The organism is Sphingomonas sp. UYAg733 (assembly GCF_054057355.1).
Window position 1 is genome coordinate 1 of record NZ_JBSRZE010000018.1, and the last position, 57,671, is coordinate 57,671.

Sequence of the window (57,671 nt, forward strand, 5' to 3'; positions counted from 1 at the left end):
CGAAACGCGCGCGCACCTCGCGCATGCAGTTTGACAATCCAGATAGTCGCTCCACCACGCTTCGCGCGGTCCCCCTCCCCGTTCCGGGGAGGATTGAGGTTGTGGCTGATCGGCCCCACATGGTGGGCATGAACCCGGTCCGCGCCATCGTCGAACGCCAGATAGACAGCCTTGTCGGGCCCTCGCCCAATGACTCGCAGTTCGACCTGTCGACCGGGGACGACGGGTTGTTCGGGCCGGGATCGGTCGCATGGGATGTGCATGGCGATTTTGCGACGATGATGGTCGGCGGGGTCGCGGCGCTGTTGCTACAGATGCTCCATCCCGGCGCGCTCGCCGGTGTGTGGGATCATTCGGACTTCCGCCGCGACATGCGCGGGCGGTTGCGGCGCACCGCGCGCTTCGTCGGCGGCACCACCTATGCCTCGACCGAGCAGGCCGAGGCGATGATCGACCGGGTGCGGCGCATCCATGATCGTGTCGCCGGCACCCTGCCCGACGGCACGCCCTATTCGGCGACCGACCCGGTCCTGCTCACCTGGGTGCATGTCGCGGAGTCGGCGAGTTTCCTTGCCGCTTATCGCCGCTATCGCGACCCGATAATGACGGTGGCGCGGCAGGACCGTTATTTCGCCGAGGTGGCGGTGGTCGCGCGGCGGCTCGGCGCAACCGACATTCCCGAGACCAGCGCAGCGGTCGACGCTTATCTCGAAGCGATGCGACCACAGTTGCGCGCCGACGAGCGGACGCGGACCATCGCCCGCGCGCTGTTCAATCCGCCGGCCGACACGCTGGCGATGAAGCCGATGCAATCGCTGACCATGGCGGCGGGGATCGACCTGTTGCCGCCCTGGGCGGTGGCAATGCACGGGCTGACCCAGTCGCGACCGCATCGCCATCTGGTGCGTGCCGGCGCGGCGAGCATCGGCATGGCGCTGCGCTGGGCGCTGAGCGATCGGACGGCGCGCAAGAATGCGCTGCTGCGGGCGCGGTCGTCGACCTCGCAGGGATAGGCCGGGATTTACCTACCGAACCGTCACCCCGGGTACGGGGCCAGCGCTTATCCCGCTCAGCCGGGGAAGAGTTTCGTCCTAGGTCTAACGGTATAGTACCGAACTGGATCAGGGTCGGAATCGCCGCTGGAGCGCAAAGACAGCACCACGCTTCCCTTCGCGCGTGTCTTCGGTTAAAGGCCCGCGTTCACGAATTCCCCAAAATCACCAGAGGTTTGTTTGGCCAAGGAAGAACTGCTCGAAATGCGCGGACAGGTGGTGGAGCTTTTGCCCAACGCCATGTTCCGTGTGAAGCTTGAGAACGACCATGAAATTCTTGGTCACACCGCCGGCAAGATGCGCAAGAACCGCATCCGTGTGCTGGTCGGCGACGAAGTGCTCGTCGAACTCACGCCCTATGATCTGACCAAGGGCCGCATAACCTATCGCTTCAAGTAACGAGGTCGAGGGCGTGGCCCCAGAGCTCGAACTTGTGCCCAATATCGCGCCTCGCCTCGTGCTGGCCCCCCGTCTCGTACTGGCATCGACCAGTCCGCGCCGGCTGGAACTGCTCGCCCGGATCGGTATCGCGCCCGATCGCATCGCCGCGCCCGACATCGACGAGGATCCGGTCAAAGGCGAAGAGCCGCGCGTCTATGTCGAGCGCATCGCCGCGGCCAAGGCCCGTGCGGTCGAACGCGCGCCGGGCGAGGTGATCCTGGCCGGCGACACGACCATCGCGGTCGGGCGACGCATCCTCGGCAAACCCGAAGACGAGGCCGATCTGCGCCGCATGCTCAGGCTGTTGTCCGGCCGGCGTCATCATTGCCTTTCGGCGGTGTGCGTGATCGATATCGCGGGCAAGGCGCGCACCCGACTGTCCGACACGATCGTTGCGTTCAAGCCGCTCTCGGCCGCCGACATCGACGCCTATATCGCAAGCGGCGAAGGCATGGGCAAGGCGGGCGGCTATGCGATTCAGGGTCGCGCCGAAACCTGGGTGCGTTTCCTGTCGGGCAGCCATTCCGGGGTCGTCGGCCTGCCCTTGTTCGAAACGCGTGCATTGCTGACCACCACCGGCATTCCGCTTGGCTGAGTGGCTGTATGAGGCCGGGATCGGCGAATCCCGCGCCATTCTGATCGATGGCGACCGGATCGTCAGGGCGCGGATCGAACCGGACAGGATCGGTCCGCTGGTTGGTACAGTATCCGGCGCGCGACTGACCGAGATCATCGTCAAAGGTCACGAAGGCCGGGTGATGCTCGACAGCGGCGAAGAGGCGATGTGCGTCCACTTACCTCCCGGCATTACGCAAGGCGCCAAGCTGACCGTGACCGTGGTGCGCGAGGCGATTCCCGAGGCTGGCCGCGCCAAGCTCGCGCGCTGCATCCCGAGCGATGCGGCACCGGCGCCCGGCCCCGACCTGCTCGCACGGATCAGCGCGAGCGGCCATCCGGTCCGCCAGTGCCGGGCGCATGAGCCTGATCATTTCGAGGCGGCGGGCTGGTCCGAAGTGCTGGAGGAAGCAACCAGCGGCGAGATCGTCTTTGCGGGCGGCGCGCTACGCTTGTCGCCGACACCGGCGATGACGCTGTTCGACGTCGATGGATCCGGCCCGCTCGAACCGCTCGCGATCGCCGCTGCGGCCGCGATCGGCGCGGCGATCGTGCGCCACGCTATCACTGGATCGATCGGGATCGATTTCCCAACCCTGTCGGGCAAGGAGGCGCGCCAGGAGGTCGCCGCCGCGATCGATGCCGCTTTGCCCTTGCCGTTCGAGCGCACTGCGATGAACGGCTTTGGTTTTCTGCAGATCGTACGCCCGCGCCACCGCGCATCGTTGCCCGAACGGCTGCACATCGACCCGGCCGGCGCCGAAGCGCGCGCTTTGCTGCGTATGATCGAACGTATTCCCCCGCCGGCCCCGCGACACCATATCGTATCACGCCGCGTCGCCGATCTGATCGCGATGCGAAGCGACTGGCGCGAAGAGCTCGCCCGCCGTACCGGTGTCGCGCCGATATTCGAGACGAGATAAAGATGGCCAAGAAAATCGCCTGCCCGATCTGCGGCAAGCCGCCGAGCGAAACGCACAAGCCGTTCTGCAGCCAGGGATGCCGCGACCGCGACCTGCTGCAATGGCTTGGTGAAGGCTATCGCATCCCCGCCGGTCCGGCCGATCCGGAAGCGGAAAATGACGCCCAGACTCGGGTGCAGACCGGACTGGACACCGCCGATAACGACGACTAAGAGGCCGCCTCCTGTCGGATATATCCGGCAGCGCCCGAGTAGCTCAGTTGGTAGAGCACACGATTGAAAATCGTGGTGTCGGTGGTTCGAACCCGCCCTCGGGCACCATTTTCCCTGGTGCGTGGATTCGGCGCAATTCGGTTTGCAGCGTCGCGCGGTTCGACAAGCTCGCCACGAACGCGTTAGAGTATCTGATCTGACGCTCGCTGTTCCAGTTTTCGATTTTCAGATCGAGTGACCATGCCGGTTGAACGCACCTTGCCCGTCCACGCGTCGGACGATGTCGGCAGCACCGCCGCTATCGGACTGCGCGGATTTTCGCGCGCGGAATGGAAACGGATCTGCGATGTGTTCGACCGGCTGGCGGAACTGCCCGGCGCGACGCGCGAGACGCAGCTTGTCAAACTGGCGCTGAGCCCGACAACCGTCGTCCAGGTCAGGGCGATGCTGGCGGCAAACGACAAGGCCGGGATGCTCGATGCGCCGCTGGCGGGGGAACGGAGCGATTCGCCGGACTATGCCTCGCTCGCCTCTGGATCGATCATCGGCGGTTTCAGGGTCGATCGGCTGATCGGGCGCGGCGGGATCGGCGAAGTCTATCTTGCGCACCGGGAGGATGCCGGATTTGAACAGCGTGTGGCACTGAAGCTGTTGCGGCCCGAATCCGCGGGCCGATTCGAGCTGTTCAATGCCGAACGCCGGTTGCTCGCGCGGCTCGAACATCCCGGCATTGCACGGTTCATCGACGGCGGCATCGCACCCGATGGCCGCCCATTCATGGCGATGGAATATGTCGAGGGGCAAGAGATCGGCGCGTGGTGCGCGGAACAGCAGCCGACGCTGGCGACACGGCTCAAACTGTTCCTCGAGATGTGTGACGCGGTGCGTTACGCGCATGCGCAACTGGTGATCCACCGCGATATCAAGCCGGGCAACATCCTGGTCGACCAGAGCGGCCGGGCGCGGCTGCTCGACTTCGGCATCGCCCGGCTGATCGATGTCGGCGGGCTCGACCTGACCGCGACGCATGCCTTTGCGACGCCGTGTTACGCCGCGCCGGAACAGCTCGATGGCGGGCGGCTGACCGTCGCGACCGACATCTATGCGCTGGGGGCGGTACTGTTCGAGCTGCTTGCCGGGCGCGCGGCCTGGGCGTTCGGCGAGGGCGCGTTGTGGCCGACCATGATGCGCCGCTGGGTCAGCGAAGAACCACCGTCGCCAAGCGGCGTCGCACAGGACGCCGCCGTGCCGAGCGGGCAAATCGCCGGCGATCTCGACGCGATCGTTGCCAAGGCGATGCGCCGCCTGCCCGCCGATCGCTATATGAGCGTCGAGGCGCTGGCCGAGGATGTGCATCGCCATCTGACGCTGCAGCCCGTTCTGGCGCGGTCGGGATCGCGCGGATATCGGGTGCGGCGTTTCTTGCGGCGCAATCGCTGGACCGCTATCGCCACCGCTGCGATCGCCCTGGCCCTGCTCGGCGGGATTGCCGGGACCACCTGGCAGGCGCGCAGGGCGGCGGAGGAGCGCAACGTCGCGCGCGCCGATGCCGAACGGCTGGAGTCGATCAATCAGGCGATGATGCTGGTGTTCCGCGATGCGGCCGACCCGGCGCGGCTGGAAAAGATGACCGCGCGCGAATTGATCGACGGATCGGCGACCCGTCTCGCCATGTCGTTGCCGCCCGAATCACCGGAATCGGCCGCAGTGGTCGGGGCGCTCGCCGACCTGCACATGATCGTCGAGAACAGCGCCGGCGCCAAGACGTTGCTGCAAGGGGCGATGACGCGGGGTATCGGCGTCAACGATGCGCCGGGCGCGGCGCGGCTGAAGCTCAAGCTGGCGACGATCCTGGTCGGCGAACGGCACTTTGCCGAAGCGCGCCGGCTGATCGGCGAGGCCAACCGGATGTGGCGCACCGACCCGACCCGGTTCCGCCGCGAGCGCGTCGAATCGGTCGGCGCACAGGCCTATATGCTGCGGCTCGAGGGCAAGCGCGACGAAGGCATCGCGTTGCTGATGGACAATATGCCCGAGGCCGAGCTGGCCTATGCCGGATATAGCCGCGACCTGACGACGCGCTATGCAAATCTCGTCACGCATCTGAGCGAGGCCAACCGGATCGCCGAGGCAGAGACGGTCGTACGCCGGGGACAAGCGGTGCTGGCGCGTCGGGGCGAGCAGCATTCGCAGGCCGCACTGACCTTGCGCCGGCTTGAAGCGGCATTGGTCGGTCGGCGCGATCCGGCTGCCGCCGCGACGATCCTTGGTCAGGTGGTGATGGAGCGGCGCTTGCGTTTCGGGCCATCGACCGGCCTTGCGGTCGACCTGTTCCATTATGCCCGTATGTTGAACCAGACCGATCGGCCCGCCGCCGCCTTGTCGGCGCTCAACGATGCAGCGCCGATGGCGGTCGAGTATCTCGGACCGGATGCGCCACCGACGCTGCTGATCGAGCTGGCGCGGGTCGATGCGTTGGGGGAGGCGGGTCGGATCACCGACGCGGACCGGGAGTTCCAGCGCCTTGCGGCGGGACTGCAGGGCGAAAAGCCGCTGAGTCTGATCAACGGCGTCCGGATGCTGACACAGGCTCGACTGGTGCTGAAACAGGGCGATGCGGCAGCCGCCGATGTCGCGCTGCGCGCCGCGGCCACGATCTTCCGCGCGATCGGGCCGGCGGCAGAGCCGTACGCGCCGGTCGTCCGGGCCGCGCGCCGGGAGATCGCGAGCGCACCGGTGAAAAGATGAGCTTGCCGGCCGCCGGGCAACACCCGGCGGTCGGTATCGCGGATCAGGCGGCTTGGCGGTCCGTTGCCGGCGCATCCTTCGCGCGCGCGGCGAGATTTGCCGGGCGTTCCGTCAGTCGTGCGAGATAGGCATCGAGCGCCGCGCTGGGCGGCATCACCGAACGAGCCCAGCCGAGCGTACCGCCGACCATCACATCGACCGCGGTGAAGCGATCGCCCATCATATACGGGCCGGCCGCCAGCGCCGCGTCGATCCGGGCGACGGCCGCGTCGAAGCCCGCCTTTGCGCGCGGATCGTCGCCCGCGCCGGTCATCTGTGCAAAGATCATCGGCTCCAGTTCGCCCGCGCACCAGGCGAGCCATGTCAGATAGGCACCGCGCAGCGGATCGCCGACCAGAGCGCCAAGCCCGGCTTCGGGAAACCGATCGGTGAGATGGAGCGCGACTGCCAGGCTTTCGGTGATCAGCATACCGTCATCGACCAGCGCCGGGACCTTGCCATCGGGATGGACATTGGCGGGATCGCGCCGACCGCTGCCGTCGCCATAGACGATGCCGACATGGCGGAGGTCATAACTCGTGCCGAGCTCTTCGAGCAGCCAGACGATACGCCCCGAACGCGACTGCGGTGCATGATACAGTGTCGGCATGATGTGATCCTTTCGAGCCGTCGGCACCAGCGCCGGCGATGACCATTGACTAGTGACACCCTGCTGCCACCATGCTGTCAGCAGTGTGTCGGTAGAGACGAAAGAATGAGACGCGCAGACCGACTGTTCCAGATCATCCAGGCGCTTCGGCGCCATCGCCGCCCGCTGACCGCCGACGCGATGGCGACCGAGCTGGAAACGTCGAAACGCACCATCTATCGCGATATCGCGACGCTGATGGCGCAGCGCGTGCCGATCCGCGGCGAAGCGGGGATCGGTTATGTGCTGGAGGGCGGATTCGACATGCCGCCGCTGATGCTGACATCGGACGAGGTCGAAGCCGCGGTGCTCGGCGCGCAATGGGTGCGGTCGCGCGGCGACCCGGCGTTGGCCCGCGCGGCCGATGACTTGATCGCCAAGCTCGCCGCGACCGTACCCGAGGGCTTGCGCGCGCTGGTGCTCGAACCTGTGGTGATCACGCCGCCCGCGTGGAATCAATCGGTCGAGACGATCGATGTCGGACAGCTGCGCCTGTGGTGCCAGCGCGGCCGCAAGCTGACGATCGATTATGCAGATGAGAGCGGGCGGGCAAGCGAGCGGACGGTGTGGCCGTTCCTGGTCGGTTATCGCGATGCGGTGCGCGTGGCTATCGCGTGGTGCGAACTACGCCAGGATTTCCGAATGTTCCGGCTCGACCGCATCCGCACGGCGACCTTTCTCGACGAGCGCTACAAGGATCGTCCGGCGGCACTGCGCTCGCGATGGTTGACGCATGTGAAAGCGCGGCACGAGGAAGAACGGGCAAACTGCTCATCGGAAATGCCTCGCCCCCGTTGACGCGCCTGTTCCACGCCGTAGCATCGCGCGCTCAACAGCAGAAAAAGGGTCATGCGCATGCGTCAATTCGGTTCGATGGTGGCGGCGTTTGCGCTGATGACGGGCACAGCGCACGCCAAGGGCACCGACAATATGCAAGCCGAGGCGCAAGCGCTGGACATCACCAAACGCGCGATCGCGTTCCGCACCGTGCAGGGCCCGGGCAACCAGACCCCCGAATATGCCGAATACCTGAAAGCGCTGCTGGTCGCGGGCGGGTTCGCCGCTGGCGATGTGACGGTAACCCGGGTCGACGATACCGCGATGCTCGTCGCTTATTATCGGGGCACCGATAGCGCAGCCAAGCCGATCGTCATTTCCGGCCATATGGATGTGGTCGAGGCCAGGCCGGCCGACTGGCAACGCGACCCGTTCACGCCGGTCATCGAGAATGGTTATCTGTTCGGACGCGGCGCGACCGATATGAAGCTCGATGGGGCGGAGGTGATCGCGACGCTGTTGCAGCTCAAGCGCGATGGCTTCAAGCCGCGGCGCGACATTGTCGTGGCCTATTCGGGCGACGAAGAAACGGTGATGAAGACGACCCAGGCGCTGGCGGCGAAATTCCCCAATGCCGAACTGGTGCTCAATGCCGACGGCGGCGGCGGCTCGCTGGCCGAGGACGGCCATCCGCAATTCTTCACGCTACAAGGCGCGGAAAAGACCTATGCCGATTTCCAGCTCGAATTCACCAATCCCGGCGGTCATTCGAGCGCGCCGCGCAAGCTCAATGCGATCTATCAACTGTCCGCCGCGCTGGGCCGGATCGGCGCCTATCAATTCCCGCCCCAGGCGAACGAATTGACCAAAGCGTTCTTCACCGAAGCGGCCAAGCAGCAGACCGGCGAGACTGCGACGGCGATGCGCGCCTTCGCCGCCGACCAGACCGACAAGGCTGCGATCGCCACGCTGACCGCCAATCCGGCCTATATCGGCCAGATCGGCACGACCTGCGTTGCCACGATGCTCAGCGGCGGTCATGCCATCAACGCGCTGCCGCAGCGCGCGACCGCACTGATCAACTGCCGCATTTTCCCCGGCGTGAAAGTCGAGGATGTGCAGGCAAAGCTGGTCGAGGTCGCCGCCGACCCGGCGATGACAATCAAATATATCGATACTGGCACCATCGCCAACGACGCCTCGCCGATGCGGCCTGATGTGATGAAGGCGGTGAGGAAGGCGCTCGACCTGGGGTATAGGGGCGTGCCGATCATCCCGGGAATGTCGGCCGGCGCGAGCGATTCGATGTGGTTCCGCAGCCGCGGCGTGCCGAGTTATGGCGTCAGCCCGACCTTCATCAAGGAATCGGATTCATTCAGTCACGGGCTAAACGAACGAACGCCGCTGGCCAATATCAAGCCGTCCATGGCCTATTGGCGGTCGTTGATCACGGATTTGTCGAAGTAGGATTGAGCGTCCGCGCCCAGTTGATTTGAGACACCCTCTCCCCATTCGTGGCTAACGGGGAGAGGGCAGCGTGCGATTTTCGGATTTAGCCCAGCATCGCGGCGATCTGCCGCCCGGCGATTCCGCGCGCCTCGTCGGCGGTGAAGGTTGTTGGCGACAAACACAGCTCGAGCCATAACCCGTCGACCAGCGCGGTGATCGCAATCGCGGTGAGGCGCAGGTCGGTTTCGGCGACGCCGCAGTCCTTGAGCAAAGCCTCCAGGTCGCGGCGATAGGCGGCGTAGATATCGTCATGCAGCGCGGCAATCCCCGGCCGCGCCTTTACCAGGCTCCAGAATGCCAGCCAGGTTGCGAGCAGGCCAGGGTCGGCGATCGGTGGATGGAAACTCGCGGTGACATAGGCGTCGAGCCGCGCGCGCGAGTCCGCTCCGGCGGCGGCAACGCCGGCGTCTAGTGCGGCCGTAACGCGATCGCCGACATGGGCATAGGTCGCGGCGATCAGCGCGTCGACGCCGTCGAAATAATGGCTGACCAGGCCGGCAGAAACCCCGGCCTCGACCGCGATGGCCCTGACCGACGCGCCGGCCGCGCCATGCGAGGCGAGAACACGGGCGGTCGCCTCGATCAGGCTGAGGCGGCGCACATCTGGTTCAGCGCGGATGAAGCCCGGTTGGGTCATTGGCGTCCCCTTACAGACCAAACGTCACCCCGGACTTGTTCCGGGGCCCACTCGTCCTTCTCATGTCATCGCTCTTTGTTGCACGTTGGATGCCGGAACAAGTCCGGCATGACGGAAAGAGAAAAGCTTGCCCAAGGTTAATCCTTGTTATACGATCGTTCAACAAGAATTAGCCTTGGGAGGCGGGGATGGCGCATCGTTTTGCCGACATGGATATGCCCGATCCCGATGCGGACTGGAGTCTGCCCGGCTGGCTCTATACTGATTCGGAATATTTCGACGTCGAAGTCGCGCGCGTGATTCGTCCGTCGTGGCAGATCGTCTGCCATGTCGGCGACATCGCCAAACCCGGCGATTACCACACGCTCGACTATATCGGCGAAAGCGTCATGGCGGTGCGCGGCGATGACGGGCAAATCCGCGCCTTCGCCAATGTCTGCCGCCACCGTGCGATGCGCCTCGTCGAAGGACCGCAAGGCTGCACGAAGAAGCTGGTCTGTCCCTATCATGCCTGGACCTATGAGCTTGACGGGCGCTTGAGCGGCGTGCCGATGCGCGGCGATTATCCCGCGCTCGACATGGCCGGGAACGGGCTTGCCCCGATTGGGGTCGAGATCTGGCGCGGCTTCGTGTTCGTGCGGCTGGAGGATGACGGCGGACCGTCGGTTGCCGAGATGATGGCGCCTTATGACGATCAGGTCGCACCCTATCGGCTTGAAGAGATGGCAACGCTCAGCCCGGTACGGGCGCGCGAGCGGGCGGTGAACTGGAAAAATGTCGGCGATAATTATTCCGATAATCTCCACATCCCGGTCGCGCATGACGGGCTGACCCGGCTATTCGGCAAATCCTATGCGATCGAGGCCGCCCCTTACGCCGACAAGATGTCGGGCCGGCTGGTCGATCGTCCTTCGGCCAATCCGTGGGAACGCTTTTATCAGGCACATTTGCCGCACGTCGATCATCTGCCCGACGAGAATCAGCGGCTATGGCTCTATTTCAAGCTGTGGCCGAACATGGCGTTCGACCTGTACGCCGACCAGATCGATTTCATGCAATGGCTGCCGCTGACGCCGACCACGACGCTGCTGCGCGAGATGTCTTTCGCGCTGCCCGACGCCTATACTCCTGAAGACAAGCGCCGCGAGATGAAGCTGGTGCGCTATGCCAATTGGCGGATCAACCGCACGGTCAATGCCGAGGACACCTGGCTGATCGAACGCGTGCAGCGGGGCATGGCCTCGCAGACCTATACCGCCGGGCCGATCGGTGCGAGCGAAGTGTGCCTGCGCAGCTTTGCCAAAAAGATCCGGCGGATCATCCCGGAAGCACGCCAGCACCGCGCGCCCGCGCCGGGATGGAGCCGGCGGCCGAGAATGGTGACGGAATAACAATCACCGCCACCTTCGCGAAAGCGGGAATCCCGTTTTCGCGAAGGTGACGGGAATGGGGAAGCATAATGACCAAATCCTACGACGCAGTGATCATTGGCGGCGGGCATAATGGCCTGGTCTGCGCTTTCTACCTCGCCAAAGCGGGCCTCAAGGTGCGCGTGCTCGAACGCCGCGACGTGATCGGCGGGGCGTGCGTCACCGAGGAATTCCACCCCGGTTTCCGCAACTCGACCGCCAGCTACACGGTCAGCCTGCTCCGCCCCAAGGTGATCAAGGACATGCGGCTGCACGAACGCGGCTGGAAGATCATCGAACGGACGATCTCCAATTTCTTCCCGCATGATGGCGGCTATCTGAAGCTTGGCGGCGGTACCGCGCGGACCCAGGCCGAGTTCGCACGCTTCTCGCCCAAGGATGCCGAGACCTTCCCCAAATATGAAGAAGCGCTGGAACGCGTCGCCGAAGTGCTGCGCGACATGGCGCTGAAGACGCCGCCCAATGCCGGCGGCGGCATCCGCGCGCTGATCGCGGCGGCGGCACAGGGCAAGAAGCTCGCCGGCATGGACATCGAGGCGCAGCGCGACGTGATGGACCTGTTCGTCAAATCGGCGCGCAGCTTTCTCGATAGCTGGTACGAGAACGACTATGTGAAGGCGGCGTTCGGCTTCGACGCGGTGGTCGGCAATTACGCCAGCGTCGATACGCCGGGATCGGCCTATGTCCTGCTTCATCACGTATTCGGCGAAGTGAACGGCAAGAAAGGCGCGTGGGGCCATAGCGTCGGGGGCATGGGCGCGATCACGCGCTACATGGCCGAAGCGTGCGTCGAGATGGGTGTCGAGATCAGCCTCGAGACGCCCGTCGCCAAGGTGCTGGTCGACGGTAACCGCGTGACCGGCGTAAAGCTGGAAAGCGGCGAAGAAATCGCGGCCAAGGTCGTCGCCGCCAATGTCGGCCCGGCCCTGCTCTATCGCCAGCTGGTCGACCGCGCCGACATGACGCCCGAATTCGCGCGGCGGATGGACAATTTCAAGGCGGGGTCGGGCACGTTCCGGATGAACGTGGCGCTGTCCGAACTGCCTGACTTCTCGGTACTGCCGGGCAAGCAGGTCGCCGAGCATCACACTTGCGGCATCATCATCTCCCCTACGCTCGATTATATGGACAAGGCGTTCACAGATGCGAAGGCCACGGGCTGGTCGGACGAGCCGATCGTCGAGATGAAGATCCCGACCTCGGTCGACGACAGCCTCGCGCCCCCGGGACAGCATATCGCCAGCCTGTTTTGCCAGCAATTCGCACCCGAGCTTCCGGACGGTCGTTCATGGGATGATGAGCGCGAGGCGGCGGCCGATTTGATCGTCGACACCGTCACCAAGCATGCGCCGAACTTCAAAGGATCGATCATCGCACGGCAGATCCATTCGCCGCTCGACCTGGAGCGCAAGTTCGGGCTGATCGGCGGCGACATCATGCATGGCCATATGTCGCTCGATCAGCTCTGGGCGGCGCGGCCGGTGCTGGGCCACGGCGATTATCGCGCGCCGATCACGGGGCTTTATATGTGCGGCGCGGGCACGCATCCGGGCGGCGGCGTGACCGGCGCGCCGGGGCATAATGCGGCGCACGAAATCCTGCGCGACAAGAGCGTATTGGGCTGGTTGTTCCGTTAGGGCGGGGTAACCCGCCCGCCCAATCTCCGTTCGCCCCGAGCCTGTCGAAGGGCAGCGCACCACCGTCTCGTCTGCGGTTTGGGTACGCAGAGCTTCGACAGGCTCAGCCCGAAAGGATTTGGGACTGGCGCGTGTGGCGGACCCAGAGATAGACCGGCAAGCCCGCGACCAGCAGCGCAAGCCCCCACAGGTTCGCCTCCAGCCCGAGGCCATAGACCATCCACACCACAAAGGCCGCCGCGATCGCCGCTGCGACCTTGAGCGGGAGGTCGTCGGGCAGCAAGCGGATCGCCGCGAGCGCACTGGCGAAATAGGCAAGCATGCCGGCAGCAAGCGAAACCGAGGCAATGAAGGTGAACAGGTCACCCATGCCGCGCGTATAGTTGGACAAGGCGACCACGGTGACGAGCACGCCCGAGACAAGGTGCGCGCGTACCGGCGTGCCGCGCGCACCCTCCTTGCCGAACCAGGCGGGAAACACCCCGCCCTGCGCCATCGCACGGGGTACCTCGCCCTGGAGCAGGATGAAACCGTTGAGCGCGCCGAACGCGCTGATCGCGGCGAACAACGCGACGACATCGGCGGTCCGTGGTCCGAATTCGCGGCCGAGGAATTCGGCGATCGGTGCGGGCGATGCGGCGGTGATCGCGGCGGGCATCAGAAAGGCGGTCGCCGCCGAGACGAGCAGATAGACCAGACCGGTCAGCGCCGTACCGATCAGCGTCACGCGCGGCACGACATAAGCGGGATTATCGATCTTGTCGGCGGGCACGGTCGCCGCCTCGACGCCGAGAAAGCCCCAAAATGTGATCGCCGCCGCCCCCGCGATCGCACCAGCACTCAGCGGCACTTGCGGATTGGCCGCGACCGCCCCCGCGCCATCGCGCAGCAACAGCCAGGCGGCGAGCGCGATGACGCCGACCAGCGGCACCAGTTTCAACGCCATGGTCACGAACTGAACCTGGCCGGCGAGTGCGACGCCGCGGATATTGACCGCGATCAGGCCCCAGATGATCGCCAGCGCAACCAGCGCCGGCGCTTGCCCCAGCACTGGAAAGATCAGGCTGAGCGCACTGACCATCGCGACCGCGACCGCAGCATTGCCCGCCCAGATCAGCACCCAATAACTCCACGCCACGGCGAAACCCGCCGCCGGCCCGAACGCCGCCTGGGTAAAGGCATAAGGGCCGCCGGCGATCGGCAGCTTCGCACCAAGCCGGGCGAACACGAAAGCGAGGCACAGCGCGCCGCCGATCGTGACCATCCAGCCGATCATGCCGTTCCAGCCGAGCGGCGCGAGCGTCGCAGGGAGCAGATAGACGCCGGAGCCGATCATGTTGCCCATGACCAGCGCAAGGCAGGTCCAGAAACCCAATGCGCGGCGTGATATCGTGGTCATGTGCCGTTTTCCCCCTGCCGACTTCAGTCTAGGCATTATAAGCGCCGCCACGCCAGCCTCTCCGTTCGCCCTGAGCCTGTCGAAGGGCGGCTTCCCCGCGGAATGTCCGGATTTGGCGCGGGCGGGGCTTCGACAACCCCGGATCAAGTCCCGGGCCGAACGGTAGGAGATGATTTCACGCGCAGCATTCTCACGCTAAGGGCGGTTCAATGACCTTTGCCGCCGTTCCCACACCCCGCTGGCCCCAACGCCTGATCGATGCGGCGCTCGCGCTGCACGACAACCGCTTGTCCGAAGCCGAACCGCTGCTCAAGGCGCATCTCAAGGCCGACCCGTTCGACGTGCAGGCGATCCGCATGCTCGCCGAGCTGGCGGGGCGGATCGGGCGTTACAAGGATTCCGAAAACCTGCTGCGGCGCGCGATCGAGCTGTCGCCGGACTTTACCGCGGCGCGCGCCAACCTCGCCATCGTACTGTATCGCCAGAACCGGGCGGACGAGGCGATCGCCGAGCTCGATCTGGTGTTGGAAGAGGAACCGGACAATCCCGGTCATGCCAATCTCAAGGCGGCGGCACTCGGCCGGATCGGCGGGTTCGACGAAGCGATCGCATTGTACGAAGAGGTGCTGAAAAAAGCATCTCGCCAGCCCAAGGTGTGGATGTCGTACGGTCATATGCTGAAGACGGTCGGACGCCAGGCCGATGGCGTTGCCGCCTATCGCCGGTCGATCGAACTCAGCCCCGAACTGGGCGAAGCTTGGTGGAGTCTCGCCAATCTGAAGACGGTCAAGTTCGACGATCATGATATCGCGGCGATGCAGGCGCAACTGGTGCGGGGCGATATTTCCGACGAGGACCGCTTCCACCTCGATTTCGCGCTGGGCAAGGCGTTCGAGGATCGCAAACAAGCAGCGGACGCCTTCGGCCATTACGAGGCTGGCAATATGCTGCGCCGGACGAAGATCGTCTATGATGCCGACGAGACCAGGGCCTTTGTCGATCGCAGCATCCGGCTTTCTACGCCCGACTTCTTCTCCGCGCGCGCCGGTGCCGGTTACGATGCGCCCGACCCGATCTTCATCCTCGGCATGCCGCGCGCTGGATCGACCCTGGTCGAACAGATCCTGTCGAGCCATTCGCTGGTCGAGGGCACATCGGAACTTCCCGACATCCCCGTGCTCGCGCGGCGCTGGACCGACTATCCGGACCGGCTCGCCGAGGTGCCGCTCGATCGGCTGCGCGAACTCGGCGAGGAATATCTGCAGCGCACGCGGATTCAGCGCCGCACCGACCGGCCGTTCTTCATCGACAAGCTGCCCAACAATTGGGCGCATCTGCCGCTGATCCACCTGATCCTGCCCAATGCGAAAATCATCGACGCGCGGCGCCATCCGCTGGGCTGCTGTTTTTCAAACTACAAACAGCATTTCGCGCGCGGCCAGACGTTCAGCTATTCGCTCGACGATATGGGCCGCTATTACCGCGATTATGTGCGGATGATGGCGCATGTCGATGCGGTGCTGCCGGGACGCGTGCACCGCGTGATCTATGAAAAGATGGTCGACGACACGGAGAGCGAGGTTCGCGCCCTACTCGCCGCGTGCGGACTCGATTTCGAGCCGACGTGTCTCGATTTCCACAAGACCGACCGAGCGGTGCGTACCGCGAGCTCCGAACAGGTCCGCCAGCCGATCTTCCGCGAAGGCACCGAAGCGTGGAAGCCGTTCGAGCCCTGGCTCGACCCGTTGAAGCTGGCGCTCGGCGATGTATTTGACAGCTATCCCGACGCACCACGCTTCACCTGACGCGCGGAATCGAGGCGTGGCAAAACTGTCACGTTGCGGTCATGAAATGAATAGGTCCATATCGGAGCGTTGACGGTTGCTGCGGTTGCGAACAATCTGCCACAATAGAGTGTCGCTTCGGGGGATCGTCATGCAAGTTAACAAACGCCACGCCACACTGGCCACCATGTTGGCGTCCGCCGCCTTCATCGCATCGCCAGCCTTCGCGCAGGATCAGGCGTCCGCCGCTACGCCCGCTGCGGCGGTCGAGAATGATTCGGATGACATCATCGTCACCGCGCAGAAGCGCGAGGAGAATCTGCAGGACGTGCCGATCAGCATCCAGGCGCTCGGCACGCGCAAGCTCGACCAGCTCAACATCAGCAATTTCGAGGAATATTCGAAGCTGCTGCCATCGGTATCGTTTCAGAGCCTGCAGCCAGGCGTGACGACGGTCTATATGCGTGGCGTCGCATCGGGCGGCGACGGCAACCATTCGGGCTCGCTCCCCTCGGTCGGCGTCTATCTCGATGAACAGCCAGTGACGACGATCGGCGGCACGCTCGACGTCCATGTCTATGACATCGCGCGGATCGAGAGCCTCGCCGGGCCGCAGGGCACGCTGTACGGCGCCTCGTCGCAGGCGGGCACGATCCGCATCATCACCAACAAGCCCGACACGAGCGGCTTTTCCGGCGCGATCGACGGGGAAGTGAACACGGTCGACAAGGGCGGTGTCGGCGGCAAGCTCGAAGGCTTTGTCAATATTCCGCTGTCCGACAGCGCGGCGCTGCGCGTGGTCGGCTTCTATGAGCGTGACGCCGGTTATATCGACAATGTCGCGGGTACGCGGGTATTCGACGTTTCGACCCCCTTGGTCCCCCTGGCGCCGGGTTACACCGGCACGATTAACAACGCCGCATTCGTCAAGAAGGACTTCAACCAGAACGAAGTCTATGGCGGTCGCGCCGCGCTGAAGATCGATCTCGACGATAACTGGACGGTAACGCCAACCGTCATCTACCAGGAGCAGAAGACTAAGGGCACGTTCGCTTCGGACCCACGCGTCGGCGACCTCAAGGTGCAGCGCTTCTTCCCCGACAGTCGCCGGGAACGGTTCATCCAAGCGGCTTTGACGATCGAGGGGAAGGTCGGCAATTGGGACGTCACCTATGCGGGCGCCTATCTCGATCGCACTGCGCATTCGGCCACCGATTATACGGATTATGCCGAAGCCTATGACGACCTTTATAGCTCGGTCGGCGGTCTCGCCGGCTATTTCTATTATCGAAACAATGCGGGCCTGACGATCGACCCGCGCCAGTTCGTCGTGGCTTCCGACCATTTTAAAAAGATGAGCCAGGAATTCCGCGTCGCATCCCCGCAGGATGAGCGTTTCCGCATTGTCGCCGGCCTGTTTTATCAGCGTCAGAGCAACGAAATCCACCAGGATTATCAGATCGCCAACCTTGCCTCGACGTTGTCGGTCAACGGCTTGCCCGGCACGTTGTGGCTGACCCAGCAGCACCGCGTCGACAAGGATTACGCGATGTTCGGCGAGGCGAGCTATGACATCCTGCCCAACCTGACTTTGACCGCCGGTGGGCGTGGTTTCATCTATGACAACTCGCTGATCGGATTCTTTGGTTTCGGCCGCGATCCCGCCTTTATCCAAGGCGCACCGGGCAACCCGCCGCCAAACGGCGCCGGCAGTTCAAAGACTGGCGTTGCCGGCTGTATAACCACTGAGGGTCTCAGACTCCGCGATGCGCAGCTTGCCGGAGCAGGAACGACGCTGCTGCCGCCCGCCGTGGCGGGCGGCCCGTGCACCAATCTGGGCGTGTTCAATACACGAACAGGTGGAGTCGATCCGGTCGACGCCTCTGGTCAGGGATTTACCCATCGCCTGAATCTGACCTGGAAACCGACTGAGGACATCCTGCTCTACGGTACGTGGTCGCGTGGTTTCCGTCCCGGCGGGATCAATCGCCGCGCCGACGTCCAGCCTTACGCCGCCGATTACCTGACCAATTACGAACTCGGCGCGAAGACGACACTATTCGGCGGACTGCTGCGTCTCAATGGTGCGATCTATCAGCAAAAATGGAATAGGTTCCAGTTCTCCTTCCTCGGGGACAACAGCTTCACCGAAATCCATAATGGCCCGAACGCGCGCATTCGCGGCATCGAGATGGATGCGAACCTGTCAACCGGCGGACTGACCCTGACGGCAGCGGGCTCCTATACTGATGCCAAGACGACGCAGTTGTTGTGCACATTTGATGATCCCACCTATCAATGCGGCGGCGATCCCGCCAATGTAGCAGCGCGGGTCGGCACGCGCCTGCCGATCACACCACGCTTCAAGGTCAACGGGACAGCGCGCTACACGGTGCCGCTTGGCGACGCGAAGGCATATGTCCAGGGACTGGTCGCGCACCAGAGTTCCGCTTCGGCCGACATTCGCGAGGCCGCGGCGACATCGTTCGGACGGATCAAGGCATCGACAACGGCCAATTTCGCGGTCGGCGCCGATTTCGGCAAATTCAGCCTCGAAATCTTCGCGCAGAATGCCTTCAACGAGCGTGCCGAGCTGACCCGCACCCAAGCCTGCGGCAATTGCGGTCGGCGCACCACGGTCGTTTACAGCACGCCGCGCACGATCGGTGTGCGGGCCGGTGCGAAGTTCTGAAGTCGGCGCCCCGGCTCGGGCCGGGGCAGCCGTTCAACGATAAGGCGGGTCGTCGAACCAATCGGCGAAGTCGAGCCATGCTTCGGACACGCGGTCGGGAAAGACGGGCGCGCGTTTTTCGAGGAAACTGGCCACACCTTCCGCGGCATCACCGCTCGCGCCGCGTACCCAGATCGCCCGGCTTTCGACGCGATGCGCTTCCATCGGATGCGCCATACCCAGGCCGGTCCATAGCATCCTGCGCATCAACGAGATCGAGACCGGCGCACCCTCGGCAGTCAGTTCCTTCGCCAGCGCGCGGGCGGCGTGGAGCAAATCGCCGGGCGCATGAACGCTGCGCACCAGGCCGCCCTTCAATGCCTCGGCCGCGTCGAACACGCGGCCCGAATAACACCATTCGAGCGCCTGGCCGATGCCGACGAGGCGCGGGAGAAACCAACTCGACGCCGCCTCCGGCACGATGCCGCGCCGCGCGAATACGAAACCGAAGCGCGCCGCCTCGCTCGCCAGGCGGAAATCCATCGGCAAGGTCATGGTCGCGCCGATTCCGACTGCGGGACCATTGATCGCGCCGATCACCGGCTTCCTGGATGCGAAGATGCGTAAGCCTATAATGCCGCCGCCATCGCGTATTGCGGGGTGGCCATAATCCACGCTGCCATCCGCGCGGGTCGGTGACCCGTCGCCATTCCATCCGCCACTCTTGTCATAGTCGAAGGTCGCCGCCCCGCCCGACAGATCGGCCCCGGCGCAGAAACCGCGCCCGGCGCCGGTGACGATCACCGCACGGACCCTGTCGTCGGCATCGGTCGCATCGAACGCCGCGACCAGTTCCGCCATCATCGCCTGGTTAAAGGCGTTGAGCTTTTCCGGCCGGTCGAGCGTGATCGTCGCGATGCCGTCATCGACCGCAAGCGAAATGGTCGTGAAGTCGCGGCTTATGCCGGACACTTCGCGCCGCTCTCCACCCAGGCTTTGGTCAGCGCACCGAATTCGGCCTGGCTGCCCGGCGCGGGCACGCGACCCTTGCCCGGATTCCAGCCCCAACCGACCAGGCTGTCATGGCTGTTATGCTCGATCAACTGTTCGAGCGACTTGCCGTCGTTGCGCTTGGGATCCTTGATCTGCTCGCAGATCTGGCGAAGCGTCTTGCCCTCCCACGCCATCTCGATCGGCGCGATATGCCAATTGGGGTTTCCGGGAATGCTGCCCGAACCATTGGCGAAGGCGACATTGGCGGGACCGTGACAGGTCGCACATTCGAGACCCGGCGCACCATGCCCGTCTGGGCCACGCACCACCGGCGGATTGTGCGGCGTCATCGCATCACCCTGATTGGGGCGATCGGTGCGCGGATGACAGTTGAGGCAGCGCGGGCTCTGGATCACTTTGCCCATTTCGGTGAACAGCGCGGCGGAACGCGCACCCTGATCGCGGATCGACGCGAATGAAGCGGGTGCCTTCAGGCCAGTCGACGCCGTCGCGGCGGTTTGCGCATTCGATGCCAGCACCGCAACGGGCAATGCGACGACAGCGACCGCCAATGTGACGTAGCGAAGCGGGATTACGCGTCCGGTCATGCCCAGTTTCATGCATTGTCTCCATGCGCGAAGGGCAATCGGCGCACCGCCTTGCCGGTCAATTTGCGCCAGGCATTGGCGACGGCGGGCGCGGTCGGCGGCAGGCCGGGCTCGCCGACGCCGGTCGGGTTGGCGCCGGACTTGACGATCGCGACCTCAACCTCCGGCATCTCGCCGATGCGCAACGAGCGATAGCTGTCGAAATTGCTCTGCTGCACCACCCCGCCCTCACCCAGCGTGATCTCGCTGTAGAGCGCATGGCCGAGACCATAGCCGATCCCGCCCTCGATCTGCGCGCGGATGACATTGGTGTTGATCGCAATGCCGCAATCGATCGCGCACCACATCTTGTGCACTTTGGGCAAGCCGTCCGCGCCCTTCGACACCTCGGCGATCTGCGCGACATAGCTGCCAAAGCTCTTGTGGAAGGCAACGCCGCGCGCGCGGCCAGATTTCGCATCGAGCCCGCCGGCCAGTTCGGCGACGCGGTTGAGCACGGCCCGGGCGCGGTCATCCTTCATCAGCTTGAGCCGCCCGGCGATCCGGTCCCTGCCGCCGAGTTCGAGCAGCTGATCGAGAAAGGTTTCCATCGCATAGGCGGTGTGGGTGTTGCCGACCGAGCGCCACCACAAGGTCGGCACACCGTTCGGCATGACATGGAACCCGGCGCGGAAAGCGGGAAAGTCGTAAGAACTTTCGGTGACGCCCTCCATCATCGAATCGTCATAGCCCTTGGCCTTGTCCTCGAACGGCGTGCCGATCATGAAGGACTGCGCTGCGATGACCGAATCCCAACCGACGATCTCACCTTTGGCATCGACCCCGCCCTGTGCGCGGTGAACCACCAGCGGACGATAGCGGCCGCCGAGCAGATCGGTTTCACGCGTCCAGATATGCTTGACCGGCGTCTTGCCGCCGAGCGCCTTGACCGCGGTCGCGGCCTCGACCGCGAACTCCATCGCCGGTGTCGCACGCCGGCCAAAGCTGCCGCCGGCATAGAGTTCGTGGAGTGTCATGCCGGTAAAGGGCACGCCAAGCGTCCCGGCAATGGCCGCGGTCTCGCCGACCTGGAACTGGCTGCCCATCCAGACGTCCGCGCCGCCCTCACGCGGTTCGATCACCGCGTCGAGCGGCTCCATCGGCGCGTGTGCGAGATAGGGAAAGACATAGGTCGCATCGAGCGTCTTCGCCGCGCCCTTGATCGCGGCCGCGGCGTCGCCCTTTGCCTCGGCCTGCTTGCCCGGCGTCGCGGCCGCGGCGGCATAGGTCTTGATCATCGTCTCGGTTGAGCGGGTTTCCGCCTTGGACAGATCCCAGTCGATCTCGAGCGCGGCGCGCCCCTTGATCGCCGCGAACGTGTCCTTGGCATAGACCAGCACACCCTGCGGCACGCTCTTGACCGCGACCACGCCGGGGACGGCCAGCGCCGCCGCGTCGCGCACCGCCTTGACCGCACCGCCGAACGCGGGGGGATGCTGGATCACGCTGATCACCATCCCGGGCCGGCGAGTGTCCATGGTGAACTGCGTGGCGCCGGTCGTCTTGTCCAGCGTATCGATCTTGGGAACGTCGGTGCCGATCAGGGTGAACTGGTCGGACGTCTTTAGCACCGGCTTTTCCGGTACCGGCAGCAGCGCCGCGGCGGCGGCAAGCTCACCGAAACGTGCCTTGTGTTTGCCGTGGCTGATCACGCCCTTCGACACCTTGATCTCGGCGGCTGGCACTTTCCATTTCTGCGCGGCGGCGGCGACTAGCATGGCACGCGCGGCGGCGCCGGCATTGCGCAACTGCATCCAGCTATTGGCCATCGCGGTCGAACCGCCGGTGCCCATCGTGCCGAACATCAGGTTCTTGTAGAGCGGGTCGTTGGCCGGCGCGAAGGCGATGCGCATCTGGCCCCAATCGGCATCGAGTTCGTCGGCGACGATCGTGGTCAGGCCCGTCGCCGGGCCCTGGCCGAATTCGACATGCTTGATGATCACCGTGACGCTGTCGTCGGCGGCTATGCGCACGAACGCATTGGGCTGGAACGGCGCAGCGGCATCCGCCGGCGCGGTGGCAGCGGTGGCACGGCCACCCAGCGGCAGCGCGAGGCCGAGCACCAGGCCCGAACTACCGATGAATTCGCGGCGGCTCGCGCCCTTGGCGTCGAAGGGCGCGTTCATGCCGCGGCTCCTGCGGTCTTGGCCGCGTCCTTGCCCGCTGCGGAGGCCGCATCCTTGCCCGCTGCGGAGGCCGCATCCTTGCCCGCTGCGGAGGCCGCATCCTTGCCCGCGGCGGAGGCCGCATCCTTTATCGCCTGGCGGACGCGGACATAGGTTGCGCAACGGCAAATGTTGCCCGCCATGCCATGGTCGATATCCTCATCGCTCGGGTTCGGCTTGATCGAGAGCAGGCCGATCGCCGACATTACCTGACCCGATTGGCAAAAGCCGCATTGCGGCACGTCGATCGCGACCCAGGCCGCCTTGACCGCATCCGCCGTCTTGCCCGTCACGCCCTCGATCGTGGTAACGCTGCGCCCGGCGATGGTGCCGACCGGCGTCACGCAGGAGCGGCGATTCTTGCCGTCGAGATGAACGGTGCACGCGCCGCACTGCGCGATGCCGCAGCCATATTTGGTGCCGGTCAGTTCGAGATGATCGCGCAACACCCAAAGCAGCGGCGTGTCGGGGTCGCCGTCGAAAGTCGCCTTTGCCCCGTTGAGAAGGAACTCGGTCGCCATGCAGCGTCTCCCGTTTTGATGCGCTGGCGACACGATAGGTCTTCGCGTGGCGAGAGCAACGGAAAACCCATAAATCGCGTGGCCCGCGATCGTAACGGGTTTTTAGGCGCTGCCGGGCATAAGCGCACCATGCGTCATTTTCCTCTGATTGCCCCCAACCCGCCACGCCTGAGCGAACAGCGCGACGCGCTGCGCAGGGTCGAAGCGTCCGGCGTGTTCAGCAACAACGGGCCGGAGGTCCGCGCGTTCGAAGCCGAGGTCACCGACACATTGTTCGGCGGTCGCGGCGCGAGTCTCGCGGTGTCAAACGCCACGCTTGGCCTGATGGTCGCGATCAAACATGCCGCGATCGAAGCGGGGCGGCCCGGCGGTCTGGCGCTGATGCCCAGCCTGACCTTCGCCGCAACCGCGCAGGCCGCTTCATGGTCCGGCCTGACGCCGTTGATCTGCGATGTCGATCCCGACGAATGGAGCGCATCGCCCGAGGCGGAGGAGCAATTGCTCCACCATCACGGCGACCGGATCGGCGTGATCGTCCCCTATGCGACCTTCGGCAATGCGATCGATCTCGATCGCTACGCCTGGCTGCAGCAGCGCTTCGGCGTCGGCGTGGTGATCGATGCGGCATCCTCGCTTGGTACGGTCGATGGCGCAGGTAACGGCTTTGGCCACGATGCGCCGTTCGCCGTGGTCTATTCGATGCATGCGACCAAGACCTTCGCGGTGGCCGAGGGCGGGCTCGTCCATAGCGGCGACAAGCGGCTGATCGATACACTGCGCGCAATGATCAATTTCGGCTTCGAAAGCGGGCGCAGCGCAACCCTGCCGGGGATCAACGCCAAGCTGCCCGAAGTGATCGCGCTACTGGCGCGCGCCAAGCTCGGCGAAATCGAGGCGGTGTGCGATGCGCGCGCCGCGATCGAGACCGCCTATCGCGATAGCCTGAACGACTTCACGCTTCAGGCGGTATCGGGCCGGCGCCGCGCGATGCAATTCATGCCGATGCTGTTGCCCGATGCGCTCGCCGCGCGGCGCGACGATATCGTCGCCAGGCTTGCTGCGGCGGGGATCGGTGCGGGACGCTATTTCAGCCCGCATCTCGCCGAGCAGCCCTTGTTCCAGACCAGTGCGCTGATCGAACCGACCCCGGTCGCCGACCGCGTCGCCGCACGTATGCTGTCGCTGCCGATCACCGATGCGATGACGCCGGCGGATGCGCACCATATCGCCGCGACGCTGAAATCGATCTGCGCCGCCGAAGTGGCATCTGTGCCGGCGGCGGCGCGCCAGCCTGCGATTGCCTCGACGCTGATCGTCGGCGGCGGACCAGCCGGCACCGCGCTGCTCACCGCGGCGAGCAAGAATGGCCAACTGGCCGATCTCGCCCGCGCCGGCCTGGTCGTGGTCGAGCGCGACGATGCGATCGGCGGCGGGCGGCTCGGTCGCTATGCGATCAATTCGGACAGCACGGCGCAGACATTCCTGACTGCGGTCAAGGACAACCCCCATCCCGAACTCGCAGCGATTATGACGCACCCGGCGGGCCGCGCGGTCGAGCGCTATGCCGATGCGCTGGGCGTCCCCCTGGTCGAAGCGGGTCCACTGCTCCGCGCGACCGGCGACCGGCTGGCCGATATCGTGTCCGCGCACGGCGGATCGGTGCTCATCGGACATGAGGTGCTGGGCAGCCAGCGCACCGCCGACGGGCTGTGGCGCACGCGGCTCAGGCGGCGTGCCGACGGGGTAGAGTTCGACCAGCTGTCGCACCGGATCGTCATCGCGACCGGCGGCCATCAGCCGCTCGACCGGCTGGTGCGCCAGAGTGTCGCGGGCGTCTCGCTGGTCGAACAGGTCGGCGACAAGCTGCTTCAGTCCGACGAAATCCTGTCGCTCGGCGGCTTCGCCAAGGTCGCCGATCTGCTCGCCGGCAAGCGGAACCCTCGCATCGCGGTGATCGGCGGATCGACCAGCGCGCTGACCAGCATCGCACTGTTGCTGAAGGGCAGCCCCGCATTGCCGTTCGGCGCGGGCGGCATCACCCTGCTCCATCGTCGCCCGTTGCGACCCTTCTACCCATCGGTCGAGGCGGCACAGGCGGAGGGGTTCACCGATTTCGGCCCCGAGGACATCTGCCCGGTGAGCGGCTTCGTCTATCGCCTGGCCGGCTTCCGGCTCGAGGCGCGCGAGCTGGTGCTGCGCATGCTCGGCATCGATGGCCGAGCACCCGATCCGCGCATCGCGCTCCATCGCATCGCTGGTGACGGGGACGCACGGGCGCGCGAGCATCTCGATCGCGCCGATATCGTTGTCGCGGCGCTCGGTTATCGCCCTCACGCATTGCCGCTCAACGATATGCAGGGCGAGCCGATCGCGCTGTCGGCACAGGCGGGCGGCGCGATGGTCGACCGGCATTGCCGCGTGATCCGTGCCGATGGAACGCCGGTTCCCGGCGTCTATGGCATTGGCCTTGCCGCCGGCTTCGTCCCCTGGGGTGCGCTTGGCGGCGAAGCCAGTTTCTCCGGTCAGGCCAATGGCCTGTGGCTGTGGCAGAACGATGTCGGCCAGATGATCGTCGACCAGCTCCTCGACCACGATGCGATGATCCAGGTTCGGGCGGTGGCGTGAACACGCTCGCCGCCAACCCTATGGTCAGTATCGTCATGGCGGCCTATAATGGCGCGACCCTGGTCGGCGAGACGATCGCCAGCCTGCAGGCGCAGAGCTTCACCGATTTCGAGATCGTCGTGGTCGACGACCGGTCGACCGACGACACGCTTGCGGTGCTGCGCGGGATCGGCGATCCGCGGCTTCGCGTGATCGAAAGCGAGACCAACCAAGGCCCGGTCCGCGCGCGCAACCGCGCCTTTGCCGAGGCGCGCGGGCGATACGTGGCGGGCCTCGACCAGGACGATCTGTGCCGGCCCGAACGGCTCGCCAGACAGGTCGCTTATCTCGGGGCGAATCCCGACACGGTGCTGCTCGGCACTGCGGCGACGGCGCTGGAGGACGGGCGGCTCTCCTCCACCGGCCATGCCGCGAGCTCGACGCCATTGCTGATCGAATGGTTGCTGAGGATCGAGAATCCACTGGTCTGGTCGTCGGTGATGATCCGCGCCGATGCCGCACGGCAACTCGACCCGTTCACCCGGCCGGCCATTCTCTACGCCGAGGATTTCGATCTCTATCACCGGCTCGCGCGGCTCGGCCGCATTGCTCGGCTCGACGACGAACTGCTGGTCTATCGCCGCCATTGCGGTGGCGCGTCGCAGCGTTATGTCGAGACGATGCGCACCAATGCCGCGCTCGTGCTCACCGACGCCTATCACGAGCTGTTCGGCGACGAGGCGCATGATATCGCCACGCTCGTCGTGCACCACATCATGGGGCAGGAGCCGGTGCCCAACCGCGTCGCGCTGCTTCAGCTCGGCACCGCGCTGGCACGATTGCAGCAGGATTTCCTGTCGAGCCGCACGATCGATGCGGAGAGCCTGACCCTGATCCGCTGGGAAACGGCGCGGCGCTGGGGCCGGGTCGGGCGCGCTGCGCTGCGCACGGGCACGATCGGATTGGGCGACGCGGTCGCGGTCAGGCCCGACCATCTCGGGCTCGGCCATGCCGGGGTCGAGCAGCTGGTCATGTCACGCCTGATCGGCGGCGCGCGCGCGGCGATCAAGCGAGCGAAATAGCCCGTCCTGGCGATATCAGGGCGCCAGCCTGCCCATCGCCTTGCGCAGACGAGCCGCACGGATTTCGGGCGTGACGGCCTTCAGCACGGGCAGGAAAATGGCGTAACGGCCGGTCTTGTCGAGCCGTTCGAATGCGGCAGCCGCTTGTGCATTGCCCTTCAGCGCCGCGACAATATCGGGCGCAAGCGCCGCATCGCGCTGCGACTGATAGGCAATGGCCCAGCGCCCGTCCGCTTGCGCCGCAGCGACCTCAGCCAAGCCCGGCGCCCGCATCCGCCCGGCATCGGCCAAAGCCTCGACCCGCAGCACGTTGAGCCGGGACCATGGGCTGCGCGCGCGCCGGCGCGAATAACGCTGCAGGTAGAAATCACCGTCGTAACTTTTTCGCTGGCTGTCGATCCAGCCGAAGCACAGCGCGGCATCCAGCGCTTGGCCGATGGTCAGCGATTTCGCGACGGACCCCTTTTTTTCGATCAGCAGCCAGATGCCGCTCGACCGCGCATGATTGTCCGCGAGCCATGCCTGAAACTGGGGTGCATCGAACCGGGCGCGTATCTCGCCGGTACGGGAATCCTCCAACGTCTCGCCGGCGAATAGCGTCGGGTCGGCAATTGTCATGATCTTCTCACATCCCCGACACGGTTGCGTTTCATAAGAGATATGGCGCGGTCGACCGGTTTGCGAAAGCCGCCCGGCCGGCGCGGCGTATTGCAGATGGTCATGTGGAAGAGCGGGACGGCGATGGTGAGGCGCCGTCGGGAGCGGTGCTAGCGGCTAGACTGGCGAGGTTGAATCGACGGCATATTGTCATCCAAGGCGCACCATTAAATTCCGGCCCAATTTCCCGCAGCTGCGGGAAGTTTTGCGGGAAGCTGCGGGAAAAACTGCGGGAAAAACGGCGAGCCGGTACGGGAATTTTGCGGACGCTTTACGGGAATATCGGGAAATGGCGGGGCGGAAATCATGGTCTCTCCGATTCCGGGTCAGCTTGAGTCAAAAATGTGGTCGAGCGGGCCTTCGCGACATGCGCGGCGAAGAGCATGACGACGGCAGTGGATAAGGTGAATCGGGCCAGCGCCGCAAACACGGCACCATAGCCGCCATGGCAGCGCCGGCCGCGTCGAGGCCCGAAAGCGGATCCGATTTCGCACGAGACTCGTGCGGGAAAATGAATATCCTGCGCGTCATTGTTTCACCGGAACGAGGGCCTGCATATGACCATCCTGATCCTGGCATTGCTGATCGGTGTCGTCGCCGGCCTGCGCGCGATGATGGCGCCGGCGGCGGTGAGCTGGGCCGCCCATCTCGGCTGGCTGCATGTCGACGGCACCTGGCTCGCCTTTCTCGGTTATCGCTTCACGCCGTGGATCCTGTCGGTGCTGGCACTGGTCGAACTGGTCACCGACCAATTGCCCTCGACGCCGAGCCGCAGGGTGCCGCCGCAATTCATCGCCCGCTTGCTCTCCGGCGGGCTCAGCGGCGGTGCGATCGGTGCGTCGGGCGGATCGATCGTCGGCGGCATCGTCGCCGGGCTGATCGGGGCGGTGATCGGCACCTATGGCGGCGCGGCGGCGCGCGCGAAGCTGGCCGGACTGTTCGGCAGCGACCGACCGGCGGCATTGATCGAGGACGCGGTGGCGATCGTCGGCGCTTATCTGATCGTCTGCTGCGCGGCATGAGCCGCAGCTTCGACGCGATCATTATCGGCGCGGGTCAGGCCGGGCCGGCACTGGCCGGGCGGCTCACCATAGCGGGGTTGAACGTCGCGCTGATCGAGCGCGACGCGGTCGGCGGAACCTGCGTCAATACCGGCTGCACGCCGACCAAGACAATGGTGGCGAGCGCCTATGTCGCGCGCATGGCGAGCCGGGCACGCGATTACGGCGTGGGCATTGACGGACCGCCGGTGATCGACATGGCCAGGGTCCAGGCGCGGGCGGCGGCGATATCGTCGGGATCACGCGACCGGCTCGAGCAATGGCTGACCGGCATGGAGCGGCTGACGCTGCTGCGTGGTCATGCCCGCTTCACCGCGCCCGACACGATCGCGGTCGGCGGCGAGCAGATCAGCGCGCCGAAGATCTTCCTGAATGTTGGCGGCCGCGCCAACGCACCGGCAATGCCCGGGCTCGACCAGATCGCGTTCCTCACCAACGTCTCGATCCTCGAACTGACCAAGGTCCCGCGCCACCTGGTGGTGATCGGAGGCAGCTATATCGGGCTCGAATTCGCACAGATGTTCCGGCGCTTCGGTGCCGACGTGACGATCGTCGAGATGTCGCCGCGCCTGATCGCGCGCGAAGACCCGGAGATATCCGACGCGATCCGCGAGATGCTGATCGCGGAGGGGATACAGATCCGCACCAACGCGACGTGCATCTCCTTCGAACCCCATGCCGACGGCATCGCCGCGTCGGTCGATTGTACCGAGGGCGCGCCGCAGGTCATCGGGTCGCACGTCCTGCTCGCGATCGGGCGCAAACCCAACACCGACGATCTCGGGCTCGACCAGGCCGGCATTGCGGTCGATGGCCGCGGTTACATCCAGGTCGATGAGGGTCTGGCGACCAATGTGCCGGGCATCTGGGCGCTGGGCGACTGCAATGGCCGCGGCGCCTTCACCCACACCGCTTATAATGATTTCGAGATCGTCGCCGCGAACCTGCTCGATGGCGAGAGCCGGCGGGTCAGCGATCGCGTGGCCGCCTATGCGCTCTACACCGATCCACCGCTCGGCCGGGTCGGCCTGACCGAGACACAGGCGCGCGCCAGCGGCCGGCCGCTGCTCGTCTCGACCCGGCCGATGAGCCAGGTGTCGCGCGCGATCGAGAAGGGCGAGACCAACGGCCTGATGAAGGTCGTTGCCGATGCTGAGACCAGGAAAATCCTTGGCGCGGCGATCCTCGGCGTGGGCGGTGACGAGGCGATCCACGGCCTGATCGATGCGATGCACGCCGATCTGGACTTTCCCGTGCTGCAATGGGCGGTGCCGATCCATCCGACGGTGTCGGAATTGATCCCGACCCTGCTGGGCGAGCTGCGTCCGGCTTAACGCCGCGCCTGAAGCCGCAGGATTATCGAACCCATGCCGCGCGTTCTTCGGCGGTGAGCGGCGGGACCACGGACATGTGTGTACGTGCGGATTCTGTCGCCGCCTCGATACACGCCATCACGGCGATCGCTTGTTCGGGGCTCACCGGGTTCGGCGCCGATCCGCGCAATGCCTCGACCACACCCGCATAGAATAATCGCTGGTCGCCAGCCCGCGCCGGCAGGGTTCGGCGATGGCCGTTGCCATCATAGATCAACAGCGAATCGGGGTCGTCGCCCCACCCCGGCGCGCCAGGCGCCAGGCCGGCGAGCAGCTGTTGTTCCTGAAGGTCGGCGTGACGCTTGACGATACTGCCCGCGTCGCCGTGAACGACGAAACGGGGCGAGCCGCCGGCGACGACCATGCTAGCCTGGAGGACCACCCGCAGCGTCGGATAGTCGAGCACGACATGAGCCCAGTCATCGGCCTGCGCATCGATGCGCAATCGCGCCAGATCGGCGGTGACGCGATCGGGCAGCCCGAAAACCTGCAGCGCCTGATCGACCAGATGCGGACCCAGGTCGAACCACACGCCGCTCCCTCGCCCTTCGCGCTCGCGCCATCGATCGCGAATCTCAGGACGAAAACGGTCGAAGTGAGAATCGAACTGCTTGACCACACCGACCACGCCATCCGCAATCGCCTGCCTGACGCTCAGATAATCGCTGTCCCAGCGCCGATTGTGGAACACCGACAAAAGGCGTTCGCGATGCGCTGCGGTCGCGCGCAGTTGCCGGGCGTCGGCGAGCGTCAGCGTGAACGGCTTGTCCACGACGACATGCTTGTCCGCCGCCAGGGCCGCGCGAGCCAGCGGTGCATGGCTGTCGTTCGGCGTCGCGATCACTACCATGTCGATGTCGGGCGATGTGGCGACGATCAAAGGGTCCGCGACGACCCTGATGCCCGGCAAATCGGCATGGACCTTCTGTTCGTCGCTGGAGCCGATCATACAAAGCTCAAGCCCCGCGACGGACCGGATCAGTGGCGCGTGAAAGGTCTTGCCGGAAAAGCCGTAGCCAATCAGGCCGACGCGGATCGGGGTGGATGCAGAGCGGATCATGCGCGCCCTTTACAGCATTTGCTTCGGCTAGCCGATGATCGGCGGCGGCGGCCGGCTCAAAACGACTATGACAGACCCTCGACCCAGGCGCCTTGATGATGGTTGGGAGGGTGATGGCTCGGATGGCTGTGGGGGATTGAGACCTGCAGGGCCGGTTGGGCCGCGATCATGCGCTGAAACCAAGAGCGGTGCAGTGGGCGGGCGAGAGGCGGCTGAAACATTTCTCCGCCCGGTTCGTGTCTATGACGCAGGTGCACGAGCGAAGTAGAGCTGGCCTGGGGGGCGGTGATCGATCCGGCGCTGACCGGGCGGCTGCGCGTGGGCATCGTTGCCGCCGGCCTGCCCCTCGCCCAGCCGTTGGGAGAGCGCGCCGCGGTCTATATTCTGACCCCACGAGCAACCGTGCGGGCGACAGCATATCCAGCCGCGGCAAACGATGTCGCCACCGCGCTCACCCTCCCCCGTGCGCAAAGCGTTGTCGCGACCCCCGCAGCGGCAGCGATCATGGTATCGGTCTCCGTCGATGGAATCATCGCTTGCGCGAGTGCGACCGGGGCCAGCGCCAAGCGAGTTTTCGCCAAACCGGAGTCCATACCACACACGGAAGAGCCCCTCCTGATATTGACGCACGACTTGACCGCCATGGCCGACAAAGGGGCCGAAGAGATGGCTGGAGCGGGCATAGCGCGTCAGGCCAGGCCGTTCAGCCTCGCGGACCGTATCTTCGGCGCGACCCGCGATCTAAAGCGCCGCCTGGGTCGCCGCCTGAAATTGACCAGCGATCGTGCCGCTCCCCCGACATCAGCTATGTTTTATGTCACCAAGGCATTTGCCCTAACGCGCCATTAGTTTGCCGTGCGTTCGGCGCTGCCCAAAAAGGGCGGGCCCAACGGTTCGCCGTGTTATTCCCGCAGCGGGCATGGTGGCTGTTTTCTGTCATGTGAAAGAGCGAGTGGCGGTGGTGAGGCGCTGTTCGGCGGTGATAACGACGGGGCAGGCAGAACTGAATCGATCGGATCATTCCGTCCTGGCACCGCTGTGTCCTGGCCCACCGCGACCATCCAACCACCCGCAGCTGCGGGTAACTCTGCGGGAAAATGCTTTTTTGGGGTTCCTGCGGGAAGCTGCGGGAAAAACTGCGGGAATTTCGACGCGCCCGCACGGGAATTTTACGCAGGTTCTGCGGGAATATCGGGAATTGATGATCAAGGGCATGGTCTGCTCGATTCCGGGTCTGCTCGATTCAAATATTCCGGTGAATGGGCTTTTGCCAGCGATGTGAGAACGCCCGCGCGGGAGAGCAGGCATGACAGTGCCAGGGAACCAGCTGAATCGAACACCCTGCGCCTCGACCGCCGAAAAAATTTGCCGGACGATGTCGATTCCGGAACACTCCGTTCGTCGTTTCGATGCCAGGCCGATGAGATCGGTGCAAACAAGGAGACAGACGATGCGTGTGATTGTGTTCGTGAAAGCGACCGAAGACAGCGAGAAAGGCTTTTTCCCCACGCCCGAGACGAACGAGATGATGGAAGCGATGGGCAAATTTAACGAAGAGCTGGTCAACGCCGGCATCATGCTCGCCGCCGACGGCCTCAAGCCCTCGTCGGATGGCAAGCGTGTTGCGTTCGATGGTCCCGGCCGGTCGGTGTTCGACGGGCCTTTCGCCGAAACCCGCGAGCTCGTCGCCGGCTTCTGGCTGTGGGAAGTCAAGGATATGGACGAGGCGGTCGCCTGGGTGAAGCGCTGCCCCAATCCCATGCCGGGACCGAGCGAGATCGAAATCCGGCCGCTATACGAAATGGCCGACCTGCAATGAGCGAAATCGCCAAGCTGGTGGAGGACGACAAAAGCTGGTCCGAACAGCGCCTGCATCTCCTCGACGATCGCATCCGCAATCGGCTGGGCGATCTTTCCAGTCGGCTTGGCGATGCCGACTGGCTCGACGGCGAGTTCAGCGCCGCTGACCTGCTCATGGCGGAGGTGCTGTTCAGATTGAGCAGCTCGGGCATGTTGGCGGAATATCCAAATCTCTCCGCCTATGTCGCCCGCGCCGAAGCGCGGCCCGCGTTCAAGCGTGCGTTCGCCGCTCAGCTGGCGGTTCTCACCGCCATATCGATCGGCTGATAGCGGCCGCAGCCTGCTTGCCTCGCTCAAGGCTTTGGCCGACAAGGCGACATGGCGGCAGGCGAGACGCACCAGGCGATCGAAGCGGTTTTTCGGATTGAACGGGCCAGGCTCATCGCGGGCCTGGCCCGCTTTGTGAGCAATGTCGATCTTGCCGAGGAAATGGCCCAGGACGCCCTGGTCATAGCTTTGTCCGAATGGCCCAGAACCGGCGTTCCGGCCAATCCCGGCGCCTGGCTGATGACCGCCGCCAAACGCCGCGCCATCGATACGATCCGTCGCGACAAGATGCGCGAGCGCAAGCATGACGAGATCGCACGGGAGCTTGACGGCGAGATCGGCGCAGAAGCCGAGGAGAATTTGACCGGGAACGACGACCCTGACGACGAGCTGCTGGGACTCATCTTCACCGCCTGTCATCCGATATTGTCGGCCGACGCCCGCGCGGCGCTCACGCTGCGTGTCGTCGGCGGTCTGACCACGGACGAGATCGCTCGCGCTTTCCTGTCGAGCGAGGTGACCATCGCCCAGCGCATCGTCCGCGCCAAGAAGACGATCGCAAAGGCCGGATTGAGCTTTGAGGTGCCGCGCGGCTCCGAACGTGCGGCGCGGCGCTCCTCGGTGCTGGAGGTCATCTACCTTATCTTCAATGAAGGCTATGCCGCCACGGCGGGCGACGACCTTGTCCGGCCGAGCCTGTGCCTGGAGGCGCAGCGCCTGGGCCGCATGCTGGCCGGGCTGATGTCCGAAGATGCTGAAGTGTTCGGCCTGTTGGCCCTGATGGAAATTCAGGCGTCGCGCTTGGCGGCACGCGTCGGGCCGGACGGCGCCTTTGTGCCGCTGACCGAGCAGAATCGCGCACTCTGGGACCAACTGCTGATCCACCGAGGCCTTGATGCGCTGGCCCGGGCCGAGGCACTGGGGGGGGATGGCTCCTATGCGTTGCAAGCCGCGCTTGCGGCCTGCCATGCGCGAGCGCGAACGGCGGTCGATACCGACTGGCCCCGCATCGCGGCACTTTATGACCGGCTACGCGCCGTGATGCCCTCGCCGGTGGTCGATCTCAATCGAGCGATCGCCCACAGCATGGCCTTCGGACCCGAAGCCGGCCTGAAGCTGATAGATGAGATAGCCGATGCCGACGTCCTCAGCGATTATGCGCCGTTACCGGCGGCGCGGGGCGATTTTCTGTTTCGGGCCGGCCGGCGGGCCGAGGCCCGCCGCGAATTCGAGGCTGCGGCCAGTCTCACCCGCAACGTGCGGGAAGCGGCCTTCCTCCTCGCCCGCGCGGACGCTTGTGATTGACGGCAGCTAACTCGGTCTCCGTCGGCTTTATCTGATTGCCGTCACCGGCGTGTGGCCAAAGTCAGGCTCAATTGGATGTTGCGCTCCAAAAAGAAATCCGACTATAGTCGCGGTTGGCGGCGAGGCAGGCTTTATGAGCGACCATCCGAAACTACAGCGTTTTGGTATCAGCACCTCGTGGAACGACCACCACCGCATCGGCTCCGGCATTTACGGATGACGAGGCCGCAGAAATACGACACCGAAGGCATTCTCGAAAAGGCCGGAATGCTCGTCGCCCGCGATGGGCCAGCATCTACCACCATGGCCGCCATCGCCAGTGCTGCGAAGGTCCCCAATGGATCGATTTATCATCGCTTCGGGTCACGCGATGCGTTGATGGGCCGTCTCTGGCTGAGCAAGGCCGCATATTTCCAAGAGCGATTCGTAGCGGCTTTGGAAATCACCGATCCACGAGCGGCCGCTTTGGCTGGTGCCCTTTCCGTATCCAAGGCGGTTCTCGACGACCCAATCGCGGCGCGCATCATGCTGCTTCATCGTCGCGAAGACTTTTCGCACTCGAGCTGGCCGGTTGAAATGGCGAGGGAGGCGACGCGTTTGGGAACGCAGCTTGGTCTTGCTTTCAATATGATGACGACCCGTCTTTTCGGCGAAGATATCCCGGAATCGAGGGCAGTGACGCGATTTTTGCTCGCCGATTTACCATATGCGGCGGTTAAGCCGTATATTGAAAAGGGTGAAGCTCCGCCGGTTTTTGTCGATGCGATGATCGAGGCTTCGCTGATGGCGTCTCTCGATGCCAGCCTGAAAGCGATGGGAAGGAGTCAATGATGGCTCAAGCGATGCTTTCGATCGCCATTTTGTACGATGTCGGCTTTGCGGTGTTTCACCTCTTATTCTGGCGACTGTTCGTTTGGCCGACCAAACTTGAACCCTCGGGCAGGCTGAATACAGCAATTACCCAGACCCTGAACGTCATGCTGATTTACGTTTTCGCCGCTTATGCCGGCACTTTGTTCGCGTTGCCGGCAGGCGACGAAAGAGCCATTGCGCTTTTCCTGGGTGCAGGCTTCTGGGCGCTGCGCGCTGCGGTACAACCCCTGCTATTCTCGACCCGTGGAAAGACGGGGGCCATGATGACCGGTCTTTTCGCAATCGGGGCGATTACACACACCCTCGCCGCCTTTGCGACGGCTATCGGTACTTCGGGAAGATAGATTTGTACGTAGTCGGCCGGAAAGCCGGGCTGCCGGACGCTGCCCCCTTTTTTATCGGATATCGAACCTGACTTGAATTGCACCCGCCTGCATCCGCCCCTTACATTGTCGCACGCTGACGCCGATATCGCGCTCGAGCGGATGGACGAAACGTGCAAAGCGAGTGTTCGGGAATGATGGCGGCTGATATGACGACGATATTCGATTCACGCGACCCGGCGACCGGCGACATCGTCTGGTCGGGGCCCGCCGCTTCGGCGCTGGAATGTGCCGACGCCGTTACCGCAGCACGCGACGCGTTCGCCGCCTGGTCGGCGACGAGCATCGACGAACGGATCGCTGTCGTCCGCCGCTATCAGGACGCGCTCAAGGCCAATGCCGAAACCATGGCCACTGCAATCTCGCGCGAAACGGGGAAGGCGCTCTGGGAAACGCGAACCGAGATCGCGTCGATGATCGGTAAGGTCGATCTGTCGATCGCCGGCCATGCCGAGCGCACCGGCAGCCGCGAACAGGCCGTCCCTTTCGGCCGCGCCGTGCTGCGCCACCGCCCGCACGGCGTGATGGCGGTGCTCGGCCCGTATAATTTCCCCGGGCATCTGCCCAACGGCCATATCGTGCCCGCCTTGCTCGCGGGCAATACGGTGGTGTTCAAGCCATCGGAGGAAACGCCGCTGACCGGCGAGCTGATCGGCGCTGCGATGCGCGAAGCGGGCATTCCCGAAGGCGTGTTCGCCGTCGTTCAGGGTGGTCGCGATACCGGTGCGGCCTTACTCGACCAGGATATCGACGGGCTGCTGTTCACCGGATCGGCCGGAGCAGGCGCGCATTTCGCACGCGCATTTGCCGATCGCCCCAAAGTGATTCTTGCACTCGAACTGGGCGGTAACAATCCGCTCATCGCCTGGGACGGCGATAGCGACGCGATCGCCTCGATCGTCATCGCTTCGGCCTTCATCACCACGGGCCAGCGCTGCTCCTGCGCGCGCCGCCTGATCGTGCCGCAGGGTGCCGCCGGTGACGCGATCGTCGCTGCCGTGGCGGCTTTGGCCGACCGGCTGGTGATCGGCGCATGGAACGACGACCCCGAACCGTTCATGGGCCCGCTGATCTCGGCCGCCGCCGCCACGCGTGTCTCCGAACAGGTCGCCGAACTCGTGCTGCGCGGCGCGCGTGTCGTTCGCAGGCTCGAGGCCATAGGAGGCCGCCCCACCGCCTTCCTCACCCCGGTCATTCTCGACGTGACCGGCATCGACGCGCCTGACGAGGAGATGTTCGGTCCGGTGCTGCAAGTGATCCGCGTGGCCGATTTCGACGCCGCGATCGAGGCCGCCAACGCCACGCGCTTCGGCCTGTCCGCCGGGCTGGTCACCGATGACGATGCGTTGTGGGAGAAGTTCCTGCGCCACATTCGCGCCGGCGTGGTCAATCTCAACCGGCCGACCACCGGTGCGGCCGGATCGATGCCGTTCGGCGGGCTCGGCGCGTCGGGCAATCATCGGCCCAGCGCCTATTATGCCGCCGATTACTGCGCCTATCCGGTCGCCAGCTTCGAGGCCGACCGCGTGATCAACCAGCGCGGCGAATTGAAGGGCGTGCGCGGTTGAGCGCTCGCCATAAAGTGTGTCGGGGTTCGATTGGCGATGCACTGGTCCGGATGCCGGGCGCACCGTCGTCGCCGGGCCCAGCCACGCGTGGCTGGGCTAAAGGTTCAGCTCCGTCAGTCCCGGGTGGTCGTCCGGGCGGCGTCCGGGCGGCCAATGGAAAAGTCTTTCACCTGCGGTGATCGGCAAGTCGTTGATGCTGGCGATCCGCCGCCGCATCAGCCCGTGCGCGTCGAATTCCCAATTTTCGTTGCCATAGGCGCGGAACCACTGCCCGTTTGCGTCGTGGCATTCATAGGCGAAGCGTACGGCAATCCGGTTGCCGGCAAACGCCCAAAGTTCCTTGATCAGGCGATAATCGCGCTCGTGGGCCCATTTCCGCGTCAGAAAGGCCTCGATCGCCTCACGACCTTCGAGAAACTCGGCGCGATTCCGCCATTGGCTGTCGAGGGTATAAGCGAGCGCGACGCGCGCGGGATCCTGGGTATTCCACGCGTCTTCGGCGAGCCGGACCTTCTGAAGAGCACTGCTCTGGTCAAAGGGCGGCAAGGGGGGGCGCTCGTCATTCATGGTTAGCCATCGCTTTCTGCGCGTTAGGATGCTGGGTGTCAAAGCGATATCCAGGAATCCGTAGGACATGAACGGTCTCCGGAAATGGGGAGGCGGACCAAAGCGGGCCCGCCGTGGTTCGTAGGGGCTCGGTCGCCCCCCGGCTAGCCGGCTTGTGTACTCGTCCGGAAGCGCGGCTCGCAGACGGTGACGCGACTGACGCCGAAGCGCGCGTAAAACCTCACGCTCCCCCGGGACGGAAGACCGCACGGCGACAAGCGCCTGACGCATTCAGGAATGAGCAAAATGCGTGCTAAGGCTTGTTCAGTCGCAACGAAAGCCATGCGACGGAAATACCCGATACAGTTCCGGGGCTTGCCGAATTGCCCGAGAAAGAAGAGAAAGTTTGCGGTCGGATGACAGTGCGGTGAGGTGGGCGACATGATCTTTCAGCGCAACTCTTTCCTGACTCTGCTACTTGCGCTGACCATGGCCGGGTGCAGCGGTAAGACCGGCAATCCGGCGCCGCCCAGAATCGAAACGCCGGCCGAATTGCCGACCCAATCGTCCACCCTGGTGGTACCGGTTTCCGCGTCGCTCGCAATGCTGGAGCAGCGCCTGAACGCGCGCGTGCCCACCCAATTGTGGCAGATCGACAAGCAGGAACCGCGCTGCGTTCCGGAAAAACGCGTAAAAATATTCGGCAGGAAGTTGAAGGTCATACCGGCGCTGGGCTGCCGCATCGTCGGCAAGGTCACGCGCGGCAGAATGCGCCTGGGCGGCAGCGGCGATACGTTGACCATCAGCCTCCCGATCACCGCCATGATCAGCGCCGAGAATGTCGGCGGGATCATCAAGAAGGAGACCGCGACCGGCGCCGCGATCGTGCGCGCGACGGCGAAGCTGTCGATCGACCGCAACTGGTCCCCGATCGCAAAGGTCCGCATCGCTTATGACTGGATCGATCCCCCGGGAATCGACTTTCTCGGGCAGCGCATCCACTTTGCGGGAAAGGCGGATGACAAGCTGAAGGGGGTGATCGCCGGGCTCGAGCGCGACCTGCCGCGTGAGCTTGCAAAGCTGCGCGCGCACGACCAGCTCAACGATGTCTGGCGGCAAGGCTTCACCTCGATTCAGCTTAATCGCGAGCGTCCGCCGGCGTGGATGCGGATCACGCCGCTGAAGCTCGGTTTCGGCGGTTATCGCATCGGCGGCGGCAGGATCGTGATGCAATTGGCGGCCGAGGCACTTACCGAGACCTTTGTCGGCGATCGACCGGCCGATCCGGAGTCGACGCCGTTGCCGCCACCGGCGCGCGAAATCGGGCCAAGCGGATTGCGCTTCTACATCCCGGTGCTCGCCGATTTCGCGCAGCTGGAACCGGTGGTGCATCGCGCACTCGGAAAGCTCGCGGCGAAGGGCATCACGCTTACCGGCATCGGCCCGGTGGACGCGGAGTTCGGCAAGGTGACGATCTATGCGACCGAGGGGGGCCGGCTTGCCGTCGGCGTCCAGACCAAGGTCAAGGCGCGGGGTGGCCTGATTGGCGCGGCGCATGGCGAGATCTGGCTCTCTGCCGTGCCGTATAATGAGGTCAATTCGCAGGTGGTGCGGGTCCGCGACCTGCGGATCGCGGGCCGGACCGACAGCAAGGCGGTCAATCTGCTTTTCTCGCTGTTCGATGATGAGACCGTGCAGGCGCGAATCCGCGCGGGGCTGACCCATGACTTCGCGAGCGATTATGAGAAAGTCCTGCTCGCGGCCCGCAAGGCAACCTCCGGGCGACGTGAAGGCGGTTTCGTCCTTTCGGCCGATATCACCAGCGTCGAGAACGGCCCGATCAAGGTGACCGGCCAGGGTCTGTTCCTGCCGGTACGGGCATTGGGCACGGCGAACATCCGTTATACGCCATTGCGTCGATAAGCGCCTGTTCGCGCGGCCGCGAAGCTGTGGATCATGGTAACCAAAGTCTTAGCGAGTTGTTCAGCTTTGCGCCGTATCGCGGCTGAATGGGCATATCGGCGCGAATTGTGATCAGGCGGCAGATCGCATCCGGTCGATCGCATGGCTGGCCGATCGATCGCACCGTTGTCGTCGCTGCGCTTATCCTTATCGTCTCGGCCGCCTTGCTGTTCATGGACCGCGCGACCATGCCGATCCAGCTGTGGGATGAATCGCGCAACATCGTCAACGCGCTGGAGATGCGCGAACATGGCTTCGCGCTGATCACCACCTATGGCGGCGCACCCGACCTGTGGAACACCAAACCGCCGCTACTGATCTGGCTGATGACGGCAAGCGTTGGCGTGTTCGGCCCGACGGAATGGGCCTTGCGGCTGCCCAGCATGATCGCGGCATTGGGCACGATCCTGCTCCTTTTCTGGTTCGTGCGACGTACCACCAGGTCTATGGCCATCGCCGCGCTCGCGGCCGCGTTGATGGTCCTGAGCCCGGCCTATTTCGGCGAGCACAGCGCGCGCACGGCGGATTATGACGCGCTGTTGCTGTTCTTCGTCACCGCCTATCTTTGCCTGTTGTTCCTCGCCCTGCATCGGCAACGTCCTTCCGGGGCATTGCTGGCGTTGATCGGTGCGGCGATCTGCTGCGCGTTCCTGACCAAGAGCATCGCCGCACTGGTGCCGGGCGTCGGCGTCATCCTGTATCTGCTGGTCACCGCACGCTGGCGCCGCCTCTGGGCCACGACTGGCTATCTTAGCCTGGCACTGTGCATTGCCGTGGTACTCGGCGTTTTTCTGTTACTGTGCGAAATGCAATCGCCGGGTTATCTGCGCGCCGCGTGGTTCAACGATGTCAGCGGCCGTTTCGGATCGTCGCTGGTCGTCGAGAAATCACGCTGGTTCTACATTACCCAGTTGCGCGCCGGTTTCTTCTCGGCGACGCCGCTGCTGTTCCTGTCACCGATCGCATTGTTTTTCGCGCGCGGCCGAGTGCGCCTGGTCCTGCTCTTTTCGCTGTGCGTCATGATCGGCGTTCTGGCCGCCTTCACCTGTGCCGCGTCGAAGCTCAATCATTATATCCTGCCGGCGATTCCGTTCATGGCGACCGCCGCTGCGATCACAATTTACGTGATGCTCGGACGTGTGGGCGCGGTCTGGCGGTCCGGTGCGCGATTTTCGCGGCTGATTGCGATGGTGCTGTTGGTGGCAGCGGCTTGGCCGGTCCAGATGGGCGTGGCCGGGGCGGTCGCGCGGCGATATTATGTGCCGATCGTCGGGGAGGGCGCGAGGTCGGGGCAATATGGCGCGCTCTTCGCCAAACTTGCCGCCCGAGCCGATCGGAAGATACTCGTCATCGACCCGGGCTTCATGCTGGAGGGCAAAGCGCATTACGCGCCCGTGCTGCTCGCTTATCGTCAGTTATGGGCGGCGCGCGGCATGGTCATCGATCATTCGACCGATTTGACGATGATCGATCGGGCCCATGGGGTCGTATTGGCCAGCTGCGATGCCGATGGCGTGGCGCGGCTGAGCACGAGGGGCCGGGACATCGCCGGCGTCGACGGCTGCGTCGCGGTGCTGGCCGATCAAGGCGCCCCCGCCGCATAATTCCGTCTGGCATACTCTTGAGACAATTGCCGATTAGAGGCAGTCGCGAATGAGCGACTGGAGTTGTCATGCGGCGTTTGAGTTTTGTCCTGTTCCTGATGACCACCACCGTGGCGGCACCGGCGATCGCGCAGGACGTGCCGCGCGATGCGTCGCCCGGAGCCGCGCAGGACGCCGATCCCGATCCGTCCGCGACCGATGAATCGGATATCGTCGTGACCGGTTCGCGCAAGCTGCCGGGATCGGTGATCGGCGACATCCCGCCGGAAAAGCAGATCGGCGCGGCCGAGATTCGCTCTTACGGCGTCAGCTCGATCTCCGACCTGCTCGACGAACTGGCGCCACTGACCGGCAGCGGGCGGGGTAGCGGCGGCGCGCCGGTCGTGTTGCTCGACGGCAAGCGCATCTCCGGCTTTTCCGAGATTCGCGACATCCCGACCGAGGCGATCCAGCGGGTCGAGATATTGCCCGAAGAGGTTGCGCTGAAATACGGCTATCGTGCCGACCAGAAAGTCGTGAACGTCGTGCTGCGCCGCCGCTTCAAGGCGACGACGGTCGAAGCGTCGGACAAGCTGGCGACGGCGGGCGGGCGCAACACCGCACAGGGCGATGTCGACCTGCTGACCATCAGGCGCGGTGGGCGCTTCAACCTGCACGTCAAATATCAGGACAGCAGCGCGCTGACCGAGGCCGAGCGGGACATCGACCCGCAACCGAGCCTGTTCTCGACTCAGGGCAATGTGGCCGGCGTGGTCGGCAATGACGGTGTCCGCCGCGAGATTGATCCGCTGCTGAGCGCACAGTCGGGATCGCAGATAACCGTCGCCGGCGTGCCATCGTCCGCTGCCAACGGTGCGCCGCTGTTTGGCGATTTCGCCGCGACCGCCGGCCAGCAGAGTTTCAGCGATCCCAGCGCGTATCGCACCTTGTTGCCGTCGAGTCGCAATTTCAGCGCCAATGCGATCTACGCACGGACGATCCTGGGCAATGTATCGGCCACGGTGAACGGCACGATCGAGACGACCGAGAGCGTCCGAACCAACGGCCTGCCCGGCGTGTCGCTGGCACTGGCGCCGGACAATCCCTTCTCGCCCTTCGCCAATGCGGTGACCGTAAATCGCTCGCTCGACGGTTTCGCGCCTTTGAAGCAGCGCAATTCGTCAGTCAGCGGACATCTCGGCACGACGCTCAACGGCTCTATCTCGACCTGGCAATGGTCGCTGACCGGCACTTATGATCGCAGCGAGAACAAGAATTTCACGGATGCCGGCCTTGATGTCTCGGCATTCCAGGCGCGGCTCGATGTAAACGACCCGACCGCCAATCCGTTCGGTGCCCTGAGCATCGCGGATGTCGGCGCCGGGGCCGCCAACCGTGCCTATGCGACATCGAGCAACCTCGATGTCGATGCGCTGTTCACGGGCTCCTTGTTCGCCCTGCCCGCCGGAGCGGTGGCGACGAGCATCAAGGTCGGCGGGCAGACCAGCGATTTCTCCAGCCGAACCTATCGCGCCAACATCGTCACGCCCGGCGACGTGTCGCGCGACACCGTCGACGGCCAGATCAACATCGACATACCGATTGCCAACAAGTCGAAGGATGTGCTCGGCATGCTCGGCAAGCTGTCGGCCAATTTTAACCTCGCTGCGGATCATCTGTCGGACTTCGGCACGCTGACCACGCTTGGCTACGGCGCCAACTGGTCGCCGATCGATGGCGTACGGGTGATCGTGTCGCATACCGACCAGGACCGCGCGCCGTCCGCGCAGCAGCTCGCCAACCCGGCGATCATCACGCCCAATGTCCGCGTGTTCGATTATATCCAGGGCACCACCACGACGGTGACGACACTGTCGGGTGGCAATCCCGACCTGCGTGCCGACAATAGTCATGTGACCAAGATCGGCCTGACGCTCAACCCGTTCGACAAGACCGATCTGACCTTGACCGCCACATATGTGAAGAGCCGGACCGACGATCCCAACGCGTCCTTCCCTTCGGCCAGTGCCGCGCTCGAAGCGACCTTTCCCGGCCGCTTCGTGCGCGATGTGGCAGGCACGCTGATCAGCGTCGATACGCGCCCGATCAACTTCGCACGCAGCGAACGCTCCGAACTTCGCTGGGGGATCAATTTCTCCAAGAGCCTCAAATCGAAGGTGCAGAAGGAACTGGAGGCATTTCACGAAGGCACCGGCCCCAATCCCTTTGCTGGCCTGAGGCGGCCGGGACAGGACGGCGAGCGCGGCGGCCGGCGCGGTAGCGATGCGGCAAGTGGCGACAAGCCCGAAGGCGGAGCGCCCGGCGCGGCTCCGGCCGATCGCGGCAGGCCAGATGGCGATCGTCCGCGCTTCGGTGGCGGGCGCGGCGGCTCGGGCGGCTTTGGCGGGCGAGGCGGCGGCGGCCGGGGTGGCGGGCGGCTGCAATTCGGCATTTTCCACACCTGGCATCTCACCGACAAGGTCCTGATCGCCGATGGCGGGCCGAGCCTCGACCTGCTCAACGGTGATGCGATCGGCGGCAGCGGCGGCCAGTCGCGGCACGAGGTCAAGCTGCAGGCGGGTTATACCAATAACGGCGCCGGACTGCGGCTATCGGGCAATTACAGCAGTGGCACGCGCGTCAATGGCGGCACCCCCGCCGCGCCCTCGCCGCTCGACTTCTCCGCGCTGACGACGCTGAATGTGCGGCTGTTCGCCGATCTCGGCCAGCGGCTCGACCTGCTCAAGAAGCATCCCTGGCTGCGTGGTACGCGGATCGCCCTGTCGTTCGACAATGTGTTCGACAGCCGCCAGCGCGTGACCGACGTGAATGGCGCGACGCCGATCAGTTATCAGCCCGACTATCTCGACCCGCTTGGCCGCACCGTGCGGCTCAGTATCCGCAAGCTGTTCTGAGGAACGCTAGGCCGTAAAAATCTCCGCCGGGATCGAATACAAGACATCCGCCTTCGCCGTCGCCGCCGCCTTCAGCCCCATCGCTTCGGGCACGATCTGTGCGACATAGAAGCGCGCCGCCGCTGTCTTCATCGCCAGAAAGGCAGGGTCGCCTTCTGCCGAGGCGGCGATCCGGCCCTGACGTTCCATCAGCCAGCCGCACACCGCGGTCGAGAGCATGGTCAGGAAGGGATAGCTCGCCGCCAGCTTGTCGTCGGCGTCGAGCGCCATCAGGCCGCGGCCGATCTCGTCGCAGGTATCGATCAGCGTGATCAGCCCCTGATCTTCCGCTTCGGCGCGCATGTCGGCGATCAGTCGCGCGAACACACCGCCATTGTCGAGGGAGAGCTTGCGCCCGACCAGATCGGCGGCCTGGATGCCGTTGGTGCCTTCATAGATCGGCGTGATGCGCGCTTCGCGGAAATACTGCGCTGCGCCGGTCTCCTCGATATAACCCATGCCGCCATGGACCTGGATGCCGATCGAGCTGACTTCGCAGCCGATATCGGTGCCATGGGCCTTGGCCAGCGGCGTGAGGATCTCGAGCCGGTCCTGCGCGCCCGCTTCGCCGAGCGCCGCGCGGTCGACCTGCGCGGCGGCGAGATAGACAAGCGCGCGCGCCGCCTGAGTCTGTGCCTTCATGCGCAGCAGCATACGGCGGACATCGGGATGCTCGATGATCGCGACCGATTCGCGGCTGGAGGAGCCGGCGCGCGCCGACTGGATGCGCTCGCGGGCATAGCCGACCGCGGCCTGGGTCGCGCGTTCGGCGATCTGCACGCCCTGCAGGCCGACATTCAGTCGAGCATTGTTCATCATCGTGAACATCGCGCGGATGCCGCCATATTCGCCGCCGATCAGTTCGCCGATGCAATCGTCATTGTCGCCAAAGCTCAGCACGCAGGTCGGTGAACCGTGCAGGCCCATCTTGTGTTCGATCGAGACCACGCGGACATCGTTGAAGTCGCCCGGTGTGCCGTCTTCGCGGAGCCGATACTTCGGCACCAGAAACAGCGAGATGCCCTTGGTCCCCGCCGGTGCATCGGGGGTGCGCGCGAGGACGAGATGGACGATGTTGGGCGCCATGTCGTGGTCGCCGAACGAGATGAAGATCTTGGTGCCCTTGATCGACCATTTGCCGTCGCCGAGCGGCTTGGCGCTGCTGCGTAGTGCGCCGACATCGGATCCGGCCTGTGGCTCGGTCAGGTTCATCGTGCCGGTCCATTCGCCGGTGGCGAGGTGCGGCAAATAGAGCGCTTGTTGTTCCGGGCTGCCGTGATGCGCCAACGCCTCGATCGCGCCGACCGTCAGGGTCGGGGCGAGCGCGAAGCTCATATTCGCGGCACCGAGCGTGTCGAGCACTGCGGTCTGGATCGCGAAGGGCAGGCCCTGGCCGCCAAACTCTTCCGCGACGCCGATCGTGCCCCAGCCGCCCTCGACATAATCATGATAGGCCTTCACGAAACCGTCGGGCATCACCACGCCCTCAGCCGTCCATTTCGCACCGACAGTGTCGCTGGCGCGGTTAAGCGGCGCCCATTCGCCTTCGGCCAATTGCCCGACGCCCTCAAGCACCGCGTCGACCACGTCGGACGACGCGGCGGCAAAGCGTTCGTTCTCCGCAAGGTCGCCGATCCCGACGATATGATCGAGCACGAAGCGCTGGTCGGCGGTGGGTGGCGTGAACACGGGGCAAGTCCTCTTATCGCGCAGGCTTTGCGCGGCTATAGCGCGCCCGATGGCCGTTCCAACCCCAATGACGACTCACATCCTGCGCTATGGCGCGGATGCGATCGTACAGGCCGCCGCGGTGATCGCGGCGGGCGGGGTCGTCGCCGTGCCGACCGAGACGGTTTACGGCCTTGCCGCCGATGCGACCAATGCATCGGCGGTCGCTGCTATCTATGCCGCCAAGGGCCGGCCGAGCTTCAATCCGCTGATCGTCCATGTCCTTGATCTGGCGGCGGCGCGGGAATTGGCGGACTTTGACGATCTGGCGCTCGGGCTGGCCGGGGCGTTCTGGCCGGGACCGCTGACATTGGTCTTGCCGCTGGCCGAGGGCGCGGCGGTCGCTTCCCTGGTCACCGCTGATCTGACCACGATCGCGATTCGCGTGCCAGCGCACCGTGCGATGCGCGCGTTGCTGGCGGCGACGGGCAAGCCGCTCGCCGCGCCATCGGCCAATGCGAGTGGCGGCATCAGCCCGACGCGAGCGGCGCATGTCGTGGCGAGCCTCGGCGGGCGTATCCCGCTGGTGATCGACGACGGCGCGACCGAGGCCGGGCTGGAATCCACGATCGTATCGACTGCCGGCGGGCTGAAGATCCTTCGCCCGGGGCCGATTACCGACGATCATATCGACAAGCGCTTCCCCGGTGCAGGCCGGGGCCCAGTATCGATGGACGGCGTAACTGGGACCCGGCCTGCGCCGGGGAAGGGTTTTGTTACAGCGCCCGGCCAGCTTGAAAGCCACTACGCCCCCGCAAAGCCACTTCGCATCGATGCAATCTGCGCAAGCGACGACGAATGGCTGATCGGCTTCGGCCCGGTCGCGGGTAACGAAACCCTGTCATCGACCGGCGACCTCACCGAGGCGGCCGCGCGCCTGTTCGACCTGCTCCACCGCGCCGATGCGAATGATCGCCCGCGCATCGCTATTGCGCCGATCCCGCATCACGGTCTCGGGCTGGCGATCAACGATCGCCTGCGTCGTGCCGCGCATCGCGACTGATGTCTTTACGACAGCGCAACGATAAGTCATCTTCCCCCGATTAAGATCGACAGGGAGGACGACATGACCAACACGCAACGCGGACTCGCGGAGTTCCTCGGTACATTCTGGCTCGTCTTTGGCGGCTGCGGCAGCGCGGTGTTCGCTGCGGCCTTTCCCGAGGTCGGCATCGGCCTGGCGGGCGTTTCGCTCGCCTTCGGCCTGACCGTGCTGACCATGGCCTATTCGATCGGCCATATCTCGGGCTGCCACCTCAACCCGGCCGTGACCATCGGCCTGTGGGCGGGCGGGCGTTTCTCGGCCAAGGACATCCCGCTTTACGTCATCGCGCAGGTGCTCGGCGCGATCGTCGCGGCGGGTCTGTTGTATGTGATCGCCACCGGCAATCCCGATTATTCTCTCGCCGCCAACGGCCTTGCCGCCAATGGTGTCGGTAGTGGCGTGGATGGGCACTCGCCCGGTCATTATTCGCTGCAGGCTGGGCTGATCGTCGAGGTCGTGCTGACTTTCTTCTTCCTGCTGGTGATCATGGGCTCGACCGATACGCGCGCGCCGGCCGGCTTCGCGCCGATCGCGATCGGCCTTGCGCTGACCCTGATCCATCTGATCAGCATTCCAATCACCAACACATCGGTGAATCCGGCGCGCAGCACCGGACCGGCGCTGATCGTCGGGGGCTGGGCGTTAACGCAACTGGTATGGTTCTGGGTCGCGCCGATCGTCGGCGGGATACTCGGCGGGCTGGCCTATAAGGCGATCGGGGCGGACGCGAAGGTCAAGCCGCCGATCGAGGGCGAAGCGCTTTGAGGACGTAAAAAGCCCCTCCCTTTCAAGGGAGGGGCTTAAGCGGGGCTAAGCTGCTTCGGTCGCCTTTGACCTTGCAGCGAAGCTCTTCCTGAGTTTCTTCAGTTTTGGGGGGATCACGGCCTGGCAGTAGGGGTTGCGTTGCCCTTCGCCCTGCCAATATTCCTGGTGATAATCTTCCGCCGGATACCAGTCCGACAAGGGTTCGATCGTCGTGACGATCGGGCCGCTCACTTCGGTCGCGGCGCGCGCCATCGCGGCGCGTGCCTCGGTCTCCTGTTCCGGCGAGTGCGGGAAGATCGCCGAGCGGTACTGCGTGCCGACATCATTGCCCTGGCGGTTGAGCTGCGTCGGATCATGTGTCGCGAAGAACATGTCGAGCAGGTCGCCATAGCTCAGCTTATCGGTGTCGAAGGTCACGCGGATCGCCTCGGCATGGCCGGTGTCGCCGCCGCACACCTGGCGATAGGTCGGGTCGGGCACTGTCCCGCCGATATAACCACTCTCGACCTTTTCGACGCCGATCACATCGTTGAACACCGCTTCGGTGCACCAGAAACATCCGCCCGCCAGCGTCGCGACTTCGCTTGCCATGATAAGCTCCTCCTTGGTTTTGCAGGCGGTGGCGGCCCGCTCCTCGCCCGGCCACCCATCCAGGATATGCTGTGGGTGGCCGGGCGGGGAGCGGGCTGGCACCGCCGAAATGCGCCAGGTGCATTTCCAAACAGCTCTTTAGATAGGATCGCGGTGGCGCGAGACAATCCGCGCTGATAGGCGAAGCGCGGAACGGAACTGATCGAGGTCAAGAACATGCGCGACATGACGGTGCTGGTAACGGGCGGGGCGGGTTATATCGGAAGCCACGCGGTGCTTGCCTTGCTCGATGCTGGCTATCGGGTCGTGGTCGTCGACAATCTCGTCACCGGCTTCGCCTGGGCGGTCGATCCGCGCGCGACGCTGATCGAGACGAATATCGAGGATGACGCCCGCGTGCGCGCAACGATCCGCGATCATCACGCCAAGGCGATCATGCATTTCGCAGGGTCGGTGGTGGTGCCCGAATCGGTCAGCGATCCGCTCAAATATTATCGCAACAACACGGTCGCGAGCCGCGCATTGCTCGAAAGCGCGGTGGCCGAGGGCGTGCCGCACTTCATTTTCTCATCGACCGCCGCGACCTATGGCACGCCGGCCACCGAGAAAGTCACCGAGGGCAGCCCGACTGTACCGATCAATCCTTACGGCATGTCGAAGCTGATGACCGAAGCGATGTTGCGCGATGTCGCGGCAGCGCACCCGATCAACTATGCCGCGCTGCGCTATTTCAACGTCGCCGGCGCGGATCCGCAGGGGCGCACCGGGCAATCGACCGCCGGCGCGACTCACCTGATCAAGGTCGCGGTCGAGGCGGCGACGGGCAAGCGCGACTCCGTGGCGATCTTCGGCAGCGATTTCGGTACGCCCGACGGCACCGGGGTGCGCGACTATATCCATGTCAGCGACCTGGCCGCGGCGCATGTCGCGGCGCTCGACCTGCTGATCGCCGACCCGTCGAAGAGCCACATTCTCAATGCCGGTTATGGCCGGGGCTTTTCGGTCACTCAGGTGCTCGACGCGGTCGACCGGGTGACCAATCGCACGATCGAGCGCCGGTTCGAGGGGCGCCGCGCGGGCGACCCGGCAGCGCTGATCGCCGACAACAGCGCGATCCTGGCGACGCTCGACTGGACGCCGCAGCGTGACGATCTCGACACGATCGTCGGCGATGCGGTGGCTTGGGAACGCAAGCTGGCCGAACGGAAATGAGCGATACCGGGGCCGATACGGGCGCGCCACCACCGCAATCCACGCGTCTCGCGGTGCTGATTCCGTTTGCGATCGTCACCTTGATCTGGGGGTCGACCTGGCTGGTCATCAAGGACCAGTTGGGCGTGGTGCCGCCAAGCTGGTCGGTCGCTTACCGCTTTCTGGTCGGCGGCGTCGCGATGCTGATCTACGCAACGATCCGGCGTGAGCGGATTGCGCTCGACGCACGCGGCTGGGCGTTCGCGGCGGGGCTCGCGCTGTTCCAGTTCTGCCTCAACTTCAATTTCGTCTACCGCGCGGAAGGTTACATCACCTCGGGGCTGGTCGCGGTGATCTTCGCACTGCTGCTCGTGCCCAATGCGGTGCTCGGGCGAATCTTCCTCGGCCAGCGGCTCGGACGACAGTTGCTCGTCGGATCGGCGGTGGCGATGGCCGGGGTCGCCTTGCTCTTCGTCCATGAGGCGCGGACCAGCGCGGGTGGGCTGCACATGGCGATGGCGGGCATCGGCTTCACGCTGGCCGGGGTGATGTCGGCCTCCACCGCCAACATCATGCAGGGCACCGGGACGGCCAAACGCTATCCGATGGCGGTGATGCTCGGTATCGGCATGCTGATCGGCGCGGGGTTCGACGCGACGCTCGCCTGGTGCCTGACCGGACCGCCGGTGATCGAGCTGCGCCCGGCCTATCTGATCGGTGTGCTCTATCTTGGGGTGATCGCTTCGGCCGTCGCCTTCACGCTCTATTTCGGCGTTCTCCGCATCATCGGCCCGGCCAAGGCGGCCTATTCGGGCGTGATCGTGCCGGTCATCGCCATGCTGTTATCGACCATCTTCGAGGGTTATCGCTGGTCGCTGCTCGCCGGAGCGGGCGCGGTGCTGGCAATGATCGGGCTGGTCATCGCGCTCAAGGCGCGCAGGCCGAATCGGTAATCGGGATAGGCCGGGCGCCAGCCCAGCACCCGTTTCGCCTTGCCGTTCGCGACGCGCCGGTTCTCTGCATAGAATGCGCGCGCCATCGGCGACAAGGTGGCGAGATCGACGAACGGCGGGGCAAAGCGACCGAGCAACCGGCTGGCGAACTCGATCACCTCATTCTGCCCGCACGGCGCATCGTCGGCAAGGTTATAGGCGCCCGGCGGCGCGTCGAGCGCGGCGATCACGCCGCCGACAATGTCATCGACATGAACCCGGCTGAACACCTGGGTCGGCAGATCGACGCGGTGCGCGCGGCGCTGCATCACGCGGTCGAGCGCCGACCGGCCCGGGCCATAGATGCCGGGCAGGCGAAAGACTCGCGCCCCTGATGTCAGCCACGCGCCATCGGCGATCGCGCGTGCGGCGCGCCTCCCGGTGATCGGCGCGCCTTCATCGACCCAGCCACCACCGGCATCGCCATAAACGCCGGTCGACGAAAGATAGCCGAGCCACGCGGACGATGCCGCCAGCTCACCTCCATAAAGCGCCAGCACCGGATCGGCCTCGTCCTCGGGCGGCACCGACGACAGGATATGGCTCGCCGCCGCAATCTCCGGCAGCACCCGATCGCGGTCGGCAAAGGCGATCGTGCCGTCGCGTCCGTCACGGCTGGTGCCGGTCACCCGCCATCCTTCGCCCCGCAGCCGCGCGGCCAGCCGGCCCGAGGTATAACCAAGGCCGAAGACGAGCAGCGACGGCATCTATCGATCGAACTTCACGTCCGGCTTGATCATCGTCGCGCCGGGCACATGGTCCTTCTTCCACTGCATCGACATGCGCACCCGCGTTGCGCCCGACGGATGGTCGAAGAACAGCGCTTCCTCGGTCGGACCCGGTTCGATCTTGCGATATTCCGACAGGCGCATCGCGACCTTGGCGAAGCCATCCGGTTCGCGCGCGGCGTTCAGGCCGAAGACATCGGCCTCGCTCTCCTGCACGCGGACCAGCGTATTCTGCACCGGCGTCAGGACCAGCCCGGCGACCGAGGCGAGCAGCATGTAGATCGCCGCCGCCGCCGGATCGGCGACGTCGCGCACGCCCCAGCGCGGGTTACACGCAATCAGCGCCGGCGCGATCCGTGCGATCAGGAAGAAGACGATGAGGAAGATCACGGCAAAGACCAGGATCGCCTTCTGCACGTGATTGAGCACATAATGTCCCATCTCATGGCCCATTACCGCGACGACCTCGTCCGGCCCGGTGCGGTTGAGCAGATTGTCGTTGAGCGTGATGCGGATCGTCGGCCCCAGGCCGGAGACATTGGCCGAGATGCGCTTGCTCTGCTTCGATGCGTCGGAAACATAGATATGGTCGGCCGGGATATGATTGGCGGCGGCGACCGCGACGATGCGGTCGCGCAGCGGACCCGCCGGCATCTCGGTATATTTGTTGAACAGCGGCATGATGAACAGCGGCGCGAGCAGCGCCGCGATCAGCACGAAACCAGTCATCGCCGCCGCGCCGAACAGCCACCAGCGCCGCGGGAAGCGCCGGATCACCGCGAAGATCACCGCGAACAGGATCATGTTGACGATAATGCCGACACCCAGGCCGATCGATTGCTCGCTGAGCCAGGCGCCGAAGCCCTGGTTCATCAGGCCATATTGTTTCTCGCGGAAGAAGCCGGTGTAGATCGTCCAGGGCAGGATGATCAGCGCGGCGGCGATGGTGAAGGGCACGGCGAATATCGCGGGCTGCAGCCAGCGCCGTTTGACCAGCCGTTCGGTCATATCGCGGAAACGTGCCGCCATGCCGGTGGCCAACATGATCAGATAGGTGACGACCGAGGCGAGCGTACCCCATAATGTGAGCCAGTAGCCGCCCTCGAAATAAGCGTCCGACTTGGCGCGTGCCGGACCCTGCAGCAGGTCGAGATAGGCGCGTGTCGCCTGTTCGACATCGAAGGTTGGACTGGCCGCATGAGCCATGGCCGGCAGCAAGGCGGCCGCCAGTGCGCCGCCGCCCCAGATCATCGATTTGCGCATATCTGCCCCCAATTTATCCGATGTGGACTCCGGACCATGACCGGAGTGACATATGTAGAATGAGCGATATCGGCACGAAAACCGCCACTATCTCGCGCCGTACCCCCGGTAGAGCAGGCCGAAGAAATCGCCCTTGTTCCAGCGCGGGCGGTCGTCGCCATCGGCGATCTCGCGCGCGATCGCGTAGTTCGCGTCGACGAAACGGATGCCCTGCGCCCAGTCGAGCGGCTGGCTGAGATCGTCCGATGGCTCATGATAGCGCTTGCTGTAAAAATCCCGGAACCCCGCTTTACCCGGCCCGCCCTGGCCGGGCCACAGGAAGACCGAGGGAATGCCGCGCCGAACGAAATTATAGTGATCCGATCGCACGAAGAACGCCTCTTCGGGCATCGGATCGGCGGACATCGTCACGCCCATCGTGCCGACCGCCCGGCTGACGATCGGCCCAAGCGAAGAGCGGTCGGCACCGAACGCGATCACGTCCTGGAAGCGATAGCTGATCACCGGCATGTCGAGATTGACATCGGCCACGATGCGCTCGATCGGTACGGTCGGGTGGGTGGAAAAATAGTTCGATCCGACCAGCCCCTTCTCCTCGGCGGTGACGGCGAGGAACATGACCGTGCGGCGCGGCGGCTTGCCGCTTGCCTTAAAGCGCTTCGCCTCCTCAATCAGCGAGGCGATACCGATCGCGTTGTCTTCCGCGCCGTTATAGATCGTGTCGCCGGTCGCATCGGGTTTACCCACACCGAGATGGTCGAGATGCGCGGACAGGATGACGACCTCGCTGCCGACTCTCGGGTCGCTGCCTGGGAATATCCCGGCGACATTGGCGCTGGTCGCCGGCTCGAAGCTGGTCTTCAGGGCGACCGTAAGCGTACCGGGCAATTCCAGCGCCTTGAACTTCGTCTCGCTATTGCCCGACTGTTTGAGGACATCCTCCCATTTGGCCTTGGCGCTCTCGAACAGGCGGGCGGCACCGACACTGCTGAGTGTGCCTAGGCGGGGAGCGCCCTCGATGTTGCCGGTCCCGTCGGGATTGGCCCAGGTGGTGCGTGCATCATCCCATTCGCGGACCTGGGTGGCGAAGGTCCGCGCGCGCAACGCGTCGGGCCGGTCGAGCGTGATCGTGCCGACTGCGCCATGGTCCGCCGCGATCACCGCCTTGGTGGCGGGGCTGGAGAAATGCGCGCGTTCCTCGCTCTGCAGGCTGTTCGGTGCGCCGCCGAAATAGGCGACGATCTTGCCCCGCACATCGACCCCGGCATAATCGTCGCGCTTCACATGTGGGGCGACAATGCCGTAACCGACGAACACCACCGGCGCGTCGATCGCGGTCTCGCGTTTGCCGGGGTTGGCGCCGGGCGCATAATCCTCGCCGAACACCAGCGCCAAAGGCGGCTGGCCGGGACGGGTCAGCACGAAATTGCCCTTGTCCGCAGCCTTGTAGCTGGTCAGCGGCACCTTCTGGATATAGCCGCCCTGCTCGCCCGCGGGACGCAGGCCAGCGGCATAGAATTGCGCCGCGACATATTGCGCGGCGATGTCGAATTCGGGGCTGCCCGCTTCGCGCCCGCGCATCGCATCGGAGGCAAGGAAAATGACATGCGCCTTCATCGCCGCCTGATCGTCGGGCAGGACCGCATTGACGATCGCATTGATCGCCGCCGGAGCCGGTTTGGTGACGGGAGCGGGCACCGGAGCAACGGGGGGTGTCGTCTGGGCCATCGCTGCGCCCGCAAGGCCGACAAAAGCTGCCGTGCCGATAACTCGAAACATCCCGGACCCTTTTCGATTAGCTGAGTGTCGGCGGGGTAGCACTGCTGTACCACCGCGCAAGCGTCGCAATTTGCGTCCGATCCTGCGCCGGTGTGAGATTTCGGTGGCTTAGCCGTTGTTTGCTCCTGTAGATCGGTCGCGATGTTAGATGTTCAGACCGCCACCGCCCATCCCGCTATCACCCGTCGTGAGGATTATCGCCCGCCTGACTGGCAGGTCCCGGAGATCGCGCTCGACCTCGATCTCGACCCCGGCGCAACCCGCGTGCATGCAACGCTTACCGTGGTGCGGACTAGTGCGCATGACCGGCCGTTGGTGCTCGATGGTGCGGGGCAGTCGCCGTTGTCGGTCAAGGTCGACGGCGTCGCGGTCAATAATTGGCGGATCGAAGACGATGCGCTGATCATCGAGCTGTCGGGTTCGGAACATGTCGTCGAGACCGAGGTCGAGATCGCACCCGACCGTAACACGCAATTGATGGGGCTCTACGCCTCGGGCGGCAATCTGTGCACGCAGTGCGAGGCCGAAGGGTTCCGCCGTATCACCTTCTTCCCCGACCGTCCCGATGTGCTGACCCGTTATAAGGTGCGCATGGCGGCGGACAAGACGCGCTTCCCGGTGCTGCTCGCCAATGGCGACCCGGTCGGTGCGGGCGACCTTGGCGATGGACGACATTGGGCTGAGTGGCACGACCCCTATCCCAAGCCCTGTTATCTGTTCGCGATGGTCGCGGGCGATCTGGTCGCCAATCGCGCGACCTTCGTCACCCGCTCCGGCCGCGAAGTCGCGCTCGGCATCTGGGTGCGTCCCGCCGACCTGCCCAAGACCGCGCATGCGATTCATGCGCTCAAGACATCGATGAAATGGGACGAGGATGTCTATGGCCGGGAATACGACCTGGACGTGTTCAACATCGTCGCGATCGACGATTTCAACTTCGGCGCGATGGAGAATAAGGGGCTCAACATCTTCAACTCGCGCTACATCCTGGCCGATGCGGAGACCGCGACCGATTATGATTTCGACGCGATCGCCGCGGTCGTCGCGCATGAATATTTTCACAACTGGTCGGGCAACCGGGTCACGTGCCGCGACTGGTTCCAGCTGTCGCTGAAGGAAGGCTTCACGGTCTTCCGCGACCAGAGCTTTTCGGCCGATCAGGGATCGGCGGCGGTCAAGCGGATCGAGGATGTGCGCGGGCTTCGCGCGGCACAATTTCCGGAGGATTCGGGGCCGCTGGCGCATCCGATCCGCCCCGACGCCTATCTCGAAATCTCGAATTTCTACACCGCGACGATCTACAACAAGGGCGCCGAGGTCATCCGCATGATGGCGACGATGCTCGGCCCAAAGAAATTCCGCGCCGCGACCGACCTTTATTTCGATCGCTTCGACGGCACTGCGGCGACCTGCGAGGATTTCGTCGCGTGCATGGAGGAGGGTGGTGGCATTGACCTCGCCCAGTTCCGCCTATGGTATTCGCAAGCCGGCACGCCACGCGTTTCGGCTTCGCTCAGCCATGAACCCGGCAGCGGACGCGCCGTATTGAAGCTCGCGCAGCGCATGCCGCCGACGCCCGGCCAGCCGGACAAGGCGCCGATGGTCCTGCCGCTCAAGCTCAAGCTGTTCGGCGCCGAGACCGCACGGCCGATCGGACCGGAACAACTGATCCTGTTGTCCGACGCGGAGGAACAGATCAGCTTCGAGACCGTAACCGAGCGTCCGGTACTGTCGATCAATCGCGGCTTTTCCGCGCCGGTAATTGTCGAGACCGATCGTTCGGCGGCCGATCTCGCGTTTCTCTCGGCGCATGACGATGATCCGTTCGCGCGTTACGAAGCGATGCAGCAATTGATGCTCGACACGCTGGTCGAGGGAACGGCGCATGGTCGCGCGGATCACACCGCCGTGATCGCGGCGGTCGCCAACACGTTGCAGGATTCGCAGCTCGATTCGGCTTTTATCGCCGAAGCGGTGTTATTGCCCTCGGACAGTTTTATCGGCGACCAGATGGCGCAGGTCGACCCCGAGGCGATCTTTCGTGCACGCGAGGCGCTGCGTCGCGATCTCGCGCGCGCGCTCGAGCCGCAATGGCGTGCCGCTTATGAAGGCGCGCGCGCGGCGAAGTTCGAATATTCGCCCGAGGCGAAGGGGCAAAGGCGTCTCAAGACCGTCGCGCTCGGGTATATCGCGGCGAGCGGCGCGGACGACGCGGCGGCGCTTGCATTCCGCCAGTTCGAGACGGCGGACAATATGACCGATCGGCAAGGCGCGCTGACCACTTTGGTCAGCGGCAACGCGCCGGAACGGGTCGCGGCGCTCGATATCTTCTACAATCGCTATAGCGACAATGCGCTGGTGCTCGACAAATGGTTCTCGACTCAGGCGCTGTCCGCGCGCGACGACACGCCGGCGATGGTCGCCGACCTGGCACGCCACCGCGATTTCACGCTGGCCAATCCCAACCGCGCGCGCGCGTTGGTCGGGGCGTTCAGCGTCAACCAGCGCGCCTTCAACCAGGTCTCGGGTGAGGGCTATCGCTTCGTCGCCGACCAGTTGATCGCGCTCGACAAGCTCAATCCGCAGACTGCGGCGAAACTGATCCCGCCGCTCGGTCGCTGGCGTCGTTTCGACGAAGACCGCGCGGCCATGATGCGCGCGGAACTGGAGCGGATCGTTGCGACACCGGGCCTGTCGAAGGACATGTTCGAACAGGCATCGCGGAGCCTGGCAGGCTAGCGGGGTTGGTTGGCGGGTACTGCCTGTGTCAGACCCGATCGTGCAGGTCGATCGCATTGGCGATCGCGGCACCGCTCGCGGTGTTGTCGTAAACCGTCCAGCTTTCCACGCCCGCGGTCTGCGCCGCCCGAGCATGGCCTTGGATCATCGCGTCATCATAGCTCGACCAGTAGACCCGCGGCGAACCGTGTAGGCGGGTATAGCATAAGCCGCGCCAGCCGCCGGGTAGCGCCGCTTGCGGAATCTTGGCCGGGTCGGCGGCGACGCGTGCGACCTTGTGCGCGATGAGCAAGCTATCGGCACTGGTCTGGAACCAGCTCGGGTGGCGTGGCTCGCATGCAAGCGGCCCCCCGACGATGGCTATGAGCTGCCGAAAGAATGTTTCGGCTCCCGCCGCGTCGAAAATCAAGCTCGGCGGCAATTGCGCCAGAACCGGTCCGCGCTTGCCGCCCAGTCCAGCGACCTCATCGGCGAAACGCGCGAGCAGATCGGCGCTTTCCGCCAGGCGTCGTTCGTGCGTGATCGCCTTGGGCAGTTTGACCGCGAAGCGGAAGTCAGCCGGCACGCTCGCCGCCCAGCGCTCATAGGTGGTGCGGCGATGGGGCCGATAGAAGCTGGAGTTGATCTCCACGGCATTCAATTGCGCGGCATAGCGTTGGAGATGGCTGCCGCTGCCGGGGAATCTTTCGGCTACGGCTTTCGGGATCGACCAACCCGCCGTCCCGATGCGGATAAGGTTAGAAGAGCCGCCCGCCATTCGGCACCACAACGCTCGGCGTCACCAGCACGACCTTGCCCTCGGCATCGGGAAAGCCGAGCGTGAGCACCTCCGACATCATCGGGCCGATCTGGCGCGGCGGGAA

Annotated in this window: 49 protein-coding genes and 1 tRNA gene (1 of these 50 running past the window's edge); 33 read left to right on the forward strand and 17 right to left on the reverse strand. The window is 64.8% G+C overall.

Annotation, left to right across the window (positions count from 1 at the left end):
• Positions 1-101 precede the first annotated feature (101 nt).
• The 7 genes from ACVWZA_RS19170 to ACVWZA_RS19200 all read left to right on the forward strand — a co-directional run bounded on the left by ACVWZA_RS19170 (position 102) and on the right by ACVWZA_RS19200 (position 5,991).
• On the forward strand, positions 102-1,013 hold the full coding sequence (locus tag ACVWZA_RS19170) for an oxygenase MpaB family protein (protein WP_457312969.1): 912 nt from the start codon (positions 102-104) through the stop codon (positions 1,011-1,013).
• Between the two features lie 219 nt (positions 1,014-1,232).
• On the forward strand, positions 1,233-1,451 hold the full coding sequence (infA, locus tag ACVWZA_RS19175; RefSeq protein ID WP_010162480.1) for a translation initiation factor IF-1: 219 nt from the start codon (positions 1,233-1,235) through the stop codon (positions 1,449-1,451).
• Between the two features lie 13 nt (positions 1,452-1,464).
• Positions 1,465-2,088, forward strand: coding sequence for a Maf family protein (locus ACVWZA_RS19180; protein WP_457312971.1), 624 nt, complete (start codon positions 1,465-1,467; stop codon positions 2,086-2,088).
• Complete coding sequence (locus ACVWZA_RS19185) at positions 2,081-3,031, forward strand: ribonuclease (protein ID WP_457312972.1); 951 nt, start codon at positions 2,081-2,083, stop codon at positions 3,029-3,031. The genes ACVWZA_RS19180 and ACVWZA_RS19185 overlap by 8 nt, the downstream gene beginning before the upstream one ends.
• A 2-nt stretch (positions 3,032-3,033) precedes the next feature.
• Positions 3,034-3,243: a DNA gyrase inhibitor YacG gene (locus ACVWZA_RS19190; RefSeq protein WP_457312973.1), complete on the forward strand. Its 210-nt coding sequence runs from the start codon at positions 3,034-3,036 to the stop codon at positions 3,241-3,243.
• A 32-nt stretch (positions 3,244-3,275) separates the two neighbouring features.
• Positions 3,276-3,351, forward strand: a tRNA-Phe gene (locus ACVWZA_RS19195).
• 132 nt (positions 3,352-3,483) lie between these two features.
• Positions 3,484-5,991, forward strand: coding sequence for a serine/threonine-protein kinase (locus tag ACVWZA_RS19200; protein WP_457312974.1), 2,508 nt, complete (start codon positions 3,484-3,486; stop codon positions 5,989-5,991).
• A gap of 43 nt (positions 5,992-6,034) precedes the next feature.
• Here the strand turns inward: ACVWZA_RS19200 and ACVWZA_RS19205 are convergent, their stop codons facing one another.
• Complete coding sequence (locus tag ACVWZA_RS19205; RefSeq protein WP_457312975.1) at positions 6,035-6,640, reverse strand: glutathione S-transferase family protein; 606 nt, start codon at positions 6,638-6,640, stop codon at positions 6,035-6,037.
• A 105-nt stretch (positions 6,641-6,745) separates the two neighbouring features.
• Here ACVWZA_RS19205 and ACVWZA_RS19210 point away from each other — a divergent pair, with 105 nt between their 5' ends.
• Complete coding sequence (locus tag ACVWZA_RS19210; RefSeq protein WP_457312976.1) at positions 6,746-7,477, forward strand: helix-turn-helix transcriptional regulator; 732 nt, start codon at positions 6,746-6,748, stop codon at positions 7,475-7,477.
• 57 nt (positions 7,478-7,534) lie between these two features.
• Positions 7,535-8,923, forward strand: coding sequence for a M20/M25/M40 family metallo-hydrolase (locus ACVWZA_RS19215; protein WP_457312977.1), 1,389 nt, complete (start codon positions 7,535-7,537; stop codon positions 8,921-8,923).
• Positions 8,924-9,008: 85 nt separating this feature from the next.
• Here the strand turns inward: ACVWZA_RS19215 and ACVWZA_RS19220 are convergent, their stop codons facing one another.
• On the reverse strand, positions 9,009-9,602 hold the full coding sequence (locus ACVWZA_RS19220) for a TetR family transcriptional regulator C-terminal domain-containing protein (protein WP_457312978.1): 594 nt from the start codon (positions 9,600-9,602) through the stop codon (positions 9,009-9,011).
• Positions 9,603-9,790: 188 nt separating this feature from the next.
• Here ACVWZA_RS19220 and ACVWZA_RS19225 point away from each other — a divergent pair, with 188 nt between their 5' ends.
• Both ACVWZA_RS19225 and ACVWZA_RS19230 read left to right on the forward strand, forming a co-directional pair.
• Positions 9,791-10,993: an aromatic ring-hydroxylating oxygenase subunit alpha gene (locus tag ACVWZA_RS19225; RefSeq protein WP_457312979.1), complete on the forward strand. Its 1,203-nt coding sequence runs from the start codon at positions 9,791-9,793 to the stop codon at positions 10,991-10,993.
• Positions 10,994-11,061: 68 nt separating this feature from the next.
• Positions 11,062-12,669 (forward strand): phytoene desaturase family protein, encoded by a 1,608-nt coding sequence (locus ACVWZA_RS19230; protein ID WP_457312981.1) that lies wholly within the window; start codon positions 11,062-11,064, stop codon positions 12,667-12,669.
• 103 nt (positions 12,670-12,772) lie between these two features.
• Here the strand turns inward: ACVWZA_RS19230 and ACVWZA_RS19235 are convergent, their stop codons facing one another.
• Complete coding sequence (locus tag ACVWZA_RS19235) at positions 12,773-14,068, reverse strand: amino acid permease (protein ID WP_457312982.1); 1,296 nt, start codon at positions 14,066-14,068, stop codon at positions 12,773-12,775.
• Positions 14,069-14,277: 209 nt separating this feature from the next.
• Between ACVWZA_RS19235 and ACVWZA_RS19240 the strand changes: the two genes are divergently transcribed.
• Complete coding sequence (locus ACVWZA_RS19240) at positions 14,278-15,873, forward strand: tetratricopeptide repeat-containing sulfotransferase family protein (RefSeq protein WP_457312983.1); 1,596 nt, start codon at positions 14,278-14,280, stop codon at positions 15,871-15,873.
• A gap of 130 nt (positions 15,874-16,003) precedes the next feature.
• Positions 16,004-18,544, forward strand: coding sequence for a TonB-dependent receptor (locus tag ACVWZA_RS19245; protein ID WP_457312984.1), 2,541 nt, complete (start codon positions 16,004-16,006; stop codon positions 18,542-18,544).
• Positions 18,545-18,577: 33 nt separating this feature from the next.
• Here ACVWZA_RS19245 and ACVWZA_RS19250 read toward each other — a convergent pair whose 3' ends face one another.
• Genes ACVWZA_RS19250 through ACVWZA_RS19265 form a run of 4 tightly spaced genes read right to left on the reverse strand, consistent with a single transcriptional unit; the run spans position 18,578 to position 22,849 of the window.
• Positions 18,578-19,495, reverse strand: a complete 918-nt coding sequence (locus ACVWZA_RS19250; protein WP_457312985.1) for a crotonase/enoyl-CoA hydratase family protein — start codon at positions 19,493-19,495, stop codon at positions 18,578-18,580.
• Positions 19,483-20,136 (reverse strand): Isoquinoline 1-oxidoreductase subunit, encoded by a 654-nt coding sequence (locus tag ACVWZA_RS19255; protein ID WP_457312986.1) that lies wholly within the window; start codon positions 20,134-20,136, stop codon positions 19,483-19,485. The genes ACVWZA_RS19250 and ACVWZA_RS19255 overlap by 13 nt, the downstream gene beginning before the upstream one ends.
• Positions 20,133-22,289: a molybdopterin cofactor-binding domain-containing protein gene (locus ACVWZA_RS19260; protein ID WP_457312987.1), complete on the reverse strand. Its 2,157-nt coding sequence runs from the start codon at positions 22,287-22,289 to the stop codon at positions 20,133-20,135. Before ACVWZA_RS19260 ends, ACVWZA_RS19255 begins: the two co-directional genes overlap by 4 nt.
• On the reverse strand, positions 22,286-22,849 hold the full coding sequence (locus tag ACVWZA_RS19265; RefSeq protein WP_457312988.1) for a (2Fe-2S)-binding protein: 564 nt from the start codon (positions 22,847-22,849) through the stop codon (positions 22,286-22,288). The genes ACVWZA_RS19260 and ACVWZA_RS19265 overlap by 4 nt, the downstream gene beginning before the upstream one ends.
• A 129-nt stretch (positions 22,850-22,978) precedes the next feature.
• On the opposite strand from ACVWZA_RS19265, the gene ACVWZA_RS19270 reads away from it, so the two are divergent.
• Together ACVWZA_RS19270 and ACVWZA_RS19275 are read left to right on the forward strand one after the other, a co-directional pair.
• Positions 22,979-25,474 (forward strand): DegT/DnrJ/EryC1/StrS family aminotransferase, encoded by a 2,496-nt coding sequence (locus ACVWZA_RS19270; RefSeq protein ID WP_457312989.1) that lies wholly within the window; start codon positions 22,979-22,981, stop codon positions 25,472-25,474.
• On the forward strand, positions 25,471-26,535 hold the full coding sequence (locus tag ACVWZA_RS19275) for a glycosyltransferase family 2 protein (protein ID WP_457312991.1): 1,065 nt from the start codon (positions 25,471-25,473) through the stop codon (positions 26,533-26,535). The genes ACVWZA_RS19270 and ACVWZA_RS19275 overlap by 4 nt, the downstream gene beginning before the upstream one ends.
• A gap of 15 nt (positions 26,536-26,550) precedes the next feature.
• Here the strand turns inward: ACVWZA_RS19275 and ACVWZA_RS19280 are convergent, their stop codons facing one another.
• The gene (locus ACVWZA_RS19280) at positions 26,551-27,153 is read right to left on the reverse strand and encodes a YdeI/OmpD-associated family protein (protein WP_457312992.1); all 603 of its coding nucleotides are present in this window, start codon (positions 27,151-27,153) and stop codon (positions 26,551-26,553) included.
• A 596-nt stretch (positions 27,154-27,749) separates the two neighbouring features.
• Between ACVWZA_RS19280 and ACVWZA_RS19285 the strand changes: the two genes are divergently transcribed.
• Together ACVWZA_RS19285 and ACVWZA_RS19290 are read left to right on the forward strand one after the other, a co-directional pair.
• Complete coding sequence (locus ACVWZA_RS19285) at positions 27,750-28,214, forward strand: DUF4126 domain-containing protein (RefSeq protein WP_457312993.1); 465 nt, start codon at positions 27,750-27,752, stop codon at positions 28,212-28,214.
• A complete protein-coding gene (locus ACVWZA_RS19290) occupies positions 28,211-29,587 on the forward strand; it encodes an FAD-containing oxidoreductase (RefSeq protein ID WP_457312994.1) in 1,377 nt (458 codons plus the stop codon). Before ACVWZA_RS19285 ends, ACVWZA_RS19290 begins: the two co-directional genes overlap by 4 nt.
• Positions 29,588-29,609: 22 nt before the next feature.
• On the opposite strand, the gene ACVWZA_RS19295 is transcribed toward ACVWZA_RS19290, so the two are convergent.
• Positions 29,610-30,686, reverse strand: a complete 1,077-nt coding sequence (locus tag ACVWZA_RS19295; RefSeq protein ID WP_457312995.1) for an oxidoreductase — start codon at positions 30,684-30,686, stop codon at positions 29,610-29,612.
• A 285-nt stretch (positions 30,687-30,971) separates the two neighbouring features.
• On the opposite strand from ACVWZA_RS19295, the gene ACVWZA_RS19300 reads away from it, so the two are divergent.
• The 8 genes from ACVWZA_RS19300 (at position 30,972) to astD (ending at position 36,942) form a co-directional block, all read left to right on the forward strand.
• A complete protein-coding gene (locus tag ACVWZA_RS19300) occupies positions 30,972-31,535 on the forward strand; it encodes a hypothetical protein (protein ID WP_457312996.1) in 564 nt (187 codons plus the stop codon).
• Positions 31,536-31,605: 70 nt separating this feature from the next.
• The gene (locus ACVWZA_RS19305) at positions 31,606-31,968 is read left to right on the forward strand and encodes a hypothetical protein (protein WP_457312997.1); all 363 of its coding nucleotides are present in this window, start codon (positions 31,606-31,608) and stop codon (positions 31,966-31,968) included.
• A gap of 168 nt (positions 31,969-32,136) precedes the next feature.
• A complete protein-coding gene (locus ACVWZA_RS19310) occupies positions 32,137-32,505 on the forward strand; it encodes a YciI family protein (protein ID WP_457313028.1) in 369 nt (122 codons plus the stop codon).
• Positions 32,502-32,813, forward strand: a complete 312-nt coding sequence (locus ACVWZA_RS19315) for a glutathione S-transferase family protein (RefSeq protein ID WP_457312998.1) — start codon at positions 32,502-32,504, stop codon at positions 32,811-32,813. Before ACVWZA_RS19310 ends, ACVWZA_RS19315 begins: the two co-directional genes overlap by 4 nt.
• A 162-nt stretch (positions 32,814-32,975) precedes the next feature.
• Positions 32,976-34,118: an RNA polymerase sigma factor gene (locus tag ACVWZA_RS19320; protein WP_457313030.1), complete on the forward strand. Its 1,143-nt coding sequence runs from the start codon at positions 32,976-32,978 to the stop codon at positions 34,116-34,118.
• 216 nt (positions 34,119-34,334) lie between these two features.
• Entirely contained in the window at positions 34,335-34,949 is a 615-nt protein-coding gene (locus ACVWZA_RS19325) for a TetR/AcrR family transcriptional regulator (protein WP_457312999.1), read from the forward strand.
• On the forward strand, positions 34,949-35,335 hold the full coding sequence (locus ACVWZA_RS19330) for a hypothetical protein (protein ID WP_457313000.1): 387 nt from the start codon (positions 34,949-34,951) through the stop codon (positions 35,333-35,335). The genes ACVWZA_RS19325 and ACVWZA_RS19330 overlap by 1 nt, the downstream gene beginning before the upstream one ends.
• A gap of 188 nt (positions 35,336-35,523) precedes the next feature.
• Positions 35,524-36,942 (forward strand): succinylglutamate-semialdehyde dehydrogenase, encoded by a 1,419-nt coding sequence (astD, locus tag ACVWZA_RS19335; RefSeq protein WP_457313001.1) that lies wholly within the window; start codon positions 35,524-35,526, stop codon positions 36,940-36,942.
• A gap of 96 nt (positions 36,943-37,038) precedes the next feature.
• On the opposite strand, the gene ACVWZA_RS19340 is transcribed toward astD, so the two are convergent.
• The gene (locus ACVWZA_RS19340) at positions 37,039-37,509 is read right to left on the reverse strand and encodes a nuclear transport factor 2 family protein (protein ID WP_457313031.1); all 471 of its coding nucleotides are present in this window, start codon (positions 37,507-37,509) and stop codon (positions 37,039-37,041) included.
• 420 nt (positions 37,510-37,929) lie between these two features.
• Between ACVWZA_RS19340 and ACVWZA_RS19345 the strand changes: the two genes are divergently transcribed.
• The 3 genes from ACVWZA_RS19345 to ACVWZA_RS19355 all read left to right on the forward strand — a co-directional run bounded on the left by ACVWZA_RS19345 (position 37,930) and on the right by ACVWZA_RS19355 (position 43,948).
• Entirely contained in the window at positions 37,930-39,411 is a 1,482-nt protein-coding gene (locus tag ACVWZA_RS19345) for a DUF4403 family protein (RefSeq protein WP_457313002.1), read from the forward strand.
• Between the two features lie 86 nt (positions 39,412-39,497).
• A complete protein-coding gene (locus ACVWZA_RS19350) occupies positions 39,498-41,054 on the forward strand; it encodes an ArnT family glycosyltransferase (protein WP_457313003.1) in 1,557 nt (518 codons plus the stop codon).
• A 68-nt stretch (positions 41,055-41,122) separates the two neighbouring features.
• Positions 41,123-43,948 carry a TonB-dependent receptor gene (locus tag ACVWZA_RS19355; protein ID WP_457313004.1) on the forward strand — a complete coding sequence of 942 codons (2,826 nt, stop codon included), beginning with the start codon at positions 41,123-41,125 and terminating at the stop codon, positions 43,946-43,948.
• Between the two features lie 6 nt (positions 43,949-43,954).
• Here the strand turns inward: ACVWZA_RS19355 and ACVWZA_RS19360 are convergent, their stop codons facing one another.
• Positions 43,955-45,676 (reverse strand): acyl-CoA dehydrogenase, encoded by a 1,722-nt coding sequence (locus ACVWZA_RS19360; protein WP_457313005.1) that lies wholly within the window; start codon positions 45,674-45,676, stop codon positions 43,955-43,957.
• 49 nt (positions 45,677-45,725) lie between these two features.
• Here ACVWZA_RS19360 and ACVWZA_RS19365 point away from each other — a divergent pair, with 49 nt between their 5' ends.
• Both ACVWZA_RS19365 and aqpZ read left to right on the forward strand, forming a co-directional pair.
• Complete coding sequence (locus ACVWZA_RS19365; protein ID WP_457313006.1) at positions 45,726-46,718, forward strand: L-threonylcarbamoyladenylate synthase; 993 nt, start codon at positions 45,726-45,728, stop codon at positions 46,716-46,718.
• Between the two features lie 63 nt (positions 46,719-46,781).
• Positions 46,782-47,525: an aquaporin Z gene (gene aqpZ / locus ACVWZA_RS19370; RefSeq protein WP_457313007.1), complete on the forward strand. Its 744-nt coding sequence runs from the start codon at positions 46,782-46,784 to the stop codon at positions 47,523-47,525.
• 45 nt (positions 47,526-47,570) lie between these two features.
• Here aqpZ and msrA read toward each other — a convergent pair whose 3' ends face one another.
• A complete protein-coding gene (gene msrA / locus ACVWZA_RS19375; protein WP_457313008.1) occupies positions 47,571-48,116 on the reverse strand; it encodes a peptide-methionine (S)-S-oxide reductase MsrA in 546 nt (181 codons plus the stop codon).
• A 216-nt stretch (positions 48,117-48,332) separates the two neighbouring features.
• Between msrA and galE the strand changes: the two genes are divergently transcribed.
• The gene (gene galE / locus ACVWZA_RS19380; RefSeq protein ID WP_457313009.1) at positions 48,333-49,328 is read left to right on the forward strand and encodes a UDP-glucose 4-epimerase GalE; all 996 of its coding nucleotides are present in this window, start codon (positions 48,333-48,335) and stop codon (positions 49,326-49,328) included.
• Positions 49,325-50,260, forward strand: a complete 936-nt coding sequence (locus tag ACVWZA_RS19385; protein ID WP_457313010.1) for a DMT family transporter — start codon at positions 49,325-49,327, stop codon at positions 50,258-50,260. The genes galE and ACVWZA_RS19385 overlap by 4 nt, the downstream gene beginning before the upstream one ends.
• Here the strand turns inward: ACVWZA_RS19385 and ACVWZA_RS19390 are convergent.
• The 3 genes from ACVWZA_RS19390 to ACVWZA_RS19400 form a co-directional block, all read right to left on the reverse strand.
• Entirely contained in the window at positions 50,170-51,006 is an 837-nt protein-coding gene (locus ACVWZA_RS19390; protein WP_457313011.1) for an NAD(P)-dependent oxidoreductase, read from the reverse strand. The genes ACVWZA_RS19385 and ACVWZA_RS19390 overlap by 91 nt on opposite strands.
• Positions 51,007-52,290, reverse strand: coding sequence for a M48 family metallopeptidase (locus ACVWZA_RS19395; protein WP_457313012.1), 1,284 nt, complete (start codon positions 52,288-52,290; stop codon positions 51,007-51,009). It abuts the gene before it with no gap.
• An 87-nt stretch (positions 52,291-52,377) separates the two neighbouring features.
• Positions 52,378-54,069, reverse strand: a complete 1,692-nt coding sequence (locus ACVWZA_RS19400) for a M28 family metallopeptidase (RefSeq protein WP_457313013.1) — start codon at positions 54,067-54,069, stop codon at positions 52,378-52,380.
• 141 nt (positions 54,070-54,210) lie between these two features.
• Between ACVWZA_RS19400 and pepN the strand changes: the two genes are divergently transcribed.
• Positions 54,211-56,808 (forward strand): aminopeptidase N, encoded by a 2,598-nt coding sequence (gene pepN / locus ACVWZA_RS19405; RefSeq protein ID WP_457313014.1) that lies wholly within the window; start codon positions 54,211-54,213, stop codon positions 56,806-56,808.
• A gap of 28 nt (positions 56,809-56,836) precedes the next feature.
• Here pepN and ACVWZA_RS19410 read toward each other — a convergent pair whose 3' ends face one another.
• Positions 56,837-57,565 carry a DUF72 domain-containing protein gene (locus ACVWZA_RS19410; RefSeq protein ID WP_457313015.1) on the reverse strand — a complete coding sequence of 243 codons (729 nt, stop codon included), beginning with the start codon at positions 57,563-57,565 and terminating at the stop codon, positions 56,837-56,839.
• On the reverse strand, positions 57,546-57,671 hold the 3' end of the coding sequence (locus tag ACVWZA_RS19415; protein ID WP_457313016.1) for a tRNA-binding protein. Its footprint extends 246 nt past the window's final position; the window shows 126 of its 372 coding nt (coding positions 247-372); its start codon lies beyond the right edge, outside the window; its stop codon occupies positions 57,546-57,548. The genes ACVWZA_RS19410 and ACVWZA_RS19415 overlap by 20 nt, the downstream gene beginning before the upstream one ends.

What these genes read in the sequence shown, in the direction of transcription:
- ACVWZA_RS19190 (WP_457312973.1), top strand. Translation starts at nt 3,034, where the DNA reads ATGGCCAAGAAAATCGCCTGCCCGATCTGCGGCAAGCCGCCGAGCGAA.
- ACVWZA_RS19200 (WP_457312974.1), top strand. Translation starts at nt 3,484, where the DNA reads ATGCCGGTTGAACGCACCTTGCCCGTCCACGCGTCGGACGATGTCGGC.
- ACVWZA_RS19205 (WP_457312975.1), bottom strand. Translation starts at nt 6,640, where the DNA reads ATGCCGACACTGTATCATGCACCGCAGTCGCGTTCGGGGCGTATCGTC.
- ACVWZA_RS19210 (WP_457312976.1), top strand. Translation starts at nt 6,746, where the DNA reads ATGAGACGCGCAGACCGACTGTTCCAGATCATCCAGGCGCTTCGGCGC.
- ACVWZA_RS19215 (WP_457312977.1), top strand. Translation starts at nt 7,535, where the DNA reads ATGCGTCAATTCGGTTCGATGGTGGCGGCGTTTGCGCTGATGACGGGC.
- ACVWZA_RS19220 (WP_457312978.1), bottom strand. Translation starts at nt 9,602, where the DNA reads ATGACCCAACCGGGCTTCATCCGCGCTGAACCAGATGTGCGCCGCCTC.
- ACVWZA_RS19225 (WP_457312979.1), top strand. Translation starts at nt 9,791, where the DNA reads ATGGCGCATCGTTTTGCCGACATGGATATGCCCGATCCCGATGCGGAC.
- ACVWZA_RS19230 (WP_457312981.1), top strand. Translation starts at nt 11,062, where the DNA reads ATGACCAAATCCTACGACGCAGTGATCATTGGCGGCGGGCATAATGGC.
- ACVWZA_RS19235 (WP_457312982.1), bottom strand. Translation starts at nt 14,068, where the DNA reads ATGACCACGATATCACGCCGCGCATTGGGTTTCTGGACCTGCCTTGCG.
- ACVWZA_RS19240 (WP_457312983.1), top strand. Translation starts at nt 14,278, where the DNA reads ATGACCTTTGCCGCCGTTCCCACACCCCGCTGGCCCCAACGCCTGATC.
- ACVWZA_RS19245 (WP_457312984.1), top strand. Translation starts at nt 16,004, where the DNA reads ATGCAAGTTAACAAACGCCACGCCACACTGGCCACCATGTTGGCGTCC.
- ACVWZA_RS19255 (WP_457312986.1), bottom strand. Translation starts at nt 20,136, where the DNA reads ATGAAACTGGGCATGACCGGACGCGTAATCCCGCTTCGCTACGTCACA.
- ACVWZA_RS19260 (WP_457312987.1), bottom strand. Translation starts at nt 22,289, where the DNA reads ATGAACGCGCCCTTCGACGCCAAGGGCGCGAGCCGCCGCGAATTCATC.
- ACVWZA_RS19265 (WP_457312988.1), bottom strand. Translation starts at nt 22,849, where the DNA reads ATGGCGACCGAGTTCCTTCTCAACGGGGCAAAGGCGACTTTCGACGGC.
- ACVWZA_RS19270 (WP_457312989.1), top strand. Translation starts at nt 22,979, where the DNA reads ATGCGTCATTTTCCTCTGATTGCCCCCAACCCGCCACGCCTGAGCGAA.
- ACVWZA_RS19280 (WP_457312992.1), bottom strand. Translation starts at nt 27,153, where the DNA reads ATGACAATTGCCGACCCGACGCTATTCGCCGGCGAGACGTTGGAGGAT.
- ACVWZA_RS19285 (WP_457312993.1), top strand. Translation starts at nt 27,750, where the DNA reads ATGACCATCCTGATCCTGGCATTGCTGATCGGTGTCGTCGCCGGCCTG.
- ACVWZA_RS19290 (WP_457312994.1), top strand. Translation starts at nt 28,211, where the DNA reads ATGAGCCGCAGCTTCGACGCGATCATTATCGGCGCGGGTCAGGCCGGG.
- ACVWZA_RS19295 (WP_457312995.1), bottom strand. Translation starts at nt 30,686, where the DNA reads ATGATCCGCTCTGCATCCACCCCGATCCGCGTCGGCCTGATTGGCTAC.
- ACVWZA_RS19305 (WP_457312997.1), top strand. Translation starts at nt 31,606, where the DNA reads ATGGTGGCTGTTTTCTGTCATGTGAAAGAGCGAGTGGCGGTGGTGAGG.
- ACVWZA_RS19310 (WP_457313028.1), top strand. Translation starts at nt 32,137, where the DNA reads ATGCGTGTGATTGTGTTCGTGAAAGCGACCGAAGACAGCGAGAAAGGC.
- ACVWZA_RS19315 (WP_457312998.1), top strand. Translation starts at nt 32,502, where the DNA reads ATGAGCGAAATCGCCAAGCTGGTGGAGGACGACAAAAGCTGGTCCGAA.
- ACVWZA_RS19320 (WP_457313030.1), top strand. Translation starts at nt 32,976, where the DNA reads ATGGCCCAGGACGCCCTGGTCATAGCTTTGTCCGAATGGCCCAGAACC.
- ACVWZA_RS19325 (WP_457312999.1), top strand. Translation starts at nt 34,335, where the DNA reads ATGACGAGGCCGCAGAAATACGACACCGAAGGCATTCTCGAAAAGGCC.
- ACVWZA_RS19330 (WP_457313000.1), top strand. Translation starts at nt 34,949, where the DNA reads ATGGCTCAAGCGATGCTTTCGATCGCCATTTTGTACGATGTCGGCTTT.
- astD (WP_457313001.1), top strand. Translation starts at nt 35,524, where the DNA reads ATGACGACGATATTCGATTCACGCGACCCGGCGACCGGCGACATCGTC.
- ACVWZA_RS19340 (WP_457313031.1), bottom strand. Translation starts at nt 37,509, where the DNA reads ATGAATGACGAGCGCCCCCCCTTGCCGCCCTTTGACCAGAGCAGTGCT.
- ACVWZA_RS19345 (WP_457313002.1), top strand. Translation starts at nt 37,930, where the DNA reads ATGATCTTTCAGCGCAACTCTTTCCTGACTCTGCTACTTGCGCTGACC.
- ACVWZA_RS19350 (WP_457313003.1), top strand. Translation starts at nt 39,498, where the DNA reads ATGGGCATATCGGCGCGAATTGTGATCAGGCGGCAGATCGCATCCGGT.
- ACVWZA_RS19355 (WP_457313004.1), top strand. Translation starts at nt 41,123, where the DNA reads ATGCGGCGTTTGAGTTTTGTCCTGTTCCTGATGACCACCACCGTGGCG.
- ACVWZA_RS19365 (WP_457313006.1), top strand. Translation starts at nt 45,726, where the DNA reads ATGGCCGTTCCAACCCCAATGACGACTCACATCCTGCGCTATGGCGCG.
- aqpZ (WP_457313007.1), top strand. Translation starts at nt 46,782, where the DNA reads ATGACCAACACGCAACGCGGACTCGCGGAGTTCCTCGGTACATTCTGG.
- msrA (WP_457313008.1), bottom strand. Translation starts at nt 48,116, where the DNA reads ATGGCAAGCGAAGTCGCGACGCTGGCGGGCGGATGTTTCTGGTGCACC.
- galE (WP_457313009.1), top strand. Translation starts at nt 48,333, where the DNA reads ATGCGCGACATGACGGTGCTGGTAACGGGCGGGGCGGGTTATATCGGA.
- ACVWZA_RS19385 (WP_457313010.1), top strand. Translation starts at nt 49,325, where the DNA reads ATGAGCGATACCGGGGCCGATACGGGCGCGCCACCACCGCAATCCACG.
- ACVWZA_RS19390 (WP_457313011.1), bottom strand. Translation starts at nt 51,006, where the DNA reads ATGCCGTCGCTGCTCGTCTTCGGCCTTGGTTATACCTCGGGCCGGCTG.
- ACVWZA_RS19395 (WP_457313012.1), bottom strand. Translation starts at nt 52,290, where the DNA reads ATGCGCAAATCGATGATCTGGGGCGGCGGCGCACTGGCGGCCGCCTTG.
- ACVWZA_RS19400 (WP_457313013.1), bottom strand. Translation starts at nt 54,069, where the DNA reads ATGTTTCGAGTTATCGGCACGGCAGCTTTTGTCGGCCTTGCGGGCGCA.
- pepN (WP_457313014.1), top strand. Translation starts at nt 54,211, where the DNA reads ATGTTAGATGTTCAGACCGCCACCGCCCATCCCGCTATCACCCGTCGT.
- ACVWZA_RS19410 (WP_457313015.1), bottom strand. Translation starts at nt 57,565, where the DNA reads ATGGCGGGCGGCTCTTCTAACCTTATCCGCATCGGGACGGCGGGTTGG.